At 68.6% G+C, this 40,670-nt stretch carries 37 protein-coding genes and 2 tRNA genes; 25 read left to right on the top strand and 14 right to left on the bottom strand.

Annotated features, from left to right (window positions below; all coding sequences use genetic code 11):
• Nucleotides 1-204: 204 nt before the first annotated feature.
• Entirely contained in the window at nt 205-1,500 is a 1,296-nt protein-coding gene (locus KBX00_RS26800) for a glycosyltransferase family 87 protein (RefSeq protein WP_210830842.1), read from the bottom strand.
• 73 nt (nt 1,501-1,573) lie between these two features.
• Between KBX00_RS26800 and orn the strand changes: the two genes are divergently transcribed.
• Together orn and KBX00_RS26810 are read left to right on the top strand one after the other, a co-directional pair.
• Entirely contained in the window at nt 1,574-2,164 is a 591-nt protein-coding gene (gene orn, locus KBX00_RS26805) for an oligoribonuclease (protein WP_210830843.1), read from the top strand.
• Between the two features lie 136 nt (nt 2,165-2,300).
• Nucleotides 2,301-2,376 (top strand) — tRNA-His (locus tag KBX00_RS26810).
• A gap of 158 nt (nt 2,377-2,534) precedes the next feature.
• On the opposite strand, the gene KBX00_RS26815 is transcribed toward KBX00_RS26810, so the two are convergent.
• A complete protein-coding gene (locus tag KBX00_RS26815; RefSeq protein ID WP_210830844.1) occupies nt 2,535-3,803 on the bottom strand; it encodes an Ig-like domain-containing protein in 1,269 nt (422 codons plus the stop codon).
• A 125-nt stretch (nt 3,804-3,928) separates the two neighbouring features.
• Nucleotides 3,929-5,182 carry an Ig-like domain-containing protein gene (locus KBX00_RS26820; protein ID WP_210830845.1) on the bottom strand — a complete coding sequence of 418 codons (1,254 nt, stop codon included), beginning with the start codon at nt 5,180-5,182 and terminating at the stop codon, nt 3,929-3,931.
• 188 nt (nt 5,183-5,370) lie between these two features.
• Between KBX00_RS26820 and KBX00_RS26825 the strand changes: the two genes are divergently transcribed.
• The 5 genes from KBX00_RS26825 to KBX00_RS29510 all read left to right on the top strand — a co-directional run bounded on the left by KBX00_RS26825 (nt 5,371) and on the right by KBX00_RS29510 (nt 6,712).
• Nucleotides 5,371-5,446: transfer RNA gene (locus KBX00_RS26825), tRNA-Lys, on the top strand.
• A 202-nt stretch (nt 5,447-5,648) separates the two neighbouring features.
• Nucleotides 5,649-6,179: an NUDIX domain-containing protein gene (locus KBX00_RS26830; RefSeq protein ID WP_210830846.1), complete on the top strand. Its 531-nt coding sequence runs from the start codon at nt 5,649-5,651 to the stop codon at nt 6,177-6,179.
• Nucleotides 6,136-6,249: a multiple cyclophane-containing RiPP AmcA gene (gene amcA, locus KBX00_RS29505; RefSeq protein WP_301548687.1), complete on the top strand. Its 114-nt coding sequence runs from the start codon at nt 6,136-6,138 to the stop codon at nt 6,247-6,249. Before KBX00_RS26830 ends, amcA (KBX00_RS29505) begins: the two co-directional genes overlap by 44 nt.
• Nucleotides 6,246-6,593 (top strand): hypothetical protein, encoded by a 348-nt coding sequence (locus KBX00_RS26835; RefSeq protein ID WP_210830847.1) that lies wholly within the window; start codon nt 6,246-6,248, stop codon nt 6,591-6,593. The genes amcA (KBX00_RS29505) and KBX00_RS26835 overlap by 4 nt, the downstream gene beginning before the upstream one ends.
• A complete protein-coding gene (locus KBX00_RS29510; protein ID WP_301548688.1) occupies nt 6,590-6,712 on the top strand; it encodes a hypothetical protein in 123 nt (40 codons plus the stop codon). Before KBX00_RS26835 ends, KBX00_RS29510 begins: the two co-directional genes overlap by 4 nt.
• Here the strand turns inward: KBX00_RS29510 and KBX00_RS26840 are convergent.
• Nucleotides 6,698-7,732 (bottom strand): CdaR family transcriptional regulator, encoded by a 1,035-nt coding sequence (locus tag KBX00_RS26840; RefSeq protein ID WP_210830848.1) that lies wholly within the window; start codon nt 7,730-7,732, stop codon nt 6,698-6,700. The two genes, KBX00_RS29510 and KBX00_RS26840, sit on opposite strands and share 15 nt — an antisense overlap.
• 95 nt (nt 7,733-7,827) lie before the next feature.
• Here KBX00_RS26840 and KBX00_RS26845 point away from each other — a divergent pair, with 95 nt between their 5' ends.
• The 5 genes from KBX00_RS26845 to KBX00_RS26860 all read left to right on the top strand — a co-directional run bounded on the left by KBX00_RS26845 (nt 7,828) and on the right by KBX00_RS26860 (nt 11,966).
• Entirely contained in the window at nt 7,828-8,724 is an 897-nt protein-coding gene (locus tag KBX00_RS26845; RefSeq protein WP_301548689.1) for an alpha/beta hydrolase, read from the top strand.
• A 180-nt stretch (nt 8,725-8,904) separates the two neighbouring features.
• Nucleotides 8,905-9,339 (top strand): DUF6220 domain-containing protein, encoded by a 435-nt coding sequence (locus tag KBX00_RS26850; RefSeq protein WP_210830850.1) that lies wholly within the window; start codon nt 8,905-8,907, stop codon nt 9,337-9,339.
• The gene (locus KBX00_RS26855; protein WP_301548690.1) at nt 9,336-11,441 is read left to right on the top strand and encodes a multicopper oxidase family protein; all 2,106 of its coding nucleotides are present in this window, start codon (nt 9,336-9,338) and stop codon (nt 11,439-11,441) included. Before KBX00_RS26850 ends, KBX00_RS26855 begins: the two co-directional genes overlap by 4 nt.
• 13 nt (nt 11,442-11,454) lie before the next feature.
• Entirely contained in the window at nt 11,455-11,619 is a 165-nt protein-coding gene (amcA, locus tag KBX00_RS29515) for a multiple cyclophane-containing RiPP AmcA (RefSeq protein ID WP_301548691.1), read from the top strand.
• The gene (locus KBX00_RS26860; protein WP_307869088.1) at nt 11,616-11,966 is read left to right on the top strand and encodes a hypothetical protein; all 351 of its coding nucleotides are present in this window, start codon (nt 11,616-11,618) and stop codon (nt 11,964-11,966) included. The genes amcA (KBX00_RS29515) and KBX00_RS26860 overlap by 4 nt, the downstream gene beginning before the upstream one ends.
• A 126-nt stretch (nt 11,967-12,092) precedes the next feature.
• Here the strand turns inward: KBX00_RS26860 and KBX00_RS26865 are convergent, their stop codons facing one another.
• The gene (locus KBX00_RS26865; protein ID WP_210830851.1) at nt 12,093-13,331 is read right to left on the bottom strand and encodes a sorbosone dehydrogenase family protein; all 1,239 of its coding nucleotides are present in this window, start codon (nt 13,329-13,331) and stop codon (nt 12,093-12,095) included.
• A 134-nt stretch (nt 13,332-13,465) separates the two neighbouring features.
• Between KBX00_RS26865 and KBX00_RS26870 the strand changes: the two genes are divergently transcribed.
• The 7 genes from KBX00_RS26870 (at nt 13,466) to KBX00_RS26900 (ending at nt 23,184) form a co-directional block, all read left to right on the top strand.
• Entirely contained in the window at nt 13,466-14,068 is a 603-nt protein-coding gene (locus tag KBX00_RS26870; protein WP_210830852.1) for a hypothetical protein, read from the top strand.
• A 439-nt stretch (nt 14,069-14,507) separates the two neighbouring features.
• Nucleotides 14,508-15,923 carry an endo-1,4-beta-xylanase gene (locus KBX00_RS26875; protein WP_374225371.1) on the top strand — a complete coding sequence of 472 codons (1,416 nt, stop codon included), beginning with the start codon at nt 14,508-14,510 and terminating at the stop codon, nt 15,921-15,923.
• 43 nt (nt 15,924-15,966) lie between these two features.
• Nucleotides 15,967-17,409 carry an RICIN domain-containing protein gene (locus tag KBX00_RS26880; protein ID WP_210830853.1) on the top strand — a complete coding sequence of 481 codons (1,443 nt, stop codon included), beginning with the start codon at nt 15,967-15,969 and terminating at the stop codon, nt 17,407-17,409.
• A 146-nt stretch (nt 17,410-17,555) separates the two neighbouring features.
• A complete protein-coding gene (locus KBX00_RS26885; RefSeq protein ID WP_210830854.1) occupies nt 17,556-20,252 on the top strand; it encodes an RICIN domain-containing protein in 2,697 nt (898 codons plus the stop codon).
• Between the two features lie 98 nt (nt 20,253-20,350).
• Nucleotides 20,351-21,265 carry a hypothetical protein gene (locus KBX00_RS26890; protein WP_210830855.1) on the top strand — a complete coding sequence of 305 codons (915 nt, stop codon included), beginning with the start codon at nt 20,351-20,353 and terminating at the stop codon, nt 21,263-21,265.
• A gap of 51 nt (nt 21,266-21,316) precedes the next feature.
• On the top strand, nt 21,317-22,126 hold the full coding sequence (locus tag KBX00_RS26895; RefSeq protein WP_210830856.1) for a metallophosphoesterase: 810 nt from the start codon (nt 21,317-21,319) through the stop codon (nt 22,124-22,126).
• Nucleotides 22,127-22,209: 83 nt separating this feature from the next.
• Nucleotides 22,210-23,184 carry an NADPH:quinone reductase gene (locus tag KBX00_RS26900; protein WP_210830857.1) on the top strand — a complete coding sequence of 325 codons (975 nt, stop codon included), beginning with the start codon at nt 22,210-22,212 and terminating at the stop codon, nt 23,182-23,184.
• 27 nt (nt 23,185-23,211) lie between these two features.
• Here KBX00_RS26900 and KBX00_RS26905 read toward each other — a convergent pair whose 3' ends face one another.
• Nucleotides 23,212-23,805 carry a helix-turn-helix domain-containing protein gene (locus KBX00_RS26905; protein WP_307869089.1) on the bottom strand — a complete coding sequence of 198 codons (594 nt, stop codon included), beginning with the start codon at nt 23,803-23,805 and terminating at the stop codon, nt 23,212-23,214.
• 54 nt (nt 23,806-23,859) lie between these two features.
• Between KBX00_RS26905 and KBX00_RS26910 the strand changes: the two genes are divergently transcribed.
• The 3 genes from KBX00_RS26910 to KBX00_RS26920 all read left to right on the top strand — a co-directional run bounded on the left by KBX00_RS26910 (nt 23,860) and on the right by KBX00_RS26920 (nt 31,107).
• Nucleotides 23,860-24,870 carry an alpha/beta hydrolase gene (locus KBX00_RS26910; protein WP_307869090.1) on the top strand — a complete coding sequence of 337 codons (1,011 nt, stop codon included), beginning with the start codon at nt 23,860-23,862 and terminating at the stop codon, nt 24,868-24,870.
• 277 nt (nt 24,871-25,147) lie between these two features.
• Nucleotides 25,148-29,536 carry a tetratricopeptide repeat protein gene (locus KBX00_RS26915; RefSeq protein WP_210830858.1) on the top strand — a complete coding sequence of 1,463 codons (4,389 nt, stop codon included), beginning with the start codon at nt 25,148-25,150 and terminating at the stop codon, nt 29,534-29,536.
• Nucleotides 29,533-31,107, top strand: a complete 1,575-nt coding sequence (locus tag KBX00_RS26920) for an AAA family ATPase (RefSeq protein ID WP_210830859.1) — start codon at nt 29,533-29,535, stop codon at nt 31,105-31,107. The genes KBX00_RS26915 and KBX00_RS26920 overlap by 4 nt, the downstream gene beginning before the upstream one ends.
• Before the next feature lie 2 nt (nt 31,108-31,109).
• Here the strand turns inward: KBX00_RS26920 and KBX00_RS26925 are convergent, their stop codons facing one another.
• The 3 genes from KBX00_RS26925 to KBX00_RS26935 all read right to left on the bottom strand — a co-directional run bounded on the left by KBX00_RS26925 (nt 31,110) and on the right by KBX00_RS26935 (nt 34,312).
• On the bottom strand, nt 31,110-31,937 hold the full coding sequence (locus KBX00_RS26925) for a DUF72 domain-containing protein (protein ID WP_210830873.1): 828 nt from the start codon (nt 31,935-31,937) through the stop codon (nt 31,110-31,112).
• 257 nt (nt 31,938-32,194) lie between these two features.
• Entirely contained in the window at nt 32,195-32,935 is a 741-nt protein-coding gene (locus KBX00_RS26930) for a hypothetical protein (RefSeq protein WP_210830860.1), read from the bottom strand.
• Nucleotides 32,936-33,064: 129 nt separating this feature from the next.
• Nucleotides 33,065-34,312: a glycoside hydrolase family 16 protein gene (locus KBX00_RS26935; protein ID WP_210830861.1), complete on the bottom strand. Its 1,248-nt coding sequence runs from the start codon at nt 34,310-34,312 to the stop codon at nt 33,065-33,067.
• Between the two features lie 184 nt (nt 34,313-34,496).
• Here KBX00_RS26935 and KBX00_RS26940 point away from each other — a divergent pair, with 184 nt between their 5' ends.
• Nucleotides 34,497-35,210, top strand: a complete 714-nt coding sequence (locus tag KBX00_RS26940; protein WP_210830862.1) for a Clp protease N-terminal domain-containing protein — start codon at nt 34,497-34,499, stop codon at nt 35,208-35,210.
• A 4-nt stretch (nt 35,211-35,214) separates the two neighbouring features.
• Here KBX00_RS26940 and KBX00_RS26945 read toward each other — a convergent pair whose 3' ends face one another.
• The 4 genes from KBX00_RS26945 to KBX00_RS26960 all read right to left on the bottom strand — a co-directional run bounded on the left by KBX00_RS26945 (nt 35,215) and on the right by KBX00_RS26960 (nt 36,744).
• Complete coding sequence (locus KBX00_RS26945; protein WP_210830863.1) at nt 35,215-35,733, bottom strand: hypothetical protein; 519 nt, start codon at nt 35,731-35,733, stop codon at nt 35,215-35,217.
• A gap of 86 nt (nt 35,734-35,819) precedes the next feature.
• On the bottom strand, nt 35,820-36,239 hold the full coding sequence (locus tag KBX00_RS26950; protein WP_210830864.1) for a PIN domain nuclease: 420 nt from the start codon (nt 36,237-36,239) through the stop codon (nt 35,820-35,822).
• On the bottom strand, nt 36,239-36,493 hold the full coding sequence (locus KBX00_RS26955; protein WP_210830865.1) for a type II toxin-antitoxin system VapB family antitoxin: 255 nt from the start codon (nt 36,491-36,493) through the stop codon (nt 36,239-36,241). The genes KBX00_RS26950 and KBX00_RS26955 overlap by 1 nt, the downstream gene beginning before the upstream one ends.
• A gap of 62 nt (nt 36,494-36,555) precedes the next feature.
• Nucleotides 36,556-36,744 (bottom strand): hypothetical protein, encoded by a 189-nt coding sequence (locus KBX00_RS26960; RefSeq protein ID WP_210830866.1) that lies wholly within the window; start codon nt 36,742-36,744, stop codon nt 36,556-36,558.
• Nucleotides 36,745-36,899: 155 nt separating this feature from the next.
• Between KBX00_RS26960 and KBX00_RS26965 the strand changes: the two genes are divergently transcribed.
• On the top strand, nt 36,900-37,559 hold the full coding sequence (locus KBX00_RS26965) for a GNAT family N-acetyltransferase (protein ID WP_210830874.1): 660 nt from the start codon (nt 36,900-36,902) through the stop codon (nt 37,557-37,559).
• A 196-nt stretch (nt 37,560-37,755) separates the two neighbouring features.
• Here the strand turns inward: KBX00_RS26965 and KBX00_RS26970 are convergent, their stop codons facing one another.
• The gene (locus KBX00_RS26970) at nt 37,756-39,219 is read right to left on the bottom strand and encodes a glycoside hydrolase family 3 protein (RefSeq protein WP_210830867.1); all 1,464 of its coding nucleotides are present in this window, start codon (nt 39,217-39,219) and stop codon (nt 37,756-37,758) included.
• A gap of 166 nt (nt 39,220-39,385) precedes the next feature.
• Between KBX00_RS26970 and KBX00_RS26975 the strand changes: the two genes are divergently transcribed.
• A complete protein-coding gene (locus tag KBX00_RS26975) occupies nt 39,386-40,561 on the top strand; it encodes an ROK family transcriptional regulator (protein WP_210830868.1) in 1,176 nt (391 codons plus the stop codon).
• Nucleotides 40,562-40,670: the final 109 nt, after the last annotated feature.

The raw sequence follows: 40,670 nt of genomic DNA on the forward strand, positions 1-40,670 counted from the left end.
CCCCCGCGCCGATCTTGCACTTATGGTCGCGACAAAAGGGATGAAAGCGGTGTTACTGCCGACCAAAACTGCAAGATCGGCGAGGAAGGGTGTGGGTGGGTGGGGTGGGGGGGTGGGGCGGCCCACCGTGCTGCCGACGCGGAGGGCCGCCCTTCACCGGGGGATATCGGTGTTTGTGGGGCCTCGGTGAGACTATGGGGCAGGTTACCGAGGAATGGGAGTCTCGGGAAGAGTGTCCGACTTTGTGGGCTGGTGGCTCGGCATGCGGGCGGGACCACGCACCGGCAGGACGACGAGCAGCACCAGGCAGAGCCACACGTACGCGTTGCGGAGCAGGAACTCCCACGGGCTGCCGGTGGGCGACGGCGTGATTCCCCAGTCGTAGAAGGACACCACTCCGTACACGATGATCGAGGTGACGCTCACGGCGAGGATCACCATCCGGCGGCGTCGGCGGGCCCCCGCGGCGGTGCGCGGGTCGGTACCCAACGCGGTGTCGGCCAGGATCACCACCGCCGGGATGAACCAGTAGATGTGGTGTGTCCAGGTGATCGGGCTGATCAGCGCCGCCACCAGGCCGGTAAGCGTCAGGCCGGTCAGCGCGTCCCCGGCCTGCGACGCCCGCACCGCCCGCCACAACCCGTACCCGCTGACCACGGCGACCAGGAGCAGCCACACCAGCCGGTTCGGCTCCTCCGGAGCGATGAGCCGGCTCAGCAGTCCGAACAGTGACTGGTTGCCGGTGTAGTCGGTGCGACCGACCCGGTCGGTGGCCCACAACTCGTGCGTCCAGAACCGCCACGAATCACCGGGAGCCACCGCCGCGGCGAGCAGGGTCGCCCCGGCCGCGGTCGCCCCGGCCACCACCGCCGCCCGCCACCGCCGGGTGGCCAGCAGGTAGATCACGAAGATGGCCGGGAACAGCTTGAGCGCCGCCGCCAACCCGACGCCCACCCCGGCCCAGCGGCTGTCGCGGGGTACGGCGAACAGCAGGTCGGCCAGGATCAGCACCACCAGCAGCATGTTGATCTGCCCGAAGGTGATCGTCTCCCGGGTGCTCTCCACACCGAGCACGATCAGCACGCCCACCACGAGGGTGAACAGGTGCGGTAGCCGGTGTCGACGGATCACCGGGTCGAGTAGCCACTTCGTGGTGACCACCACGCCGAGCAGGGTAAGCCCGGTGAAGATCGCCACGGTGGCGCCCAACTTCAGCCAGGAGAACGGCAGCAGGACCAGCGCGGCGAACGGCGGATAGGTGAAGAACAACTCGCCCTGCACCCGGTCCGGCTGTGCGTAGTCGTACAGCGGGTTGCCAGCAGCCCACCAGTCCATGGCCGCCATGTAGATCTTCAGGTCGAAGAAGTCGTGGGTGCGTCCCGGCAGGTAGAGAGCCGGGAGCGCCGCCGCCAACGCCAGCGCTCCCACGACCCGGCGGGCCGTGCGGCTGCCCGGGTCGTCCAGGTCGACGCAGGGTGGTGTGGCGGGTTCGGCGGGCACGGGGAAGACCTTAGCGGTCGGTGACCGTGACGGCGCGGAGCCACGAGACTTGGGCTGCGCGTAGGCTGTCCCGGTGGCTGATCTTCTCGTCTGGATCGACTGTGAGATGACCGGGCTGGACCTCGGTGGCGACAAACTGATCGAGGTCGCCGCGCTGGTCACCGACCCCGACCTCAACGTGCTCGGTGACGGCATCGACGTGGTGATCCACGCTGACGACGCCGCGCTGGACGCGATGCCCGAGATCGTCCGGACGATGCACGGCAAGTCGGGGCTTACCGACGAGGTGCGCCGCTCCACCGTCACCCTGGCCGAGGCGGAGGAGCGGGTGCTCGACTACGTCACCCGCCACGTCAAGGATCCGCGTACCGCGCCGCTGTGTGGCAACTCGATCGCCACCGACCGTGGTTTCATCGCCCGGGACATGCCCCGCCTCGACGCCCACCTGCACTACCGCATGATCGACGTCTCCTCGATCAAGGAACTGTGCCGCCGCTGGTATCCGCGGGTGTACTTCGGTCAGCCGCAGAAGGGCCTGGCGCACCGGGCCCTGGCCGACATCCGGGAGAGCATCCGGGAGCTGGAGTACTACCGGCGCACCATCTTCGTCCCCCTGCCCGGACCCGACGTGGAGAGCGCCAAGGCGATCGCCGGCGAACTCTGACCGCCCCGGCTGCCGCGCGGCCTGCCTGTCGCGGACCGGTCCCGTCCCGGCGGCAACCCGGTGGACGTGGTCGGCCGTGGTGGGGGTATGATTTCACCGCACCCGCCCCGGGCGATCGACCGGGCGCGGCGGCATGGTGGCTGTAGCTCAGTTGGCAGAGCACCGGGTTGTGGTCCCGGTTGTCGTGGGTTCAATTCCCATCAGTCACCCCACCGGTCAGGCCCCCTCCGCGGAGGGGGCCTGACGCTTTCGGAGTACCCGGCAGCCGGGTCTGCGGGGAGCAGCCACCCCGGATGCGGCATGACGCGGTATGCCCGCCGACGGAGGCCGCAGGTTGCGGCATGTCGTGGCACCGGTGCCGGCGTGAGGGTCAGGCGCCAGGGGCCTCGCTCGCCTCGACGTCTGGGTTGGTCTCGTCGTTCGCTGCCGGCTCGTACGGCAGGGCGCTGCCCTTGACGTACTCCTCCCAGCTGACGTTCCAGTCGGTCCAGCCGTTGCCGAGCTGGAGCTTGCGCTCGGTGCCCTTGACCACGATCGGGTCACCGACCTTCGTGTTCTTGAACAGCCAGGCGCCGTTGGCCATTGAGACGTTCACGCAGCCGTGCGAGACGTTCGTCGTGCCCTGCTGCCCCTCCGACCAGGGTGCCGCGTGGATGAACTCGCCACCCCAGGTGAGCCGCTGCGCGTAGTCGATCTTCGTCCGGTAGCCGTCCTCGGGGCCCAGCTCGTCGTACGTGTCGAAGACCGTCTTGCGCAGCTTCTCCATCACCACCATGGTGCCGCTGGAGGACGGGGTGCTCTTCTTGCCCAGGCTCACCGGGATCGTCTTGATCTTCTCGCCGTTCTTGGTGACGATCATCCGCTTGGTCCGGTTGTCCACCGTCATCAGCAGCTCCGGGCCGATGGCGATGTCGACGGTCAGGTCGGCCCGGCCGTACCAGCCGTCGCCGAGTGGCAGCCCGCCGGCCTGCACCCGGTACGACACCTTGCTGCCGGCCTGCCAGAACTCCTTCGGCCGGTACCGGATCTCGGTGGGGCTGACCCAGTGCCAGATGCCCTCCTGGGCTGGCTCCGAGGTCACCGTCATCCGGCGTTGCAGGTCGGCGCGGTACTTCTCCGGGATCTCCCGGCCGAACTTGACGATAAGCGGCATGGCCACCCCGACCGTCTGGTCGTCGCCGAGGAAGCTGCTGATGCGTACCTGGTTCTCCGGCTTCTCCATCACGGTGAAGGCGCTTGTCGCGGTCGCCGGCAGGCCGTCGTCGCCGGTCGCGGTGACGGTGGCGGTGTACGTGGCGCCGTAGGTCAACGCCGCCGCCGGCAGCCAACTGCGGCCGTCGGCGGCGAGGTCACCCTCGACCGACTCGCCCTCGGCGTCGGTCAGCTCGACCGTGACGTCCTCGGCCTGCTCGGCGGCGAAGGCGATCGCCGTCGACGCCGGCACCTCCGTGGCGTCCGCCGCCGGCTCGCTGATGCTCACCGACGCCTTCGCGGCCGGCTGGTCGGCACCGTCCTGCCAACCCGGCCCCTTGTCGCCACCCTTACCGCCGGTGCAGGCGGAGGTCAGTGCCAACGTCACGGCGAGCAGGCCCGCGGCGAGCACCTCCCGCCGCCGGTTGCGCTGGTCCCGAATCCGCATGGTGTCCTCACAGTCGTGGTCCGCTTCCCGTCCACATCTCTGACGCACCAGTTCACGTACCCGTTGCGCCTAGTGAACCGAAACACGTGGAGCGGGATGTCCGGATAGTGACATATTTCGTCCGGTCATACGGCCGGACCGGCGCCACCGTCCGGAACGGGCAGCGCACTGCCCTTGACGAACTCCGACCAGCTCAGGTTCCACGCCGTCCAACCGTTGCCGGCCGCCAGCTTGCGTTCGGTGCCGGTGATGGTGATCGGGTCGCCGATCTTCGTGCGTTGGAAGAGCCATCGAGCGTTCGCCATCGAGATGTTGACGCACCCGTGCGACACATTCTGCCGCCCCTGGACATTCTCCGACCAGGGTGCCGCGTGGATGTACTCGCCGCCCCAGGTGAGTCGCTGGGCGAACTCGATGTCGGTGACGTACCGGTTCTCCGGATCCGGGTCGTCCATCGTGTCGAAGACTGTCGCTTCCTTCTTCTCCATCACCACGAGCGTGCCACTGGACGAGGGGGTCTTCTTCTTGCCCAGGCTGACCGGCAACGTCTTGACCAGCTGCCCGTCCTCGTACACCCGCATCTGCTTGTCGGAGTTGGTGACCTTCATCTCGAAGGCCGAGCCGATCTTCGCGGTGGCGTTGCGGTCGACGTTGCCGTACCTGCCGTTGCTCAGCGGGATGCCGGCCAGGGCGATGCGTACGGTCAACTTGGTGCCGGCCTTCCAGTACTCCGGTGCGCGGTAGTACGCCTGCGTACCGTTGCTCACCCAGTGCCAGGCGCCCGGCTGCGGCGGGTCGGTCTGCACGAACATCCGCTTCTGCACCTTGGCCCGGTCCTTGGCCGGGATACCCGGGTGGAACTCCGCCACCACCGGCATCGCCACCCCGTACGTCCGGTCGTCGAACAGGTACAACCCGGAGGTGATCATCGAGCCGGGCTTGGCCATCGTGGTGAACGTGCTGGTGCCCTCGCTGACCGCGCCGTCCGGCCCCTTCGCGGAGACGGTCGCGGTGTAACGGGTGGACCACTTCAACGGCGCCGACGGAACCCACGAGGACCCGTCCGTACGCAGCTTGCCCTTGACGGTCTTGCCGTCCTCGGTCTTGAGCGTGACCTGCGACACCTCGCCGCCGTCCGGCAGCTTCGCGCCGATCTCCACGCTGACCGGCCGGTTCTTCGCCCCGTCGGCCGGACTCACCGTCAGCGGCGGACCACTCGACACCTCCGGTGCGCCCGGTGCCCCCGGCGTCCCGGTGCCGGTCGCACCAGGGGTCTGGCCGGGTACGAACTCGGCCGGTGCGCGCTCCTCGCCGCAGCCCGACAACGCCAGCGACGCCACCAGCCCCAAGACCACCCCGGCCCGCGCGAACCTGCCCATTCCCACCCCTGTCGTTGCGCACCTGGCGCACATCGTGCCGTATCGCTGCCGCCCGGCATCACCCCGGTCCCACGCTTTGCGAGGGATTTTTTCGCTAATGTCCGATAAGCTCGACCGAAGGGGTGACCCCGGGATCGGATTGGAACCCGGTTCAGGGTGCGTGCTAGTGTTTCCCCCGTTGTCAGCGAGCGCCGCTAGCTCAACTGGCAGAGCAGCGGACTCTTAATCCGCGGGTTCGGGGTTCGAGTCCCTGGCGGCGCACCAACGAGCAAGGCCCTGAACTGGTAGAACTCTGCCAGTCGGGGCCTTTTTCGCGTACGCGGATGGCGGGTGGTCGCTCGGTGGTCGCTCGGGAGCCGTTGGACGGCGGCGGCATCGGTGGGACGCGAGGCGATGCCGGCGGACAGATCCATAGATCACGGGTGCGCTGGTGCCTGGTCGCTCTGGACGTGGATAGGGGCCGGTTGTGCGTCGGATCGTGCGTAGGTCGGTGCGGGCCATTCTTTTGAACGAGGAAGACCGCCTCGTGCTGATCAAGCGAATCAAGTCCGGCCAGGCGCCGTACTGGACGACGCCGGGCGGTGGCGTGGAGTCGACGGATGGCTCTCTGGAGGCTGCGCTTCGTCGGGAGTTGCACGAAGAACTCGGTGCCGAGGCGGACCGGTTCGTCCAGGTGTTCCTGTTCACCGCTCCTGTTGGGGATGGTGGGCACTTCTTCGTCTGTCGGCTACTTGAGCTGCGGGAAGATGCTCGAACCGGGCCGGAGTTCGATGATCCCGCCATCGGGGCTGCGTGGGTGAGTGATCGGGGCGGTCTGCCCGAGGCCGCCGTGCGGCGGCGGTGGGCTCGCCCTTCCCCCGGCGAGCCCACCGCTCACCGTCTCGAACGGAAGTGCTGGCATGACGGTGTACGTCTCACGTCACGCGAAAGCCGACCGTCTATGGCGACAGACGTTGACCACCGAGGGCCCTATGCCACAAACGACTCGACCGTCTGATCCACCGCTGCTCACCCATGCCTGGCGTCAACTGTTCGAGCGGCAGGTCCGGGAAGCCGGCCGCCGATGACCGGCGACCGGGACCAGGGCCCGGCCCGAGCGAATGGTGCAGCCGTGTTCCGGCAGGAACATCTGCCAATGCAGCCGCTGTGGCTTTGCCGGCGGTGCGGTCAGCCGTGGCCGTGCGGCGCGGCGAAGCTCGCTCTCGCGGCCGAGTACCGGGACAGCCCGGTGAGCCTGTTTCTCTATCTGGCCAGCTGCCTGCACGACGCGATCGATGACCTGCACCGGCTCAATCCCAGTGCGGCGGGTGGTACCGCCGCACTGTTTGACCGGTTCCTCGGGTGGCCCGCCCGCACCCACGCCTACCGAGCCAACACCGCCACGGCGATCGGGAACGAGGAGACTTCGTGAACGGCATCGGCCTCATCAGCGTCAATCGTCAGCCGGCGATCGCCAGCACGTTCCACACACTGGTCGTGCGGCCCACCAGCTTCTGCGACCTCGACTGCACCTTCTCAATCGTTGAGTAGCCGCCATGTGGTGAGAGCGATTCTGGCCCGTATCAGTCCGGTGGGTTCGGTGAGTTCGATGCCCAGGGTCTTTCCGATCTGGTCGAGTCGGCGGGCGACGCTGCTGTGGTGCAGGTGGAGAAGGTCGGCGGCCCGGCGCAACGAGCCGGTTTCGCAGTAGGCGTCCAGTGTCTTCAAATCTTCCGGGTTGCTGGCTATTCGGGCGGTCGTCGCCACGTCGGGGTTGTCTCGCGCGGCATCCTTGGGTACCTGTGCGAGAAGCGCTAACGCCCCGAGACTGTGGTAGTGGACGACCGTCTGGTGCGGGGTGGTGTAGCGGAGGGCGGTGCGAGCTTGCCGCCAGGACTCGTCGGGACTTTCGGCGGCACCGATGCCCGCGCGTACGCCGGGCGGAAGCTGGGCCGGGTCAACGGTGGTGGCCAGGATGACGCCAACGTCGGCCAGTGATGCCGCCTTCACCGGGCGGGTCGGGCAGACCAGGCCACCGATATGGTCGAGCGGGAGTTGCGAGCGTACGGCGAGGACTCGGATCGGCTGGTCGGCAGCGAAACCGAGAAGCCGTAGGGCCCGAGTTCTAGCCGCCTGGTCGCTGTCGGAGCTGATCACCAGTTCGACGAGTGCGGGGTCGGCCATGGTGGTGTGGGCCGGGGCGTAGCGTTCGACAACCGCCGCGGCGGCGATGGCGAGCCGGTCCAGCAGCAGGTCGTCGAGCGGCAGGGGCGGCCCAGGACGTTCCAGCCACACCGTGCCGATCTCTTCGCCGTCAAGCGTGATCGGTGCCGTGGCGAAGGCCGCCGGCTGTGCAACGGGCGCCTGTCGGCCGTCAGGTCCGACGCGCACTGTGCGCCCCGTGCTGTGCAGCCGGATCCCAGCCACGCACTCGGCCAGGCCCGCCGAGGCCCGGGCAAGTGCCGGCAGATCCACCCGCCGGCGCATCAGCGTGTCGTAGAACATCACGACGCGGAGCGCACCCCCGGCCTCCCGATCCAGATGCGACAGCCGTTCGGCCAGTGCCTCCATCACCGGAGGATAGGCGACGACCGGCGCACGAACCAGGTGGGATTCCCGACAGATGGCGGATGATTCCGGGGATGGCGGCCGTGAGGATCGTGGACATGGATCCTGAACTGGAAGCGTTCATCCCGCTGTTCCCCGAGGCTGATCTGACCGACCCGGTGACCGCGCGCAAGAAACTCGCCGGGCTGGCCGCCTCGGTGCCGGCACCGGACACCTCGAATATGGAGGTCGAGGACCGTACCGTGCCTGCCGATCCGCACGTGCCGGTGCGGATCTATCGCCCGCACGGGGCACAGGGCGCCATCATCTGGCTGCACGGCGGCGGATTCGTCATGGGTGACCTGGACACCGAGCATCCGTGGGCCGCCCGGATCGCGGACAGTTGCGGTGCGACGGTGATCTCGGTGGGCTACCGTCTGGCCCCCGAGCACCGGTTCCCCGCCGCCCTCGACGACACGTACGCCGTGCTGGTTTGGGCAGCCGAACACGCGGCCGAGCTCGGTATCGACCCGGCCCGCATCGCGGTCGGAGGTCACAGCGCAGGCGCGGGAATCGCGGCCGCGGTCGCGTTGCGGGCACGTGATCAGCACGGGCCGCCGATCTGCTTCCAACTGATGAACCAGCCTGGGCTGGATGACCGGCAGGAGACATGGTCGGCGCGGAACTTCACCGATACGCCCTGGATGACACGTGACAAGGTCATCGCGGCGTGGCGGCACTACCTGGGCTCCCAGCCCGCCTCACCGTACGCCGCCCCGGCGCGGGCCGACGACCTGTCCGGCCTGCCGCCCGCCTACATCGCGACCGCGGAATTCTGCCCGAGCCGCGATGAAGGAATCGAATACGCACTGCGCCTGCTGCAAGCGGGCGTGTCAGTCGAGTTGCACCAGTGGGCCGGAACGTTCCACGGGTCACAGGCGATCCTGTCCGCCGAGGTGTCACAGCGGCAGATCGCGGAACTCGCCGCAGCCCTACGGCACGCCCTGGCCGAGTGAGATGGCCGGCGACGGCCAGCCGCATCCGCTGGGCGGCCGCCACCCGCATGAGGGCGAGCTCCGCCCGCAACCAACGACTGTCCTTGTCGGGCAGCGTCACCCGAAGCACATGCCGTGTCTCAACCAGTCCGAAGGAGCACTACCTTGCGGAAAGTATTTGCCGGCCTTGCCGCTCTGCTGGTGCTGGTCATCGTCGTACAGTTCTTCCTCGCCGCCAGCGGCGCGTTCAACACCGCGCCCAGGGACGAGTCGTTCCAGGTGCATCGCTCGCTGGGCTATGTGATCCTGCTGTCCGCGGCCGTGATGACGATCATCGCCGCCCTGGCCCGAATGCCCGGCCGGCTCATCGGGATGACCGGTCTGGTAGCCGGGCTCGTTGTCGTACAGGTTCTGATCCGGGAGTTCGCCGTCGCGCTCGATGGCACGGGCGGTGCCAGCACGACGGCCGGCCAGCTCATCTTCGGCCTGCACGCGGTCAACGGTCTGATCATCCTGATGGTGGCCGGCGACCTCGCGCGGCGCGCGCGAATGCTGTCGAGGGTCCCGGTTGCGTATCGGCGGGCCGGGGCGGGCGACGACACACGGGCGTCCGAACCGGCGGCGCGGGCGTCATGACGACAGGCCAGTTGATTCTCGTCGATCACGTGGTGGCGCTGCTGGGCGTGGCCGCGTGGTTCGCGGCCGGCGCCACCGCAGCCATCCGGCGCGCGCGGCTCGCGCTCGGGCTCCTTGCGGCGGCTGTCCTGGTGGCACTTGCCCGGGTGGTCACGGTGGCGATGTTGGCCGGTCGTGGCTGGTGGTTCGTGCAGGAGAAGGTGCTACTGGGCCTGCCGATCCTGGGAGCCGCCGGGTTGGCCGCCGTTGTGGTCGCCGGCCCGCGGTTGCTCGCGGCGAGACGCGCTCCGGAAGCCGGGATACCGGCAGCCTGCGTGGTCTTGCCACTCACCGCCGGATACGCGGCCCTGGCCGGGCTCGTGGTGACCGTCCTGGTGGGTTTTCCCCTGGCGTGGAGTACGGCGTTGATCGCCTGCTCCCTGGTCTGTGCGGGCGCGCTGCTGACCGCGCGGGTCGTAGCGGCGCCGGTGGGCACCACCGACGCCGCTGTGGGCGCCACCCGTGCCGATGACACCGCCGTCGGTGACGCTGATATCGCCCCCGCCGAGGAACCGCGGGCAATGGCCCGACTTTCACGTCGCCGGTTCATCAGCCTGACGGGGGGTGGCGCGATCGTGGCGGGTGGCGGCACCACCGGTGTCGGCCTGCTGTTCGTGCCGGCTGAACCAGTGGTTACCGGAGGTGGTCCCGGGCGATCCTCCAGCTCTCGACCGGTCGTGTCGGTGGCCGACCTGCGGGGGGTCGACACACCGGCGCCGGGCGGCGCCAGACGCCAGTACGTCCTCACTGCGCAGACCGCCACCTTCCGGCTTCCGTCCGGACGTGATCTCGCCGCGTGGACCTACAACGGGCAGGTGCCCGGCCCGCCGGTCACCGCCACCAAGGGTGATCTGATCGAGGTGACGCTACGCAACACTGACATCGACGACGGGGTCACGCTGCACTGGCACGGCTACGACGTGGCGTGCGGTGAGGACGGCGTACCAGGCCTGACCCAGAATGCGGTGACGCCCGGCGAGGAGTTCGTCTACCGGTTCCGCGCGGATCAGGTGGGTACCTACTGGTACCACACCCACCAGTTGTCCCACCTCGGGGTGCGTCGCGGGCTGTACGGGACCCTCGTCGTGATGCCGCGCGAACAGCAGCACGACAACAGCGCAGCCCTCGCTGGGCAGCTGGATCTGATTCTTCCCGTGCACACCTTCGACGGCACCATCGTGATCGCCGGGCGGGACGGACGTACCGACCACACCGCGCCGGCCGGCACAAAGGTGCGGTTGCGGCTGATCAACACTGACCCGGATCCGCACCGGTTCGCGCTCACCGGAACGCCGTTCCGGGTGGCGGCCATCGACGGCCGGGATCTCCACCAACCTGGAGAGGTCACCGACGCCGGACTGCGCCTGCCCGCAGGCGGACGCTACGACCTTGCCTTTGTCATGCCAGAGACTCCGGTGGCACTCGTCCTCGACAACGACCACACCGGCGGCCTGCGGCTGCAACCGGACGACCACCCCACCGGTCGTGCCCCGGCCGTCGAGGACACCTCCGACTGGCCGGAGCTCGACATGCTGAGTTACGGAGCGCCGGCCAGCGTGCCGTTCGATGCTGCACGCCGCGCCGATCGGCACTTCACCATCGTTCTGGACCGCGGCGTGGCTCTGGTCGACGGTCGGCCGGCGTACGCGCACACGGTAAACGGCCGTGGTCACCCGTCGATCCCGGATCAACTCGTGGCCGAGGGCAACCTCATCCGGTTCACCGTGGTGAACCGAAGCCCGGAAACCCACCCCTGGCATCTGCACGGACATCCCGTGCTGATCCTGTCGAGGAACGGTACGCCGACGTCCGGCAGTCCATTGTGGATGGACACATTCGATGTCCGCCCAGGGGAGGTGTGGGAGGTCGCGTTCAAGGCAACGAATCCGGGGATCTGGATGAACCACTGCCACAACCTGCCCCACGCACAGCAGGGGATGATGCTGCAGCTGCGCTACGACGGTGTCACCACGCCGTTCCACGGCTCCCACACTGCCCATTCGGCCGGCAAGGCCAGGAATCGAGGGACCGTACAGGTAACGGCTGATCGACCGATCAAGTGAGAGGTGCAGCGGCATGACCTTGTACTTCTCGCGTAACGCGACTGTCGGCCAGACTCAACAGCTCGGGCCTGATCGCACGTCTTCGCAGCGGCAGACGTGGCCTGCGGACCCGCCGTTGCTGACCTACGTTTGGCGTCGACTGTTCGGACAGCAGGTCAGAGAGAACGATCGGCGGTGACCGGGCACTCGCGCCGCTTGTCGGCGCATCCGAACCATCCGAACGAGAAGGTGCATCTGCCGATGCGTCCGCTGTGGCTGTGCTGCCGGTGTGGGCATCCGTGGCCGTGTGGGTCGGCGAGGCTGACTCTCGTGGCCGAGTATCGGGACATGCCGGTGAGCCTGTTCCTTCACCTGGCCAGCTGTCTGCACGACGCCATCGACGACCTGCACCGGTTGCATCCCAGAGTGACAGGCAACGCGGCTGACCTGTTCGACCGCTTCCTCGGCTGGCCCACCCGGCACCGCGGCCGCCGCGCGTCGGCGGCCGACCCGCAGACGCCGGATGGCGCAAACAAGAAGTGGTGACCGCCGGCGCGATTCGACGCGGGGTGGCGTGCCTACCCCGCGCCCAGACAGGTTGACCAGGTCTCCTCGGCGGGGCCGGCGGCGCAAACGGTGATCTGCGGGTGGCCGCCGGCCCTCGCCCGGGGTTCAGCGGGTCGCCGGCTCGCTGCTGGGGTCTGGCTGGACGCGCTCGAACCGTATCCGGCTGAGCCAGCCGGGCAGGTCGCTTAGCGCGTACAGCTCGCCGTGCACGTCGGCGTCGATCGCGGTCGGCTGGATCGGGAAGTTGCCGATGATGGCGCTCTCGTAGCCGCCCCACGGTTTGGGGCGTACGGCGAAGGCGAGGGTCGAGCAGTAGTCGCTGGCGATGTAGGTGCCCCAGGCTTCCGGGGTGGCGGAGCCTCGGTACACCACACCGCCGGTCACCGAGCAGCTCTCGGTCATGTAGTGCTCGTACTCGAAGACCGGGTCGGTGTACCTCACGCCCGGTCGGCACTGCTCCGGGTCGAACACCGGGGTGCCCTCCCGGCAGGACCAGCCGAGGTTCGCGCCACCCTGCCACGGGCGGATGTGGTTGATCTCCTCGACCAGGCCCTGGCCGACGTCACCGATCCACAGTGAGTTGTCGAGCTTGTCGACGGAGAACCGCCACGGGTTTCGCAGCCCGTACAGCCAGATCTCGGGCCGTGCGTCGCGGTTGCGGACGAACGGGTTGTCCCGGGGTACGCAGTAGGGCTTCGCGCCGCAGCTGCGGTTGACGTCGATCCGCACGATCTTGCCGAGCAGGGTGCCGAGGTCCTGGCCGGCCTTGTACGGGTCGTTGGCGTGGCCGCCGTCGCCGAGGGACCAGTAGAGGTAGCCGTCGCGGCCGAAGGCCACCTGTCCGCCGTTGTGGTTGTTGTACTCGGCGTGTTCCTGGGTGAGCAGCACCTGTAGCCGCTCGGGAGCGCTGATCGGCAGCCGCGCCAGGGTCAGTTCGCCGTCCGGGAGGCTGGTGTAGGCCACGTAGAGCAGCCCGGTCCGGGCGAAGTCCGGCGCGGGGGTGATGCCGAGCAGGCCACGCTCGTTGCCCGACGTGTCCACCCGGGCGGTCAGGTCGAGCACCGGCTCGGCCGCCAGGCCGGTGTCGGGGTGGTAGGCGCGGACGGTGCCGTTCTTCTCCGCGATCAGCATCCGGCCGTCCGGCAGCCCGGTGAGCGCGATCGGACGTTGCAGTCCGTAGGCCACCTGTTCGGATACCACGGTCAGCTCGGTGAGCGGCACCTTGCCGGGCCGGGGTACGCCGGCCGTGGCGGTGCCGGCGGCCGACGCCGACAGGAGCGCGGACAGGACCAGGACGAGCAAGCCGGCCAGTACGGGTACTGGGCGCCAACGTGGTCGCGACATGTTCTCAGCTCCTTGTGCAGGTGGTGGGGGTACGCAGGCTGGGAGCGTGCCCAACACTACATCAACTCTTATCAATGCATTAGGTGCGGCGCCGAATCGGCGGCCGGTGGAGTGGTCTTCGTACGATGACCGCCATGGATGTTGCGATCGTGACGAACGCGGTCGTGGCCGCGGTCTCGGTGATCACCGTCGGTGTCTCGGTGTTCTTCGCGCTCCGGCAACTGCGGCTGTCGCAGAGTGCGAACCACACCCTGGTCGCGATCGAGCTGCTCACCCGGGACCGGATGAGCGACGCCTTCCTGGACAGCCAGCAGTTCGTGCTCACCGAGTTGCGGGCGAGGTGCTCGCCGGACCTGCGGGTCAGCGATCTTCCGTCCGACGCTCGTAAGCATGTGAACCGGATCGCGTTGTACTACAACGGGCTGGGCCAGATGCTGGCCTTCGACGTCGTCGACCCGGCGCTGTTGATCGGTACCGGTGGCTTCCGCGCTCGGGAGGCGTGGAGCGTGTTGGAGCCGTACATCCTCGCCGAGCGGGCGGCCCGCGGGGAGTCGTATCTGGCGAACTTCGAGCATCTCGCCGTGCTCGCCACCGAGACGCCGTGGTCGGTTGCGGTGCGCAAGCTGGGCCTACGCCGATTCGACAGCTATCCCGCCGACCTGGGCCTGACGACCGGGGCGGGTAACGCGGCCGGGACGGCGCCGGCCGCCGATCCAGCCAGCGAACGCTCCGGTTGACGACCATCGGCGCCTACTGACCCGAGGCGGGTCAGGTGGGTCGGGTCGGCGCGCCGCCGCGCGTCAACGGCTGCCGGCCGCCGCCTGCTCGTCCACGACGCGGGTCGGAGTTGTCGATGTTCACGTGCACATTGCACGCGACGGTGGTGGAGCATCTGGTGTGGCTCGCCGCCGTGGATCTTCAAGCGGTGACTTCCATCGATGGAGAGGCATCGTGGCCGAGCTGTCCGGCCGGTGCAAAGTACTCGTCTTACCTGCTCTTTTTCCGGTCTTTGGGGGGCAACTCCTTGAGCGTTCCGTAACTTTGTGGCAATCTCACTGCCATCGATGCGTAGCGTTGTGTCGTCTCCTGTGGTCTGCCCCAACGAGCACGTGAGTCGCCGGGCGATGTTAGCGCTAACCCGTCGAAGTGACGCGACTCTGGAAGGTGCTGAGACACATGAAGAATCTCGTACATCCGAGCGGTTCTCCGCGACGACGTTGGTCGACCATGCGGGCGCTGGCGGTCGGGTTGCTGGTGGCCGGCACGGTGCTCGTGCCCACCGGCGCCGCCAACGCGGGCACCACGCTGGGCACCTCGGCGGCGGAGAAGGGCCGCTACTTCGGTGCCGCCGTCGGCACGTACAAGTTCAACGACAACACGTACATGACGGTGCTGAACCGCGAGTTCAACAGCCTGGTCGCCGAGAACGAGATGAAGTGGGACGCGACCGAGCCGCAGCGGGGCGTGTTCAACTTCAGCGCCGGTGACCGCATCGTCAACCACGCCCGTTCCCGGGGGATGAAGGTGCGCGGGCACACCCTGCTGTGGCACGCCCAGCAGCCCGGCTGGGCGCAGGGCCTGTCCGGCGGTGACCTGCGCAACGCCGCCATCAACCACGTCACCCAGGTGGCCAGCCACTTCCGGGGACAGATCTACTCGTGGGACGTGGTCAACGAGGCGTTCGCCGACGGTGGCAGCGGCGCGCGGCGGGACTCGAACCTGCAACGCACCGGCAACGACTGGATCGAGGCCGCGTTCCGGGCGGCCCGGGCGGCCGACCCCGGCGCGAAGCTCTGCTACAACGACTACAACACCGACGGCATCAACGCGAAGTCGACAGGCATCTACAACATGGTGCGCGACTTCAAGCAGCGCGGCGTGCCGATCGACTGCGTCGGCTTCCAGTCCCACCTGGGCACCACGATCGCCGGCGACTACCAGGCCAACCTGCAACGCTTCGCCGACCTGGGCGTGGACGTGGAGATCACCGAGCTGGACGTCACCCAGGGCGGCAACCAGGCCAACATCTACGCCACCGTCACCCGCGCCTGCCTGGCGATCTCGCGCTGCACCGGCATCACCGTGTGGGGCGTACGGGACTGTGACTCCTGGCGCGGCAGCGACAACGCCCTGCTGTTCGACTGCGCCGGCAACAAGAAGCCCGCGTACACGGCGGTCCTCGACGCCCTGAACGGCGGCACCACCCCGAACCCGACCGGCAACAGGTTCCGCAACGAAGGGTCCGGCCGGTGCCTGGACGTCAACGGCGCTAGTTCGGCGAACGGTGCCCAAATGATCATCTGGGACTGCCACAGCAACGCCAACCAGCAGTTCACCCAGAACGGGCGGGCGTTGCAGGTGATGGGCAAGTGCCTGGACGTGCCGAACAACGCCGCCGCCGGCACCCGGGTGCAGATCTACGACTGCCACGGTGGGGCGAACCAGCAGTGGAACGTCAACAGCAACGGCACGATCAGCAACGCGCAGACGGGGCTCTGCCTGGACGTCAACGGCGCCGCCACCGCCAACGGCTCCGCGGTGATCGTGTGGGGCTGCCACGGCGGCGCCAACCAGCGCTGGGCTCGGGCCTGAGCCGATGAGCGCGACAGTCGGCACCGCACAGAAGGGAACGACGATGGTCAGATCCCGCTCGAACCGCTCGTTGCGCCGGATGCTCGCCTGCGCCCTGGCCGCTCTCGTTGCGGTGCCGACTGCCGTGCTCGGCGGTGCCGCACCGGCAGCCGCAGACACCAGCCAGTTCCGTGGTGTCAACTGGGCCAGGTTGGGTGACAACTTCCACGGCGGACCGCTGGTCCTGCACGGGCTGAGCAGCTCCGACAGCTACGCGACGGTGGTGGCCAAGGCCAACGCGATCTACACCGGCTTCCAGAACAACCTGGGCGCCAACACCGTCCGGTTGCCGATCAACACCTACACCGTCGGTACGAGCTGGTGGAACGCGTACACCGGCGCGATCGACGCGGCCACCGCGAAGGGCCTCAGGGTCGTCCTCTCCTACTGGGACGACGGCGTGGCCGCAAGCGGCGGACGGATCGTCAACACCACCGCCTTCGACACCATGTGGAACACCGTGGTCGCCAGGTACGGCAGCAACGACCTGGTGTACTTCGAGCCGATGAACGAGCCCGGCGGGCACAGCGCCGCGGACTGGGCCAACGTGGTGAACAACTGGCTCACCGCCCGTCCGGCGGTCCCGCGCCACCGGGTCTTCGTCAGTGGTGCGGGTCTGAACACCGACATCAGGTCGATGTGTGCCGACCGCCGGCTCGACGGAACGATCGTGTCGCTGCACCACTACACCTTCTTCAGCGGCGCGAAGACCTACGACCAGTGGGTGACGTTCCTGCGGGACGCCATCGGCTCCTGCGCCGCCCGTACCGTCATGGACGAGTTCGGTGCGCCGATGGACACCGGGCTCAACTACCACGACGCCACCAGCACCGACAACTTCGTGCGCTACTTCCGCGCCACCACCGACGTGCTGCGGGAACTGCGGATCGGCTCGATCTACTGGCCGGGCCTGGGCGGCAAGGTCACCGCCGGTCAGGGTGACGACTGGTACGCCATGCAGAAGCTGCACGGCACCGGCACCAACCTCACCCTGAGCACCCCCAACGCCAGCGGTCTCGACCGCCTCCGGTACGCCTGGGGCCTGACCGACGGAGGCACACCGGACCGGGTGAGCCGGCTCCGGAACGTCGGCACCGGGCAGTGCCTGGACATCCCCGGCGCCACCACCGCAAACATCCAGGTCCAGGTGTACGCCTGCAACGACACCGCCGCCCAGCGGTGGACCGTGACGGCCGGCGGGCAGATCACCGCCCTCGGCGGTCAACGGTGTCTCGACGCGTACAACCGGGGGACCGTGAACGGCACCGTCGTCGGCACGTACGCATGCAACGGCGGCGACAACCAGCGGTGGACGGTCGGCGGCGACGGCACCATCCGCGGCGCGCAGTCCGGCCTCTGCCTGGACGTGAACACCGCCACGGCCAAGGTCCAGCTCTGGTCCTGCTGGGGCGGCGACAACCAGAAGTGGCAGGTACAGAACGCCTGACCCGGCATTCGTCAGCAACGGTCGTGCCGTCCGTACCGACAAGGCGGCGCAGAAGGTCAATGGCTTCCGGGACGGTCCGACTGTCACGCGCAGGGGCGCATCGCCTCGGCGGGGCACGGGCCGTCGCGGACGTGGAGGGAGAAGAGATGAGATCCGTTGTCCATGCCGGGAAAGGTTGCCTACTCGCGCTGGGGGTGTTCGTCTCCGCCGCGGTGCCGGCCGTGATCGCAGATCAGGCGCCGGCTCTGGCCGCGGTCCAGGAGACGCTTCACGTCGCACCGAACGGGAACGACGCCAACCCCGGCACGCTCGCCGCGCCGTTCCGGACGCTCCAACGCGCGCGGGACGTGGTCCGCACGAAGACCGCGAGCATGACCGGCGACATCCAGGTCTACCTTCGCGGTGGTAGCTATCCGGTGACCAGCACGATCGAGTTCGGGGCCAGCGACTCCGGCGCCAACGGCCATCGGGTGATCTACTCGGCGTACCCCGACGAGACGCCGGTGCTTGAGGCCGGTGTGCAGGTGACCGGCTGGACCCAGCACAGCGGCAACATCTGGAAGGCCCCGCTCGACCGGGCCAACAAGCTGCGGGCGCTCTACGTCAACGGCCAGCGGGCCCACATGGCGGCCAAGACGATCACCTCGGCGGGTTGCCACGGCACGTACACCATCACCGCGGGACAGGCCGACTGGGCGTGGGAGTCGGGCTCGCAGTGTGCGGGCGCGAGGTACAACCCGGCTGATTTTCCGTCGATCTCCCGCAACCAGGAGGACATCGAGATCGAGACGGGCACCACCTGGACCACGGCCATCGTGGGAGTTCGCCAGGTGACCACGAGTGGTGACGGTCAGAGTCGTATCGCGCTGTTCCAGCAGCCGGGTGCCGCCATCGCCCAGGGGGCGTTCAACGGCAACGCCCAGATCAACGGTAGCCACAAGGTGATGAACGCCTACGAGTTCCTGGACGCGCCCGGCGAGTTCTACTTCGACAAGTCCAGCCGAACGCTCTACTACTACAAGGCCGGCAGCGACAACATGTCCACCGCGTCGGTCTTCGCACCCAACAACGTGACCACCGTGCTGCGGGTCGCCGGCACCTCGACAAGCAACCAGGCGCGAAACATCACGTTCTCCGGGCTCACCGTGCGGCACTCCGACTGGAACCTGTTCAACGTCGCCGGCTCGGTGTACAAGCAGGCCCAGCAGGGCAATCTCGGCGCCCAGGCGTACGCGCGCGGCAACTTCCACGTCTACTACTACCGCAACGTCGACCTCACCCCCGGCATCATCCACCTGCAGAACGCCAACGCGATCCGGTTGGAGCGCAACCGGATCGCGCACACCGGGGCCGACGGGATCACCCTGGTCAACGACGTGACGAACACGCAGTTGATCGGCAACTACACCAACGACATCGCCGGAACGGCGATAAGCGTGGGTCACCCGCAGCACGTCTACATCGGCGATCACACGTCGAGCAACCGCGAGAAGTACCCGGCTCAGGTCGAAGGGCTGCCGAAGAACATCGAGATCAGGAACAACTACATCCACGACAGCTCGGTGCTGTTCAACGGGCACGGCGCGGTCGCGGCGTACTTCGCCGACACCCTCACGGTGCAGCACAACCGCATCGAGAAGGCCCCGTGGGCGGGCATCACGATGGGTTGGGGATGGTGGAACTTCGACGGATCCTCAGGGTCGATCGCGCCCAACCGGCCGACCACCACGGCGAAGAACAACACCATCAGTCACAACCACATCATCGACACGGTGCAACGGCTCAGCGATACGGCGCCCATCTACACGCTTGGCAGCCAGCCGGGCACCACGATCCACGACAACTATTTCCAGGGTGTGCCGGCCGGCCACAAGTACGGACTCCACCCGGACGAGGGCTCGGCGTTCATCACCTTCCGGGACAACGTCCTGAGCGTGGACAAGAACATCACCTGGATGATCAACTCAGACGACTTCGGGCGTAAGCACGATCTGAGCATCACCTCCACGTACGGTCCGATCAACAAGGTCTCCAACAAGAACCTGCCCAACAGCACCATCCACGACATCCTCGTCTCCGCCGACTACGTCTGGCCGGCGGCGGCCTACGGGATCGCGGTCAACTCCGGGCTGCAGGACTCGTACCGGGACATCACCCAGCCGCGCAACCTGCCGATGCAGGACTACGTCCTACCGGCGAGCACGTTCGTCGGCAGCGGCACGAACTCGATCCCGATCCGCAGCAGCGGCGACCCGTCCAGGTCGCTCTGGCTGGCCCCGTCCGGCACCACAAGTTTCGCCGCCGGCCCGACGATGACCAGGGCGGACGGCAACGCCACCACCATCGCGGTGCCGACGACGTCGGGTGACTACCGGCTCTACGTCGTCGACGCGCAGGGCAGTCGGTCGGCCGAGTCGAAGTCGCTCGTCCGGCGGCAGGGCACCGGCGGTACGCCCGACACCCAGCTCGTCGGCGGCCAGTCCGGCCGCTGCATCGAGGTCCCCGGCGCCACCACCACGAACGGCACCCAGACGCAGCTGTGGGACTGCTCCGGCGGCTCGCACCAGCGCTGGACCTACACCGCGAGCAAGCAGTTCACCGTGTACGGCAACAAGTGCCTGGACGCCAACGGTGCCGGTACCACAAACGGCACCACGGTCATCATCTGGGACTGCCACGGCGGTCTCAACCAGCAGTGGAACGTCAACGCCAACGGCACCATCACGAACGTCCAGTCCGGACTGTGCCTGGACGCCAACGGCGCCGCCACCGCCAACGGAACAAAGATCATTCTCTGGTCCTGCAACGGCGGCGCGAACCAGCAGTGGAGTCGTCGCAGCTGAGAGCCGCATCCGGAGGGGCCAGGCACCGGTGGTGCCTGGCCCCTCCGACGTAGGAAGGCGCAGCGTGCGGAGGAACCGACGCCCTGGACGAGGCGTGGGTGAGCTGGCACCATGTGCCGATCATGAAGCGGACCCGGATGGAGAACCTGGTGAACAGCTTGTGGTCGGGGCCGGGCGGGCTGCCGGGGCGATCGGGTGTTCGCGCGGTGGGCAGGATGGCCGTGGCGGCAGGTGTGGCGGTCGCGTTGGCCGTGGCGGCCGGCTGCGCCGACGCGGGGTCGCCAGCGTCGGCTCCGAGCCCGTCGGCGAGCGCGGCGGAGCAGGACCTGCACACGTGGCTGCACGAGGGTGCGAAGAAGGTCGGTCAGGACACCTACTCGTCTCGTTTGAGCATGACACGCCGGGACGTCGAGGGAGCTTCGGTCAGTACGAGAGTCGAGATGACGGTGGATCCGGCCAGGCGCCGGAGCGACATGAGCATCCACTTCCCCATTCAGCAACCCGGCCACTTTCAGTGGATCGAGATCAAGACCGTCGACGAGGAGAGTTGGGCGCGGTTCTTCGGCTTCGGGGCGCCTCCCGAGAGATGGCTACCGGTCGACCTGCCGCGGCTGCTGGGTGAGGACTCCTCGATCTTCATCGGTACGCAGGCGACGGACGACCTTCAGGAACTGGTGAAGACGTCGGTCGAGCTGCGGCTGGTCACCGAACGAGCCGTTCGTGGTGTCCTCGACCTCCGTCGACTCCCGGACCTGACCGTCGAGCTGCGTGAAGAATTGCCGGGAACGAACACGATGGTGCCCTTCGACGCCACCCTCGACGCGCAGGGCCGGCTCACGAACCTGACGCTGCACTTCGATCAGGTGGAAGCGGGCGCTGGTAGGTGGCAGTTTCTCTACCACTCGTTCGGTCGGCGACAGCCGATCGAACCGCCACCCGCCAAGGACGTACTCGATCCGGACGACCTCGACCCGCAACTGCTTGTCGGGCTGCGTGACGTCGGCTGGTTGTAGGCAGGCCGCCGCCACCCCCACCGCCGGGACTGCCGCGTCTACGATCGGCCGGTGGCCCGACCCCTCGACCGCATCGCCCTCATCTCCGACGTCCACGGCAACCTGACCGCGCTTGAGGCGGTGCTCGCCGACATCGACGCACGCGGCATCGAGCGGATCTTCAACCTCGGCGACTACGTCGGTAAGGGACCGCGTGGCCGCGAGGTGATCGAGGTCTGCCGGGAGCGCTGCGAGGTCAACATCCTCGGCAACTGGGACGACCTCCTCCCTGACCCGGATCGGACCTACGACAGCGAGGCGATGGCCTGGTGGTTGGCGCAGCTCGCCGACGGCCAGGGTGACTGGCTGCGCGGCCTGCCGTTCAGCCACGACTTCCTGCTCAGCGGGCGACGGGTGCGCCTCTTCCACGCCTCGGCGACGAGCGTGCACCGTCGGGTGCGGTTCGACCACGACGAGGCCGAGTTCCTCGGCATGTTCGCCAACACGCCAGCCACCGGCGACGGGCCGGAGCCCTCGGTGGTGGGCTACGGCGACACGCACGATCCGTTCTACGAGGTGGATCGCGAGCGCCGCACGCTGTTCAACACCGGCAGCGTCGGCAACGCGATGGACGACCAGACCCCGGTCTACGTGATCCTCGAAGGTGTCGTCGACGCGGAGTCCGACGCGCCGTTCTCGATCCAGTTCGTTCGCGTGCCGTACGACGTCGAGGCCGAGCTGGCCGTGGCGGCCCGGCTGGGCATGCCCGAGTTGGCGGAGTACGTCTCCGAGCTGCGGCACGGCGTCTACCGGGGCGAGATGCACGCTCCGGACGGACCGCAATACCACCGCCGGCCGGCACCACGACAACCGGCCGCGTGACCGGTCCGGTACGACCGACCGGATGGCCCGGCGGTGACAGTGAATGAGCGAGAAAGGCGAGTACGTGGCGCGAGAATGACGGTATGCGTGCCGCCTACATCGAGGGCCCCGGTCCGGCCGACGACATCCGGTACGGGGACCTGCCGCCGTCACGTCCCGGTCCGACCGATGTCCTCGTCGACGTCCTGGCGACGACAGTCAACCCGGTCGACACCTTCGTGCGTTCCGGGGCGTACCCGACGCCGTTGCCGTTGCCCTTCATCGTCGGCCGTGACCTGGTCGGGCGGGTGACGGCGCCGGGGTCCGGGGTGAGCGGCTTCGGCGTCGGTGACCTGGTGTGGTGCAACAGCCTCGGGCACGACGGCCGGCAGGGCAGCGCCGCCGAGCAGGCCGTCGTGCCGGCGGATCGGCTGTACCGACTTCCGGCGGGGGTCGATCCGGCGGTCGCGGTGGCCGTGCTGCACCCTGCCGCCACCGCCTACCTGGGTCTTGTGGTGCATGGGCAGTTGCGGGTCGGGGAAACCGTGTTGGTGGGCGGTGGCGGCGGAAACGTCGGCTCGGCACTTGTGGCGCTCGCGAGGGCGGCCGGTGCCCGCGTCGTGGCCACCGCGTCCGCCGCGGACGCCGAGTACTGCCGGCAGCTCGGGGCCGCAGAGGTTCTCGACTACCGGGAGCCCGATCTGATCGGTCGGTTGAGGTCGGTGTGCCCTGACGGTATCGACCTGCACCTCGACACGTCGGGACGGAACGATCTCGAATCGATCGTCGACCTGATCCGGATACGTGGCCGGATCGTGTTGCTGGCGGGACCCCGCGCCAGGCCGGTACTGCCCGCCGGCCCCCTCTACCTGAACGATCGCACGGTCACCGGCTTCGTCATCTCCCGCGCCACCACTGCCGAGTTGGCCGCGGCTGCCGGCACCGTCAACCGGATGCTTCTCGCCGGGGAGCTGGCACCACGCGGCATGGTACGGATGCCGCTGTCGGGGGTCGCCGAGGCGCACCGGATGATCGAGCAGGGTGAGCTGCGCGGACGGCGGGCCGTCATCACCCCGTGAGCGGGCGGCCCCGCGTGGTGTGCGTCGTCACGGTTCGAGAGCCGTGTCGAGCATCTCGACGAGGTGCTCGGCTGCCGCCGCCGTGTCGTAGTCGGGGTCGTGGAGCTGTTCGGCGACGATCGCGTCGATGCCGCCCCCGACGATGATCGCCGTCGTGCGCGTGTCGATGTCGTCGTCGCCGCCGCGTGCGACCCGCGCCGCGTCGATGAGTTCGGCCAGGGGACGCCAACGGGCGGCCGGATCGTGGTCGCCGTCGTCGTGCACCATCGCCTCGATGATCATGCGAGTGTGTCGCGGATGCTCCCGTAGGTGTCCCACCATCGACCTGACGTACGCGGCGGGCCGGTTCGCGGTGTCGGCGGCCTCGACCGCGGCGGCGACGGCTGCGACAAGGGCGGCGAGGGCGTGCTCGTGGGCGGCGCGTACGACGGCGGCCTTGGTGGGGAAGTGGTAGAGCACGGCGGCCTTGGTGATGCCGGCGCGCTCGGCGATGGCGGCCAGTGAGGCGCCCGCGTAGCCCCGGTCGGCGACCAGCTCGATGGTGACCTCGATCAGCTGGGCGCGGCGGGCGCGCTCGATCAGGGTCAGTCCGGCCGTCGCGCCCGCTCGTCTGCTTGTCACCCGCCAGATTCTACCGTACGGTCGAAAAATCTACCGATCGGTTAGGAGGGTGTGGTGGGGGCCGTTCATGCCTGGTTGAAGAAGGTCGCCGACCGGCTGCGTCCCAGGTCGCGGCGGGTCAAGGTGCTCCTGGCCGGGCTCGGGCTCAGTGCGCTGGTGATCGCCTTCGCCATGCGTACGCCCGCTCCCATCGGTCACTGGGACGGCGCCGACGGGCAGGACCGGTTCCTGCGGGCCTACACGGAAGCCTTCGCCGCCCTGCCCGACCCGGCGGAGACCATCGACGTACGCACCGACTTCGGCATCGTCCGCGTCTACCGCTTCGCCGGCACCGGCGGCGACGCGGACATCCCGCTGCTGCTGCTGCCCGGGCGCGCCTCGGCCACCCCGGTCTGGGCCGACAACATGCCCCTGCTGCTGCCGTTCGGCGACGTCTACACCGTCGACCTGCTCGGCGAGCCGGGCATGAGCGTGCAGAACCGCCCGATCGACAACGACGAGGCGCAGGCCGAGTGGTTGCACCAGACCCTCCGGGCGCTCCCGCCGGACGAGTTCCACCTGGTCGGTCTCTCGATCGGTGGCTGGACCGCGGTCAACCTGGCCCTGCACCGACCGGACCACATCGCGTCGATGACCGTCATCGACCCGGTCCACGTCTTCGCCGACATACCGTTCGGCACCATCGTGCGGTCCATCCCGGCCGCCCTGCCCTGGCTGCCCAGGTCCTGGCGGGACAGCTTCAACTCCTACACCGCCGGTGGCACCCCGGTCGAGGACGAACCGGTCGCCGACATGATCGAAGCCGGCATGCAGCACTACAAACTGAGGCTGCCGCAGCCCACCCGGATCAGCGAGGAACGACTTCGACGAATCGACCTGCCGGTCCTGGCGATCATCGCCGGGGATTCGGTGATGCACGACCCGCAGTCGGCCGCCGAGACCGCACGCCAGGCCCTGCCCCGGGGCACGGTCCGGCTCTACCCGGACGCCTCGCACGCCGTCAACGGCGAGCAGCCCGAACGGATCGCCGCCGACATCGGCGGCTTTATCGGCGCGAGGCCGTGATCACTGGACTCCTGCGTCTCACCGGGGATGGGTGGATTGACCGACTGTCAAGTCGGCAGACTTCGCCGCCCAAATCGGTGGAAGGCGGTGCACGGTTTGTCCTTGCGATGGTTCCGGTCATCCGGTAGCCAGCTCGATCGTAAGGGTGCCGTTGCCCTTTATGACGGGGTGATCCGAAAAGGGAACTGACCCAATCGTGATCCACTGGAGAGCGTGGGCGAGGGAGGGACAGCCGTCACGATTCCTGAGCGAATCTTAATCGCCGTACAATCCACCTGTGGATTTGGCTCTAGTCCAACGCTGGTATGCGATCAACTCTGAGATGTTGGTGCATCTGGGGGCAGGACGCTCGGTTCGGGGGAGGCTGGCGGCAGTCGACGTGGACAGTCTTGTACTGATCACGCCGACCGGGCCGACGTTGTTGCTGGCGAGCGCGATCGAGCAGGTGGAACTTGTCGGTCCGCCAGAACAGCCCGGCGCGGTTGCGTCCGGTCTGGACGAGCAGTGGGCCGACCTGACCGCGGAGTTCACCCCGGAGGCCACCGCGCCGACGTCGACCCGCCCGACCTTCCGTCGGGACAGGACGCTGGTACTTGACCCGGCCCAGGCACAGGCCGTCGATCGGGAGCTTGCCCGGGCGTCCAACCAGCATGCCTATACCCTGAAGATGCGTGATCCACAGCGCGTGGCACGGACGATCCACGTCCTCACGCATCTCGCTGAGCAGTGGCAGTACCCGCCGGCGTACCACCTCGCCGCCTTGCTGCTCTTGAGCGACCGCGAGGATGGGCCAGCCTCCGTAGCCCAAGCCGAACGCTGGCTCATCGAGGCGGCTTACCTGGGCGGTCAGTACGCTTGGGACCTGGCGGTGTTGTATCTGAACACGGACCGACCGGATCGGGCGGCTGAGGTGTTGGCCGGCAGCCTGAGCGAGGATCCGGTGGAGGATTCCCGAGACGTCGCGTTGCGCACCTATCTGGACATCGTGGTTCGGCTCGGCGACTCGAGTTTGGCGGTCGAGCCGTTGGCGGCGATGACCCGCTCCCCGAGTGCTGTGCGCACGGCAGTTCGAGCCGGTCTCTACCTCCTGCACCGCCTACGACCCGACCGGGCGGCGACGTTGGAGGCGCTGCTGAGCAGCGCTGAGCCGACCGACAACGACCTCGCGCAGGTGCTCAACCATCTTGGGCCACCGAGGGCGCAGTCCGCCTCACGATCGCGGCGGTCTGTCGCCCCGCCGAGTGGGGACCGACCAGTCATACCGATCCGGGTGCCGAGGGAGGTGGACATTGGGAGCAACGGCACCGGGAAACCAGCGATTCCGACGCAGCAAGCTGGGGATGGCCGTGCCCCGAACTCCTCCGCCAACACCCCTCTGCTGTACGTGCAGGCCGCGGAACGCAAGTTCCATCAGGGGCGTTTCGAAGACGCCTTGGAGATCGCCAGAAAGGGCTTGGACGGCAGCCCCGACAATCGGGATCTTGCCCAGATCGCCGAGGACGCCAGGCGGCAGATCGGCAACAGTCGTGCGACGGCGTCCCGTAGCGCCGGGACCGGGCCTGCGCGCATGCCGTCGACCCGGCGCGACTCGCTGTACGCGCAGGCACAAAAGGCGGAGACCGAACAGAAGAACCTGCCTCGGGCTGAAGAACTGTACCGGCGCGCGATCGAGGCGGGTGACAACACCGAGCGTTCGGTGCGCAGCCTGGCCTGGCTGCTCCATCGGCGAAAGCGGAGTACGGAGGCGTTGGACCTGCTCCGCGATCCGGCGCATCTGGTACGAGAGAGCCTTCAACACCACAACATCCTGAGCACGATTCTCGGCGACCTGGGACGGTGGGCGGAGAGCGCCGAGGTGCTGCAAAGGGCACTCTCGCTGTCGCAGCCCCGTCATGTCCAAGTTGGCCTGCTCAAACGGCTGATCCGCGCGCATCAGCAATCTCGTGACTGGGTGCAGGCGAAACACGCGGCAAGCCGGCTACTCACGCTTGAACCCAGGAACAAGGAGTTCCAGGACATCGTCGCGGAGCTCGACAGGGTCGAACGGACCGGCATGTTCAGTCGGCTCGACGAACTGCTCGCCGACAGCGACTGGAATCCCGACCACTCCCGGCTGGTCAGCCCACTTCTCGCCCTTCACCTTGACAGTTGCGAGTACGCAGGGGTGTCCCCGGCCAAGGTCCAGAGCCAGCGGCTCGGCGAGAAGGACGTGCAGGAGTTGGACGCGCTGATCGGCAAGCTCGGCGTGCGCCGATCCGGCGATCGGGCCGCCTACAATCTCTCTGCGGCGCGGATTCTGCGTGATATCGGTCTTACCGATGACGATCGTTTTCGGCGGTCGCTGCGCGCGTTTGCGGCGGCGATGGGGGACTTCTGTGCTGCCGAGCGCCGAGCCGGGGATGTGACCAGGGCCTACTACGCAGAGTCTATCGTTCTCGGTCGATCATGGGACGACATGGCGGCACTCAAGGTGCGGCAGTTCGTGTTGTCGTACCACCATCAGCGACCGGTCACGGGCGACCCGCCGAACTTCGAGAAGTGTCTCACCTCGGTGTTGGAGGTCAGAACCCTGCGCCGCTCGGTCCTGATCGGGCTGCTCACGCTCTCCAGCCGCTCGGATGCCGTGCGCCGGGAGATAGTGAACCGCACCTTCAACTACAAGGAGCTGCGCAGCATCCTGTTCGAGGAAATCTGCCAGTACCTGGACCAGCCGGTGCGCCCCTGTGCCAATGCCGAGTCGTACGCCGGAGCGTGGCAGGAGGCGCTACGAGCCTTCCGTCAGGATCTCGACGGGCAGCGACAGTCATTGCAGCTCCTGCTGAACCGGCCGGATCCGCTGGGCACCGTCAAGGAGGATGCCGAGGAACTGGGGCGGGCGCGAAGCCGAATGGTGACGAGCCGGGCGGATCGCGAGCGTCTGCAAGCTGCCGCGTCCACCCTCGGTAACCTCCATCACTACCTGGAGCAGTCGTCCTACCTGGAGCAGGAGCGGCTGGAACTGATGAACCGCACCGAGCTGCGTGAGCAGGTAACCGACATCCAGGCCAACCCGACACCGTTGAGCCTTGAGTACCTCGTACCGCTGCTCAAGCGATGGGAGTCGGCGCTGGCCGCCCATTTCGCCGAGGTTCGGCGCGCGGCGGAGCCGAGCGACCTCGACGTCAGCCTGGTGCTGCCCAGCTACGTGCCCAACGCGGCGCTGACGATCACGGTCCAGCTGGCGGTGGCGAACGCGGCACGGCGCAGCCCGGCGTCCGACGTCATGTTGCGGGTACTGGACAACCCGGACGACTACCAACCCGTACGGGAGCCGATACCCGTGGCGCACACCCTACGCGACGGACAGGGTGAAAGCTGTGCACTCACCCTGGTGGTCACGCCACGCGCCATGGCGGACAAGGTACTCACCCTGAGGTACACGCTGGAGTTCGTGGTTCGTTCCGGAGCGCATGTGACGACCGATCCGGAGTCGCTCTCCCTCCGCTTGTACGAGTTGTCGGACTTCGAGCCGGCCCCGAATCCTTACTCGGAAGGCGCACCTGTCGAGAACGAGCAGATGTTCTATGGCCGGCGGCCGCTTCTGGACAGCCTGGTCGAGTCGCTGAAGCGCAGCGAGGCCAAGTGTGTGGTCTTCTACGGCCAGAAGCGTGCCGGCAAGTCCAGCGTCCTCTACCACCTACAGAGAAGGTTGGAACCGCCGTTGCTCGCGGCCAAGTTCAGTCTACTGGATCTGTCGACGCAGCTTGATCATTCGGCTTTGCTGTACAAAATCGCGCGGGCGTTTCACACCCGATTCGAGGAGCTCCACGAGGAGGGTTTCCCTGCGCTGAACGTGCCGGAACCAAGGGTCAGCGAGTTCACTACCAGCGGTGCCCCGCAGATCCACTTCGATGAGTACATGAACCGGATGCGCCGTGAGATGCGCCGCACCGACCCGTTCCAGGACTGGCGACTGGTGCTGTTGCTCGACGAGTTCACGATGCTGTACGCCGCGATCGAGCGGAGCGATCTGCCGCGAGGCTTCATGAAGTCGTGGAAGGCCATGCTGGAAAGCAAGCTGTTCAGCAGTGTGGTGGTGGGAAATGACCTGATGCCTACATTCCTCGCGGCATATCCCAACGAGTTCCAGGTGGCGCGGCAGGAGCGGTTGTCATACCTCGACCCGGACGAGGCGGAGGCGCTCATCGTCGAGCCGGTGCTCATGGCAGACGGAGAGAGCCGCTACAAGGGCGACTCGGTGGAACGCATCCTCGAACTGACGGCGCGCAGCCCGTACTACATCCAGCTGTTCTGCAACCGCCTGATCGAGAGCATGAACACCGAGCGACAGCCCCTGATCGGCCCGGCGGACGTGGAGCGGATGGCCGACGCATTGGTACACGGAGACAAGGCGTTGCCCCAGGAGCAGTTCGACAACCTGCTGACTCCGGGAGATGCCGATGTCAGCGCACTCTCCGCCGAGACCGCGCTTGCTGTGCTGAAGGCATGCCTCACGGGGCACCGCCGTGCGCTGTATCTCGACGGGCGTCGGGCTGCCGACATCCCTGAGGGCAGGCGGGTGATCGAGGACATGTTGCGCCGCGACGTCATCGTCCACGAGTCGGAGGAGCGTTACCGGATCAAGGTGGGGCTCTTCGCGGAGTGGCTCTGGGCGAGGAAAGCATGAGCGTCGTCGGCACCGGGACCATCGACAATCCGTTCGCCACGGTCGGTCACATCGTGCACGGCGACGCGCACGTCGGCCGGCTGAATCTGATCACGGTGCTGCGTCAGCGGGTTCTACTGCCCGAGTCGGGTGCCGGAGCCACCGCCATTGTTGGACCGCCGAGGATCGGCAAGTCCAGCCTCGCGTACCACGTGTTCATGCGCTCGGATGCGAAGGCGCTGCAACCACGTCTGCTGCCGGTCTGGATCAACTTGCGGATCCAGCCGAACGCTGAGCGGCTGTTCCGCAAGTTCGTAGCGGAACTCTGGTCGCAGTTGCAAGACCATCCTGATGCCGACATCGATGAGCCGCTGGGGCGTCGCCACGATCGGGTCCGCGTCGCCCAGGACGGAATCGAGCTGCAGGACGCCGTGCAGGACTTCCTGAAGATCCTTCGCCGCCGAGGTTGGCGAGTTCTGCTGATCTTGGATGAGTTCGACGCGGCGCGAGAAGTATTCAAGCCCTTTCCGGGCACCTTCCAGGCGCTTCGCGAACTGGCGTACAACCCCGAGTGGAGCATCGGCCTGGTCACCACCTCGCGTCGGGAGCTGCGGGACATCGTCAACCGGGCGGACCCCGTCGAGTCCACTTTTCCCGGCATCTTTCGCCAGGTTCAGGTGACCTGCTTCGACGAGGCGGAGTTGTCCGCTCTGACCCGGCGGGCCTCGTGCCTCATGGCCGGCGCTGACGACACGTCACTCGTCGAGCGGCTTGTCGAGCTGACCGGTGGCCATCCCTATCTGGCCAGCATGGCGTTGGAGCGGCTCTGCGGGCAGGGAGCGTCTGCTCCGGTCTCCGACGCCGAGTGGGTCGCGGCGGTGACCGCCTGCCGGGTCGACTTCCACCGCTACTACCGGGATCTGGAGGATCTACTTCGCGCCGACGGCCGCCTGCAGGCCCTGTTGGAAGTGCTGTTGGGTCCACAGATCACCGTCACCTCCGACGATGCCGAGCGGCTGCTGCACCAAGGGCTGATCCGGGCAGCAGGTGAGACCTTCCAACCCTTCTCCCGCCAGTTCGGCGAGTACCTGATGCTCGTGGGCCGGCACTCCGACCACTGGCAGAGCTGGATCGAGGTCGAGAGCGGGCTACGCGAGTTGCTGGAAACCACGTTGAGTCGCGCGCTCGGCGCTGACTGGCCGGCGGAGCTGTGCCGGGTCCGACCCAAGCTGGCCGATATGCTCAGCCGCTGCGCCCAGATGCGCGATCGGGAGCAGCACACCTTCGGCCAGCGCGCGTCGACGAGGTTGCTTGACTTCACCTATCCGCGCGACCTGTACGACATCGTGGCCGCACGCTGGGATCTGTTCGGCAGCGTCTTCGGGCACGACAAGCGGTACTGGAACGATCGTTTCGAGCTGCTGGCCAAGGTGCGGAATCCCATGGCGCATAACCGGATGTTGATGGTGACGCCCACCGAACGTAACCTCTTCCAGTCGTACTGCATGGAGATCCTCGACATGCTTACCGCGTTGGAAAACAGGACGGCCGAGCCTGTCGACCCGGCCAGCGGGTCCGTCGGGACCGGTTGATTTCAGAAAAGGGTGGTGGGTTCCACCGGGATCGGCTCGGGCAGCGGGGCCAGCTCCGGTACCCGGGCGCGTACCTCGTCGTGGAAGCGGCGGGCCAGGGTCGGCGCGTCGGCGTTGTCCGGAGTGTGGATGAAGACGGTCGGCGACCGGCCCTCGCGCAGCCACTCCGCAGCGACGTCCACCCAGCGTCGCCAGCCCTCGACGGTGCGCGTCGGGTCGTCGCGGCCGAGGTAACGGACGATCGGCCGATCGGTGAGCGCGACCGTGCGCGACGGCATCCTCGGCTTCTTCGTCCAGGCGTCGCGCTCGGCGTCGCTGGTCGGCGGGTCGGTGAAGAACGCGGTGGTGTCGAACGGGATCCACTCGGCGTCCGTCTCCGCGAGCGCCGCCTCCAGCAGCCGGGTCGCGTGGGGGTCGGTGAAGAACGCCGGATCGCGCACCTCCACGGCAGGTCGGTGGGCGGCGGGCAGGCGGCGCAGGAACCGGGCAAGGCTGGGCACGTCGTCCGGGCGGAAGGAGCCGGGCAACTGCACCCAGAGGGCGTACGCCCTGGAGCCGAGGGGCTCGATCGCGTCGAGGAAGGCGCGCATCGGCTGGTCGACGTCGGCGAGGCGGCGTTCGTGGGTGACCACCTTCGGCAACTTCAGCACGAAGCGGAAGTCGGGTCCGGTCTGCTCGGCCCAGGAGGCGGCCGTCTCGCGGGCCGGCGTGGCGTAGAAGGTGGTGTTGCCCTCGACCGCGTCGCACCAGCCGGCGTAGTGCCGTAGCCGCTCCTGCGCCGGCAGGGGATGGGGGAGCAGTCGCCCCTGCCAGGACCGGTGGGTCCACATCGCACACCCGACGTGCAGTCGCATGGCCACGCCAGCCCTCCAGCCTCGGTACACCAGTCGTTTCCGCCGAGCAGCGGCGACCGGACGTACCGTATCCGCCAGTCAGCGGCCGGCCGGCGGACAGGTGCCCCGCACCGGCCTGGGCTGGTCTGCGCCGACCCTCGCTGTCACCGGCCCGGTCGGTCGTGCTCGGGGGTGTCATTCGGTGTGCTGTCGGCGACGAAGCCGAGGTGCGGCGTGGCGCCAGTCACCGGACGCTAGCCGGCGGCGGTGCGTTCGACGGTGATGGCGGAGACGCCGGCCGTCGCGTCGATGTCGTAGCGGTCCGTCGCGGAGTTCCACTCGGGCGGGGTGAAGGTGGTGCCACCGGCCACCCCGGAGTGGGTGGTGCCGTCGACGGTGACCGAACCGGCACCGCCACCGGCGCGTACCTGCACGGGGGCGTCGCCGGCCAGGCGGACGACGATCTGGCTCGCGCCGCCGCCGAGCAGGGTGCGCTGCGTCCCCTCCGGTGCGGGCAGCGTCAGCTCGATCCGGTTCGCGCCGGCGGTGAACTCGACGTCACCGAGCTGGGCGCCGCGCAGGTCGAGGTGCTGTTCCTTGGCCCCACCGTTGAGCCGGACGTGCCAGCGGACCGACTCGGCCAGCACCACCTCCACGACCGCCGGGCCGTCCCGGTCGGTGCCGCGCAGGCTGGTCAGCAGGCTTCCATCGGTGAGGGAGACGGCGGGACGGACGTTGGCATCGCGGGGCGTCGACACCCGGTAGGCGTCGTCGCCGAGGTCGGCGGTGCGCACCTGGACCACGTCGGCACCGTCGAGCAGGACGAAGGTGGCCTCCCGCAGATCGCCGACGGCACCGGTGACGACGTGACCGTTGCGGCCGTCACCCCGGACCGTCACCCACGTCCAGGTGGCGACCACCACCACCACGACCAGTACGGCCGCACCGATCCACCACCACATCCGTCGTCCGCCGGCCGCCTGAGTGTTCTCCACGTCGCCTCCCGTACATCGATGACCGCACGGGTTACTACCCGCCTGTCACCGACTCTTACGCACGCCACGCTCGGTGGGCTCAGCGCCGGGCGTGGCGGTGAGCCCACCGGTCCGTCGCGGGCGGTCGCCTCAGGCTCGGGACCACTTCTGGTTGGGGGTGCCGGCGCAGTCCCACAGTTGCAGCCGGCCGCCGTTGTTCGGGTTGTTGTCGCGTACGTCGACGCAGCGGTTCGCGTTGAGGTTGACCAGGTCGCCGGCGGCGTTGAGGGTGAAGCGTTGCGCCGGGTTGCCGTTGCAGGTGACGAGGTTGACCTCGGTGCCGTTGGCGGTGCCGGCCCAGGCCGGGTCCATGCACTTGCCCATCGCGCGGATGGTGCCGTCGGCGGCGAAGGTCCACGCCTGCGCGGCGGTGGTGTTGCAGTTCCAGATCTGTAGCGGCGCCCCGTCGACCGGGTTGGCGTTGGGGATGTCGATGCACCGGCCGCTCTGCTGCCCCCGGATCCGGGTGGTGCCGGTGTTGCCGTCCGGCACGTAGCCGTGGACGCGGACGTAGTCGACGAGCATCTGCTGCGGGAACTGGGTGCTGCCGTCGGGATAGCCGGGCCAGTTACCACCGACCGCCACGTTGAGGATCATGAAGAACGGGTGGTCGAAGACCCAGCGGTTACCGCCGAGCCGGCTCGGGTCCACCCGGAAGAACTCCGATCCGTCGAGGTACCAGCGGATGATGTTCGGTTCCCAGTCCACCCGGTAGGTGTGGAAGGTGTCGGCCAGCGGCTGCCCGATGGTGCGACTGCCGGTGATCCCGCCGCCGCCGGAGTAGCCCGGTCCGTGGATGGTGCCGTGCACGGTGTTCGGTTCCCGCCCGACGTTCTCCATGATGTCGATCTCGCCGGAGGCCGGCCAGCCGACATTGCCGAAGTCGCTGCCGAGCATCCAGAACGCCGGCCAGATTCCCTGACCTCGCGGGATCTTGATGCGCGCCTCGAACCGCCCGTACGCCTGGCTGAACGTGGCCGCGGTCAGCAGCCGGGCGGAGGTGTACTCGCACCGGCCGTAGTGGCACTGGTAGTTGGCCGGGTTCTCCCGGCGGGCGGTGATGACCAGGTTGCCCTGGCCGTCGTGCACCGCGTTGCTGGTGCTGTTGGTGTAGTACTGCCGTTCGTTGTTGCCCCAGCCGTGGCCGCCGATGTCGAAGCGCCACTTGGACTGGTCGACCGGGGTGCCGGCCGGCGAGTTGAACTCGTCCTGCCAGGTGATGCCGCCGATCGCGGCGGCGGCCGGTGCGGACTGCACGGGTAGCAGGAGCGCGCTGGTGACGAGGGCCGCACCCAGGGCGGCGGCTGCCCGCCGGAGGCTGCGGGAGATGGCGTACACGATGGAATCTCCTCGGGGGTGGAGGGGCGGATACGCTAGGCGAGGCGGGTTGGAGAGCGCTCTCCAGATCCGAGTCTGTCTATTTCGAGAGAATTAGTCAAGGTTGTTAACAGCGATCATCGACCGGAAGGTCCCTCGTCAACCGGTGGTTGACGGCAACGGTCCGTCAACCTAAGGTTGACGCATGACTGAACCCGTGCAGATGAGCAACCCGGTCCGACTCGACGATCTGATCCAGGCAATCAAGCAGGCCCACCCCGACGCGCTCGACCAGCTCACCGACGCGGTGATGGTGGCCGACCACATCGGTGAGGTCGCCGACCATCTGATCGGCCACTTCGTGGACCAGGCCCGGCGTTCCGGCGCATCCTGGACCGAGATCGGCCGCAGCATGGGGGTGAGCAAGCAGGCCGCCCAGAAGCGCTTCGTGGGCGCGGCGATGGACCCTCAGGAGGGCTTCCAGCGGTTCACCCCGCGCGCCCGCAACGTGGTGATGGCCTCGCAGAACGAGGCGAAGGCCGCCGGCAACGCCGAGATCAGCCCGGTTCACCTGGTGCTCGGCCTGCTGGCCGAACCGGAGGCGCTGGCCGCAAAGGTGCTCGCCGCCGGGGGCGTGTCGATCGAGGCCGTGCGTGAGGCCGCCACGGCGGCGCTGCCGCCGTCGTCGGAGGAGGTTCCGGACCTGATCCCGTACGACGCCGCCGGTAAGAAGGCCCTGGAGTTGACCTTCCGCGAGGCGCTGCGGCTCGGGCACAACTACATCGGCACCGAGCACGTCCTGCTGGCCCTGCTGGAGCAGGAGAACGGTGAGGGTGTGCTCACCGGCCTCGGCGTGGACAAGGCCGCCACCGAGGCGAACATCGTGGCGGCCCTGGCCAAGATTCGGGCGTTCGAATAGGCGGTCAGGGCTCGACGGGGAAGCCGTACCGGGCGGCGTGCTCCGGGTCGACCGGATCGATCTGGCGTAGCCCGGCGTCGGCGAGGCGCTTGTTGACCTCGTCGAGTCGCTCGCGCACCAGCCGGGCCTCCTCTTCGGTGACCCGCCCCCGGTGCGGCCGACCCGCGTGCTCGATGGTGCCGTAATCGATCTTCTCGACGCTGCGCCGGGCCTTCGGCGGACGTACCCGTTCGGCGGTCCTGAGCAACTGCGCCATCGGCACGTCGGTGGCCATCGCGTCGAACTCGCTCGCGGTCAGCACCACCCGACGCGGCTCGCCCTGGCCGTGCCGGTCGTGGATCTCGACCACCGCCACGTCCAGCGCCGCGTCGTCGATGCTCTCCACCTCCGCCGGGGTGGCGTCCAGTTGCACGGGCCCGGCCACCAGGTCAGGGTGCTCGAGGACGACGACACGGACGGCCTCGTCGTCGGCGCCGAGCACCGTGCCGCTGAAGTCGGAGACGTGGATCGTCTTCTTGCCCATGGATGTGCCAGCTCCCGTCGTGACCCGTCGAAGGACCAGCAGACGTTACCCGACAGGTGTGCGAAAGCGCGCGCTGGCACGCCGCTCTACAGGCTTCCTCGGCGTGCCACCCACTCGGTCGGCTGACCGGTGATCGCGGCGATCCGGTCGTAGTCGGCGTCGTAGTGCAGCACGGTCGCTCCGTGCACTTCTGCGGTCGCCGCGATCACCAGGTCGGGCAGTCGGAAGTTGCGATGCTGGCTGTCCGCGGCGAGCAGGCGGTGCACGGCGAGAGCACGATCCATCGCCTCGGTCGTCACGTCCATCCACCGGTGGCCGCGCAAGGCTTGCCACAGGATCTCGTACCCCTTCGGATGAGGAGCATTGTTGAGGAACTCGAGAGCGGCCATGTGGCAGGTCGCCAAGCGTCCCTCGGCCAGCAACGTCTCGAAGCGGCGTCGGACCGCCGGATATCGCCCCTGAAGCACGAACACCGACGTGTCGGCGAGATAGATCGCACCAGCCATTACGCGGCCTCGGAGTCGCGCGCATCCTCGACGAGTCGACCGAGATCCCGGCCGCCGCCGTAACGCCACGCCTCTTCGGAGTCGGTGAAGTCCATCTCCACCTGATCGAACGCGGAGACGATCTCCCGTGCCTGACGACGCAGGGCAAAGGCGTGCAGGGCGGCGTTGATGGTCGCCACCTTGGTGTCGGTGCCGAGCACCTCGCGGGCTGCGTCAAGCCACTCGTCGTTCACGTCCACGGTGATGCGTGTCATGGCCAAATCGTACACCAGATAGGAACGTTTCAAGGCACCAAGATTGCCAAACGGTTGGTGTGTCAGTGCGGGTTCAGGTGGTGCCGTACGGGGTTGGCCGGCAGGCTGTTCAGCTCGCGCCAGGAGAGGGCGCCGGGACGGGTGCGGTGCCCCCGGTGGGGGGTCTGGGCCGGGAGTTGGCGGGTCGTCCCGCGGTGCTGCCAGGCGCGCTCCGGGTCCTGCTGATCACGGTCCTGCGGGTGTTTCGGCATGCCTACACCGTTCCAAAGAAAGTTGTCCATGTATGGAAATGGATGTGACGGTCGATCGATCGTTCAGGTTCCCCGGATCGCACCCACCTACCCCCCGAACTCACCGGATCGTCGTACCGTGAGCGGCGTCGACGGTGACGGACCGGGAGGTGTTGATGCTCGACCGGCGGCTCCACCTGCACCTGGCGACCTGGCTGGGACAGTGGCCGGCCGGCCCGGGCCTGCACGTGGTCGGGTCCGGGCGGCGGACCCGACCCGCCTGGGACGGCCGCCCGCGCCCCGCCATCGCGGTCCAGGCCAGGGCCGGCGGCGTGCTCTCCGTGGCCCCCGACCGGGTCGCGGCCGTACGTGAGCTGGCGCGGCGCCCGGACGGGCTGCTGAATGCACTGCCGGCCGCAGTCGGGTATCCGCGCTGGTCCGTGCACGACGACGTCTTCCGGTGGAGCGTGGCGCCGGCGGATCTGCCGGATGTCGGTGAGTGGGTGTCGCCGACCGCCGCCGGCCTGCCCTCCTGGCTGCGGCTGTTCGACCGGTCGGTGCTCATCGTGCGCGACGACCGGGGCCGCTACCTGGCCGGCGTCGGGATCAAGCGGCATGACCGGCACGGACACGAGTTGGCGGTGGGCACCGTCCCGGCGGCGCGTGGACGAGGTCTGGCCCGGAGGTTGGTGGCCCAGGCGGCTCGCCGGGTGCTCGACGACGGTGCCGTGCCGACCTATCTGCACGACCGGCGCAACGGCGCCTCGGCGCGGGTGGCGGAGGCCGCCGGGTTTCCCGACCGCGGCTGGCGGTCCTACGGGGTCTACCCGAGCTGAACACCGACCGGCAGGGCGCGGACCGTGGATCCCGGGCCGGATCCACGGTCCGCAGCCTCCCCCCAGGTCCGGGTGCGGCTCCAGTGCCGATCACGCTACGTATCCGGAACCCTCTCGGCAAGCCGCCGCCAGTGTCTCGTTGCTGTCCAATTATGGACTTGACCTGGGAAGAAGCATTTCCTTCGGTGCGACGCGGTCAGTGACGCAGGGTGGGTGTCAGGCCGAGTGCCTCGGCGGCGGCGCGGCCGTTGGCGTGGCTCGCGCCGTACGTGGTGACGAAGGCGCGTACGCGCTCGGGTCGCCAGGTCGCCGGCCAGCCCATCTCCACCACGGCCACCGGATGCGCGGCGGCCAACGCGTTGACCAGCTCCGGTCCGCCGGGCAGCCGGTGCAGGTTGCGGGCGACCAGGACGATCGGGCGGTCGGCGGCGCGTCGGCGCAGGTCGGCCGGGTCCGTCTCGGCGGCCACCACCCGGATCTGCTCGGTGCCGTCCAGGTGTGGTCCGAGGCCCCACGGCACCCGGCCCTCGGCGATCGTGGAGTTGCCGTGCAACTGCACCACGAGCGACCGGTCCAGCCCGGTCGGCGCGCCCTCCACCCGTACCGCTCGGCGGGCGGCCGCGTACCCGAGGTCGTCGGGGGTGGCGGTGGTGCGGTCGGCGGTCCGGGTCCACGCGGCGAGGTCCGCGACGCGGCCGGCCGCCTGTTCGACGCCGGCCCGGTCCAACCGGCCGTCGCCGAGCGCGGCCACGATCTCGGCGACGACCCGCTCGACCAGGTCGGCGTCGACCTTGGCGCCGATGCAGAGCAGATCGGCACCGGCGGCCAGAGCGCGTACCGCACCGGGGGCGATGCCGCCGGCAGCCAGGGCCGCGCCCTTCATCTCCAGCGCATCGGTGACGATGACGCCGTCGAAGCCGTACTCGTGGCGCAGCAGGTCGACCAGCACGGTCCGGCTGAACGTGGCGGGCCCGTCACCGGTCAGCGCGGGCACCCGGATGTGTGCGGTCATCACCGCCTTCGTTCCGGCGGCGATGACCGCGGCGAACGGCGGCAGGTCCCGCCGACGCAGCAGCTCGGCCGCGACGTCCACGGTGGGCAGCTCGTGGTGGGAGTCCGCCACCGTCGCCCCGTGGCCGGGGAAGTGCTTGGCGCAGGCCGCCACCCCGGCGGCCTGCAGCCCGGCGGTCGCGGCGGCTGCGTGTGCGGCGACCTGCTCCGGGTCGGCGCCGAAGGACCGGGTGCCGATGATCGGGTTGTCGTCGGCGGTGTTGACGTCGACCGTAGGGGCCAGGTCGAGGGTGATACCCAGGCTGGCCAGCTCGGCGCCGATGGCCTGGTAGACCTGGCGGGTCAGCGCCACGTCGCCGACCGCGCCGAGCGCGGCGTTGCCCGGGTACGGGCTGCCGGTGGCGTGGGCCAGTCGGGTGACGTCGCCGCCCTCCTCGTCGATGGCGATCAGTACGTCGGGCCGACCGCCGCGCAGCGCCGCCGTGCTGGCCGACACCTGCGCCGGTTCGGTGACGTTGCCGCCGAACAGGGTGTGTCCGGCGAGCCCGTCGGCGACCAGGTCGACGGCCCACCCGGGCGGGACCGACCCCGGGTACGCGGCCAGCAGGGTGCCCAGCGCCAGCCGGCGCAGTCCTGGATCGAGCCCCACGTGTTCTCTCCTCTCGATGCCGGCCGGCGCGGATCTCGTACCGGGTCGGCGGAGGGTCGCGCTCCCACGTGGCCGATACGCTACGGCTTACCCGTTCGCCTGTCGGTTCTACGGCCGCACAGGCCATACAGTTAGCAAAGTTTACTAAAACTTGAGGACACATGGCATGAGCGCGACCCGGCTGCCCGGCACCCCACGTCTGTTGCGAGCCCTCAACGACCGCGCGGCGCTGGAACTGCTGCTGGAGCAGGGGCCACTGACCCGGGCCCGGATCGGCGAGCTGACCGGCCTGTCCAAGGTCACCGCGTCGCAACTGGTGGAGCGGCTGGAGGAGCGCGGACTTGTCACCCGCGTCGGCGAGCAGGCCGGCGGCCGGGGGCCGAACGCCCAGCTCTACGCCGTGCGGCCCGGCAGCGCCCACGTGGTCGGTGTCGACGTGGGCCCGGAGCGGGTGGTAGCCGCCTGCGCCGACATCACCGGTGCGGTCATCGGCCGCGTCGAGCAGTCCACCCGGGACACCGACGACCCGGTCGGCGTGGTGCACAACGCGGTCGTCCGGGTGGCCAGCAGCGCCGGGGCGCAGCTGGCGAGCGTACGCCGGATCGTGCTCGGCACCCCCGGCCTGGTCGACCCGGGCAGCGGCGACATCACCTTCGCGTACAACCTGCCCCGCTGGCATCGGGGTCTGCTTGCCGCGCTCCGCGACGACCTGGACACCCCGGTGGTCTTCGAGAACGACGTCAACCTGGCCGCGGTGGCCGAGGCGCAGTCCGGTGCGGCCCAGGGCCTGGCGGACTTCGTCCTGGTCTGGGTCGGTGCCGGCGTCGGTCTGGCGATCATGCTGGGCGGGCGGTTGCACCACGGCAGCAGCGGCGCCGCCGGTGAGATCGGCTACCTGCCGGTGCCCGGCGCTCCCATCCCGCGCGACGTGTCACGCCGGGCGAAACCGGCCTTCCAGCAGTTGGCCGGCGCCGACGCGATCCGCACCCTGGCCCGGGAACGCGGCTACCCGGATGCGGCCGCCGCCGAGGCGGTCCGGGCCGCGATCGCGGACGGCACCTCGGGTGGACCGATGCTCGACGAGGTGGCCCGCCGGCTCGCCCTCGGCGTGGCGAGCACCTGCGTGGTGCTGGACCCGCCGCTCGTGGTGCTCGCCGGGGAGGTGGGGCAGGCCGGCGGGGCGGCCCTGGCCGAACGGGTGCAACACGAGGTCGCCGCGATCACCCTGGTACGCCCCCGGGTGGTACCCACCGGCCTGACCGAGGAGCCGATCCTGCACGGCGCCCTGCGCACAGCCCTGGACGCCGTCCGCGACGAGGTCTTCGGCTCCACAATCCCCTGACTCCACCCCCCACCCCGGTTCGCCGCGATCTTGCACTTTTCGCCTCCACAAATGCCGTCGGAACTGACATTACGGCGACCAAAAGTGCAAGATCGCCGGGGTGGGTGGG

It is taken from the genome of Micromonospora sp. C95 (genome assembly GCF_018070465.1).
In the GTDB taxonomy this organism is placed as follows: domain Bacteria; phylum Actinomycetota; class Actinomycetes; order Mycobacteriales; family Micromonosporaceae; genus Micromonospora.

Bases quoted from the DNA above. Each gene is read 5' to 3' on its own strand.
- KBX00_RS26815 (WP_210830844.1), bottom strand. From the start codon at position 3,803: ATGCGGATTCGGGACCAGCGCAACCGGCGGCGGGAGGTGCTCGCCGCG.
- KBX00_RS26820 (WP_210830845.1), bottom strand. From the start codon at position 5,182: ATGGGCAGGTTCGCGCGGGCCGGGGTGGTCTTGGGGCTGGTGGCGTCG.
- KBX00_RS26835 (WP_210830847.1), top strand. From the start codon at position 6,246: ATGACCGGCGACCGGGACCAGGGCCCGGCCCGAGCGAATGGTGCAGCC.
- KBX00_RS26840 (WP_210830848.1), bottom strand. From the start codon at position 7,732: ATGGAGGCACTGGCCGAACGGCTGTCGCATCTGGATCGGGAGGCCGGG.
- KBX00_RS26845 (WP_301548689.1), top strand. From the start codon at position 7,828: ATGGATCCTGAACTGGAAGCGTTCATCCCGCTGTTCCCCGAGGCTGAT.
- KBX00_RS26855 (WP_301548690.1), top strand. From the start codon at position 9,336: ATGACGACAGGCCAGTTGATTCTCGTCGATCACGTGGTGGCGCTGCTG.
- amcA (WP_301548691.1), top strand. From the start codon at position 11,455: ATGACCTTGTACTTCTCGCGTAACGCGACTGTCGGCCAGACTCAACAG.
- KBX00_RS26865 (WP_210830851.1), bottom strand. From the start codon at position 13,331: ATGTCGCGACCACGTTGGCGCCCAGTACCCGTACTGGCCGGCTTGCTC.
- KBX00_RS26870 (WP_210830852.1), top strand. From the start codon at position 13,466: ATGGATGTTGCGATCGTGACGAACGCGGTCGTGGCCGCGGTCTCGGTG.
- KBX00_RS26875 (WP_374225371.1), top strand. From the start codon at position 14,508: ATGAAGAATCTCGTACATCCGAGCGGTTCTCCGCGACGACGTTGGTCG.
- KBX00_RS26880 (WP_210830853.1), top strand. From the start codon at position 15,967: ATGGTCAGATCCCGCTCGAACCGCTCGTTGCGCCGGATGCTCGCCTGC.
- KBX00_RS26885 (WP_210830854.1), top strand. From the start codon at position 17,556: ATGAGATCCGTTGTCCATGCCGGGAAAGGTTGCCTACTCGCGCTGGGG.
- KBX00_RS26900 (WP_210830857.1), top strand. From the start codon at position 22,210: ATGCGTGCCGCCTACATCGAGGGCCCCGGTCCGGCCGACGACATCCGG.
- KBX00_RS26920 (WP_210830859.1), top strand. From the start codon at position 29,533: ATGAGCGTCGTCGGCACCGGGACCATCGACAATCCGTTCGCCACGGTC.
- KBX00_RS26925 (WP_210830873.1), bottom strand. From the start codon at position 31,937: ATGTGGACCCACCGGTCCTGGCAGGGGCGACTGCTCCCCCATCCCCTG.
- KBX00_RS26940 (WP_210830862.1), top strand. From the start codon at position 34,497: ATGACTGAACCCGTGCAGATGAGCAACCCGGTCCGACTCGACGATCTG.
- KBX00_RS26945 (WP_210830863.1), bottom strand. From the start codon at position 35,733: ATGGGCAAGAAGACGATCCACGTCTCCGACTTCAGCGGCACGGTGCTC.
- KBX00_RS26950 (WP_210830864.1), bottom strand. From the start codon at position 36,239: ATGGCTGGTGCGATCTATCTCGCCGACACGTCGGTGTTCGTGCTTCAG.
- KBX00_RS26955 (WP_210830865.1), bottom strand. From the start codon at position 36,493: ATGACACGCATCACCGTGGACGTGAACGACGAGTGGCTTGACGCAGCC.
- KBX00_RS26960 (WP_210830866.1), bottom strand. From the start codon at position 36,744: ATGCCGAAACACCCGCAGGACCGTGATCAGCAGGACCCGGAGCGCGCC.
- KBX00_RS26965 (WP_210830874.1), top strand. From the start codon at position 36,900: ATGCTCGACCGGCGGCTCCACCTGCACCTGGCGACCTGGCTGGGACAG.
- KBX00_RS26975 (WP_210830868.1), top strand. From the start codon at position 39,386: ATGAGCGCGACCCGGCTGCCCGGCACCCCACGTCTGTTGCGAGCCCTC.